Genomic DNA, 57,671 nt, shown 5'->3' on the forward strand with positions numbered 1-57,671 from the left:
CATATTGTCTTCAGTCAGTTCATGACCATTCACGACAGCTCCCCCATCCAAGGCCATGAAACCGTATTCAAATTTTGGATTGAGTTTAATTCGGGTGGTGGTCGATTCTTTTGCCGTTAAATCAACCCCGAGTAATTCCGTATGTACGGCTACCGGTGATTTAGTTTTTAGAAACTCGCCGACCAATACGGTAAATTCGACCTGATCTTTTTCAACCACAGGCAGTTCTGGATAGTGCTCAAAACAGGGGGCCATATTCATTTTATCATCTGGCAACGCAATCCAGAGCTGTGCAGCATGCATATGGGTTTCAGTTTCCGGTGCAACTTCAGTATGTGAAATCCCATAACCGGCTGTCATTAAATTGACCTGTTTCGGGCGAAGTAACTGTTTTGTGCCCAAACTATCAGTATGCATCATGGTGCCTTCAATCATCCAGGTGAAGGTCTGCAACCCCATATGTGGATGAGGGCCAACATCCAGGCCATCACCTTGCGGAAAAGTCACGGGACCGGCATGATCCAAGAAACACCATGCTCCAATTAAGCGTTTATGGCGACTTGGCAAAGCACGCTTGATTACGGTTCCCTGCCCAATTTCCACGCTACGTAAAGGAAATTCCTGAATAAATTGATTCACGTATTTTTCACAATCATCTGAATCAGAAAGCTCTATATAGTTGCTATTGGTCATATTTTTATCCTGAATCGTACGGGCTAAACCGCTCTTGAATGTCCTGAATCTATTCTTATGATCATATAGGCTCTTACAGATTCAGCCTATAGCTAAGTTAATACGCTGAATACCATGTATAGGACAATATTATTTTTGAAATTTTCCGTAATAAAACAATCTCTTCATTCTTTATTCACCCCGCTATTCATCTCCTATTCATATGAATTTTATATATAAATAAAATTTTGTCACAATTGCCTTAACCGCTTATTGTTTATCTGGTGTACAAATTCTATTCATCCACCTATTATTTTTGCTTTACGAATCCCACAAAGAAAGGGGTATCTCCATGTTTAGGGGAGATCAAAAAAAATCTCATAACAACAATGATAAAAATCCTGATCAGATTGGGACAAATGTGGATAAAAATTCAAATCATGAAACTGCTTATATTTTACCAAAGCAGTTGTGTACTGTTGAAAATCAAAAAGTGATAGAACAGGAATTACGAGATCCAGCCACACGTATTCCGGATCAATTTCAACAATATTACTTGGACTATCAAAATAAACACCAACGACAATTTTTAAAATGCGTCAATTTTATTGGTCAGATTACATTTTTAAGTTATTTCTTTGTAGACTGGTTGCTGATCCCTGAGATTGGCATGCTTTCAGGTATTTCACGGATTATTCTTGTGGTCTGTGCAATATTAATCAACGGGCTCGCCTTTCGTTACTGCAAAAATATTAAAATTATAGACAGCTTACTTCCCATATACGTCGCGGCAGCAGCTGCATTGTGGCTAAGTCTTCTGATGTTGTCACATAGTCCAATCGTGACAACATATATATATGCCGCTGTCATTTTTATTTTATTAGGCAATTTATGTGTACAAGTCTCTTTTCGAAATTCAATCTTCACCTCTTTGCTGATTAGTGCGGTCATTTTTTATGGTGTATTTCAGTTGGTCAGCTTAGAGGAAGTTGTTTTATTTTCTCTCATCTATGTTCCTGTTTTATTACTCAGCATGTATATCAGCTGGAATAATACTTTAAATTCAAAACGCAATTTTTTACGGGTTTTATTAAATGACTGGAACTACTATGCTTTAAGTGAACTGGCACATACAGATGAGTTAACTCAACTCAATAATCGTCGACAGTTTTTACAGGTTGCTGAACAAACCATTCAGAAATGGCCAAAATATAATTTAGCTTGTTTATTGATGCTGGATATCGACTTTTTCAAAAACATTAATGACACCTATGGACATGATGTAGGCGATGAAGTCCTTCGGGTGCTTGCTGAAATTGCTCGTAAGGAAATGCGACATACAGATGTGTTAGCCCGTTTTGGCGGAGAGGAATTTATTGCATTACTGCCGAATACCACACTGGAGGAAGCAATCACCATCGCGAATCGATTGTGCCGAACCATTGAAAGTCATCAAATCTGTATTAAAGATAAGTTCTTTTTCAATTTTAGTGTCTCGATTGGGGTATCCCAACTACAACCCAATCAAAATGATTTGAGTTTACTGATTAAAAATGCCGATATTGCGCTGTATCAAGCCAAGAAAAATGGCCGCAATCAGGTGGCTATTTATACCTGTGAATGATTAAAAATTTTCTTCATAAAAACGGTCTTGGTCGATTTTATAAATATGAAAATTTAGTTCAATTTGGATAGCCGAAAACCCAATTTAGTTTTTCTTCAATCAACAACTTCATGTATAGTAAAATAAATTGATCATAAGTCATTGATATTATTTTCTTTTAATTGAATATTTGATTTTCATAACATTAAAAAGGACGCTTTCGCGTCCTTTTTAATTGAGAGGTTTAGTTTTCACTAAACTGCCGCAGGCGTAGCCTTTGGCGTAAAACTGGCAAGCAGCAATGCTGCTTGAAAGCCCAGTTTTACTCCCATTCAATTGTAGCTGGTGGCTTAGATGACACGTCATAAACTACACGTGAAACATCTTTAATTTCGTTCATAATACGAGTCGAAATCTTATCAACCAATTCATATGGAAGATGTGCAAAACGTGCTGTCATGAAGTCAACAGTTTCAACTGCACGAAGTGCAATCACCCATGCATAACGACGACCATCACCTACTACACCAACAGATTTAACTGGTTGGAATACAGCGAATGCTTGAGCAGTTTTATCATACCAACCGCTGGCACGAAGTTCTTGCATGAAAATGTCATCAGCTAAACGAAGGATGTCAGCATATTCTTTTTTCACTTCACCCAAAATACGCACGCCCAAACCTGGACCTGGGAATGGATGACGATAAAGCATTTCGTGTGGTAAACCTAAAGTTGTACCTAAACGACGTACTTCATCTTTAAACAAGTCACGAATTGGCTCAACCAATTCAAATGCTAAATCTTCTGGTAAACCACCCACGTTGTGGTGTGATTTAATTACGTGTGCTTTACCATTTTTAGTCGCAGCAGATTCGATTACGTCTGGGTAAATCGTACCTTGGGCAAGGAAGTTTACGCCATCTAAACCGCGTGCTTCTTCAGCAAATACTTCAATGAATTCACGACCGATGATTTTACGTTTTTTCTCAGGGTCAACTTCACCTGCAAGTGCAGACAAGAAACGCTCTTCAGCATCAGCACGAATCACACGGATACCCATGTTTTTCGCAAACATGTCCATCACTTGCTCGCCTTCGTTCAAACGAAGCAAACCGTTGTCTACAAATACGCAAGTCAATTGGTCGCCAATCGCACGGTGAAGTAGCGCAGCAACAACAGATGAATCTACACCACCTGAAAGACCAAGCAATACTTTTTGATCGCCAATTTGTTCACGTAATTGTTCAACACGTAGGTCGATAATATTTTCAGAGTTCCAAAGATTACGACATCCGCAAATATTATGTACAAAGTTAGATAATAACTCTGCGCCTTTTGCAGTATGTGTTACTTCTGGATGGAACTGTACACCGTAGAAACGACGTTTTTCATCGCTTACAGCTGCAAATGGACAGCTTGGAGTGCTTGCAGTCACAGAGAAACCTTCTGGAATTGCACTCACTTTATCACCATGGCTCATCCAAACATTAAGTTTGTTTTCGCCATCGTTTAAATCACCAAGAAGTTGGTCACGGATTAAAACATCAACCGCAGCATAACCAAATTCATGAACTGTACCTGGCTCTACTTTTCCGCCAAGTTGTTCAGACATGGTTTGCAAGCCATAGCAAATACCTAATACAGGTACACCAAAGTTAAATACAACTTCAGGTGCGCGTGGACTACCTTCTTCATGAACACTTTCCGGACCACCAGACAAGATGATACCGTTTGGATTAAATGCGCGAATGTCTTCTTCAGACATGTCATAGGCATACATTTCAGAATATACACCAGCTTCACGTACACGACGTGCAATAAGCTGACTGTATTGAGAACCGAAGTCCAAGATCAGGATGCGGTCTTCAGTGATTTGAGTATTGGTAGTCATGACAAACAACTATGTAAGGCAAACGAAATAAGCGCTGCATTCTATCATTTTTCGTTGCATTAAGCACACTATTCGCACAAGGCATCTATTCAATTGATTAGATTATATTTTGAGCATAAAAAAACACCATCTCGAGTGCTTTTTTATTTTGTCATTCAGAATGATTAATTGAGAGCACTGCTTTAACCTAATCATTTGCTTCCTGCTCTGGTCTTTTCCAGTCATCTTCCATATTACTATCGGTTAAACCAGAGCCATTTATCAGATTGATTGTCCATTCTTCCAATTTGAACTACATCTATTGTCGTCGGTTGACCAGTATGGGTATCCACTTCACCAATCACCTTAACTTTATCACCTGCTTTCAAGCCCATCGGTCTCCATAAATCAGAATCTACTTCTATACCAATTTTGCCCGAGCTATCTTTCAGTTCATAATGATCCTTATGTGTTTTTCTAACAATTGTGCCGGAGAGCATGACCGCAGTTTCATCTGGGAGTTGTTTTGCTTCTGCAACAGTCACCATGTTTTGAGCAGCTTCAGTCATGATGACCTGATCACTTTTACCAGCCCATGTAGATGTTGTGGAAAACATTGAACCCGTAACAAACAGTGCCAATAACATTTTTTTCATGATTGACTCCACTAGCTAGCTTCATCAATCTTTATTGAAGCAAAATTCGGACAATTTGTACGCAGCTTTTATGTATTGTGCATAGCTTTTATGTAATTACAAAAATGAAATGACCAAGCTAAAGTCATCTCATTTTTAGCTTCAATCATGCTTTCTCAATCACATGATCCACACTGAATTTTCCTGCACCATGCAACATCAGGAACAATAGTCCACCAGTCATAGCCATGTTTTTCATAAAGTTAATCGCATCTTCAGCACCACCATGAAACAGGAAAGCAGTGATTAAACTAAATATCGCCAAACCCAATGCTGCAAAACGCGCCTGAAAGCCAAACAACAAAGCCAAGCCACCACCAAACTCAACCAAAATGGTTAAAGGTAATATCATCCCGGGTACACCCATCGACTCCATATACCCCACAGTCGCACTATAGGCAGTGATTTTCCCCCAACCTGCCATAATAAAAATATAAGCTATAAGAACACGGGCTATCAGGCTAATCAAAGCATCACTTTGTGGGCCTTGAACCAGATTTTTTACCACAACATTCAGATTTAACATGAGACAACCTTTTCGATATTTTTAATGATGGATTCATACTAGGCTGTTTTTTTGCTGAATAAAGCAGCACTTTGTAGATACATCGTTGCAAATACGGAACGATTAAAATGGAATTTATTTACTTTTTCATACTGACTTTCATACCTTAGACTGCTAGGATTTCAGCACATTTTTGCTGCCTGTAGCCCCATGGAACTGCTTGATTTTATCTTACATGTTGATGACCATCTGCTCGAATTTATTACCAATTATGGCGTTTGGATTTATGCCATTCTTTTCTTAATTATTTTTGTGGAAACGGGTCTGGTGGTTATGCCGTTTCTACCGGGCGATAGCTTATTATTTGCTGCAGGGGCATTAGCCGCTTCAACAGGTGCAATGGATCCTTTTGTTCTGATGATCCTCTTGTTTACTGCTGCAGTCTTGGGCGATACCCTGAATTATCATATTGGTAAATTTATCGGGCCACGTGTTTTTGAAACGGAATCACGTTTTATCAACAAACAGCATTTAAATTACACGCAGAAATTCTTTGCAAAACATGGTGGTAAAACCATTATTTTTGCCCGCTTTGTTCCTTTTGCCCGTACTTTCGCTCCCTTTGTTGCCGGTGCAGGCAGCATGAATTACAAATTCTTCCTCAGCTTTAATGCGATTGGCGGATTCTTGTGGATCGGTTCATTTATTACCTTGGGTTATTTATTTGGCAACATGCCAATTGTCAAAGACAATTTCACCCATCTGATTTTTGGCATCATTATTATTAGTGTACTGCCCGGCATTATTGGTTTTATTCGCCAAAAGCTGAAAAAGGCACATTAAACTGGTGTGTTGCAACAGCTGTGAAATTTAAAAGAAACGAATCACTACAGGCAACATACCCAACAGCAGCAGCATGGCCGATCCTTTATATAAAAGATCGGCTTTTATTTGCTTCGATTGGCCTGCCAAAATGGCACGACCAAAAGACATCCAGAACACTGCTGTAGGCAATAACACCAAACTGAATGCTGCAAACACCAAAACAAAATTGGTCGGATTATTCCAGGTTTCAATCGGTAAAACGCCCGTGGCAAATAATAAAGCTTTCGGATTTTTGAATGTGGAAAAGAACAGTTGTCGAGGTCGGATAGAAGGATGACGTTGATTATGCTTTTCTAAATCTGAGGTTTTCCATAAATGGAAGGCCATCCAAACCACATAGAGGGCGCTAAAAAAATGCACAATATGAATAAAGTTCGGCCAGACTGGACTACATACATGAATTAGCAATGCCCATAAATTAATGGCATAAAAATATCCAAGCAGCTTTGCTGGAATAAATAAACTGGTTTTGGCAATGCCTTGTTGATGTGCAGAGCTTGCAAGTAATGCGTTAGTTGGACCCGGAATCATCAGAACCGCAATCACTGCCAACACAAAAAGCCAACTCTCAATCATAAATACCTGATATCACCACTAAAGAGTGGCACACCTTATACGAAAGTCACAAAAAGTGACAAGTATTTCGATTAAAAAATCATAACCTTATACGTTTAAATTTCACACTAAAAAATATCAACTATTTGATATTAATAAAATTTCATTGAAACATTTTGCTAAGATTTTATCACCCTGCTGTCGAGTACAGCCCAACAACAGCGTGATAAATTGATGAATTATTGAGCTTTATTGCGAATAATAATCGGGCAATTTTTGAATTGAGCCGCCTGAACCACAGCTTCTTGCTCACCCAATAGACGGGCTAATTCAGTTTTTTTGGTATTTGAAGATTGTCCCATATTGACTGAAACACTTGGACCAATTCCCCAGCCACCATGACTGCCCCAACCACCACCAACGCCTACACCGACACCCACACCACTACGCTTGGGCGGTTGTACGCCACTGTCGATATATTGCTGGATACGGTTATATTCACTTTGTAATTGTTGGCAGCTCAAGGCTTGATACTGCGTTGGTGATACATAAGTCGGTTTGACAGTTGTCGCACATGCACCCAATAAAAGAGTACTACCCAGTAACAGGCTTAAATACATTGTTTTCATGGGAAACCTCAAATCTTATTTTGCTCAATTTCATTGAACAATGATTGATAGGCTTGCGTCAATTTATGATCAGTAGCCAAATGAATTAAAGGCTGATTTTTAAGATGAGATTCTTTCATTAAAATTGACGGGGGCAACATACTTTCTAAAACAGGCAAACCTTCATCTTTGAGTTGCTGTACCACTTCACGCGGTAATTTTGCCTGAGCTTGAAACTGATTGACGACAATACCTTCAATTTCCAGACGGTCATTATGATCGTCTTGGGTTTCGATGACATTTTCAATCAATGTTTTTAAGGCACGTTTCGAAAAAACATCACAATCAAAAGGAATTAGTACCCGCTCTGCGGCAATCAGTGCAGATAAAGTAAAGAAGTTAAACGCCGGTGGCGTATCAATATAAACACGGTCATATTGTCCAGCCAGCTGTTGCAAGGCATCGCGTAATTTATAAATTTTATGTTTCGCTTCTAAAGCATGCGCCAGTGCACCCAAGGTTGGACTGGCAGGAATCACATGCAAATTTTTAAACGGTGATTGATGGACATAGCTTTCCAGACCCTTGGAACGACTCTTTAAAATCGAACCAATCGCATTGCCTAAAAGCCCTTTACTTTGGGTGTTGCCCAAGACTTCTTCAAAGTAGTTCTCAACATTCGGCTCCAATGCAGGTTTATCAACCGAATAAGTCGCATCATCCCCCAATAAATATTGACTCGAATTGGCTTGTGGATCGAGATCAATCAATAAAGTTTTAAAACCTTGATGTGCACTGATTGCTGCTAAATTTACGGCAATACTTGACTTGCCGACCCCACCTTTTTGATTAAAAACCACACGTGTCCGCATTGCAGCCCTCTATGCTTTATATTTATGTATTGCTTGCAGTTTAACCTACCCGCCTTGCTTCAAAAACAATTATGTCTAACAATTAACCGAAATTTGGCTTAATTATGACTAGACCAATAATCCCAATGAGCGCCACCACGGCAATGGCTAAGCCTGCACGACGTTGTGCCAACAAAATACTGTCATCTTTTTTATACGCTTTGATTAAAGATGAAAATAAAACCAAGAATAAAACCACTTTGGCATAGAACCAGGATTGCACTTCAAAGTTTTTGATCACTAAAGATATGATCCCTGTCAGTACAATTAAGGTCATCGACAAATGTTGTAGCGCCACCAAGAGTTTCCGTGCCACTGGATTCGGTTGATTCCCCTGAACCCCGACAAACAGAGTAAAAGCCCGAGCAATCACAACCCCAATTAGCAGGGTCACAATGCTCATATGTATAATTTTAACAGTCAGCTGCATGTCCATTATTCAACATCCCTTATTCAGATTTGGGCGCATGCGCACAGTCAGGACTTGGCGTGGCTTGTCCTTGCCATTCCGACGGAACAAAAGCATGGATGGCAAGTGCATGAATACGACTTGGCGCAAGCAAATCTCCTGCAGCAGCATAAATTTTTTGATGACGCTGTACTAAACGTAATCCTTCAAATTGGTCACTCACCACAATCACTTTAAAATGTGACTCCTTACCGGGGAAATAACCCCCATGACCAGATGATTCATTCACCACTTCTAAATGTGTTGGTGATAAATCTTGAAGGCGTTGAATCAGTTGTTGTTCTAAAGTCAAAATAATACTCCCAAATCGCTAAAGCTCTGGGTTTAGTATAACGTGTTCCGATTCAATCTTGATCTTGAAGCAGCTAAATCATTTAGCAGTTTTAACAAGGGATCATCCAGATTCATATCATTTTTGCTTGCAAAACCACCACAACCCTAAAAAATGGTTTTATTTTATGCAATTGATACAAGTTTTTTCACAAAGTTATTGACCCTATTTTTGCATACTGTATTATACACGGCATGCGGGAATAGCTCAGTTGGTAGAGCATAACCTTGCCAAGGTTGGGGTCGGGAGTTCGAGTCTCCTTTCCCGCTCAAATTTTTTAGTGTAAGTTTTAGAAAAAACTGCTCAATAAGCGGGAATAGCTCAGTTGGTAGAGCATAACCTTGCCAAGGTTGGGGTCGGGAGTTCGAGTCTCCTTTCCCGCTCCAGATTCAAAAAAAGCCCTCATCGAAAGATGGGGGCTTTTTTTTGTTAATTTTTATATTTTCTCTGTAAATGTTCTATTTTATTAGTTTGCTCTTTATTTGACCTTACCCTGACGTTATTCCATATTTTCAAAAAATTAATTACTGCTTATCTTTTCGGAAAATTTTAAGGATATATCGCCAAATAACGATGAAATGATATGTCAAAAATTGACCAAAATCATTAGAATTACCATTAAAATCTTCATGGGTATTAGCTGACACAGGTAGAGTTCGCAAAATTTATCTAGAAAAATAAAGTCTATTTAACTCTCTGTTTTTAAAATTTAATATAATAAAATCGCGGTGATCTTACCCAGAATGAGTTCGAATCACCATTTTCGATGAGTTTTTTTTATTGCATGAAGTTTCTTCATTAAAAAAGGCCAATATCCACCTTTAAACAACTTTAGTTTGTTTCTCTTGATCTTCTTGATGAGCAATTACGGCTTGATTGCTATAAACCTCTTTCCAAGGAGAAATACCATAAAAAGAGCCATTCAATTGTGAATAGAGGATAAGCTCACTGCGGAAATAAGAAAAATAATGAGAATCGACCTTTCCGGGATTTGTCCAAAATTTGGACAAAGCATATTGATTGGTAAGTTTTGGTAAATTATATAAAGCAAAACCAAGCACTTTAACTGGTATGTGATGGAATAATGCCTGAATACCTGTTGTGCTGTTAACCGTAACCAAACCTAAGCCATGCTTCAACAAGGTAGGAAAATGTATATCACAAAAATAATGAACTCGTCCTTGAATGTGGAATTGCGTGGCATATCGATTAATTAATTTTCTATAATTTCGATACCCCCTATCCATCGGGTGATGTTTCAAAACCAAATGCATTGATTGATCTGCATAAAGACCAAAGTCTTTTAAAACCAATTCAATATACTTTTCTACATTCTTTAAATCACTATGTATTTTAATTTGTGAATCATTATGTACTTGTAAAGAAAAAATAAAATATTTTTTTGAATTTTCCTGCAAAAAGTTATTAAATTCATGCTTTTCAAACAGGTTATTTTTAACCCTTCGAATACCCGATAATGTCCAAAATCCCAATTCTTTTATTGGGTGAATACCGCGATGATGCTCATAACTCGGATATTTAAAAGAAAATAAAACCCATAAAAAATAATAGGTAATAACACTCACAACCATTTTCGAGTAGCTATTTTGTACATCAGTGATATCAGAATTCAAATCATTACGATTTTCTAAAGCTTGTATATTATTTAAGTGGTTCAAAAAATTAGAGAAAAAGTTAACGCCATTTTGCTCAAAAGTGATGTAATTAGGCCGAATATAGCCCTCTTCAAAAGCAAAAAAGTTAATATTATTTTTTTCTGCTATTACCTTTGCTAACTTGTGATATTTTCTACAATCACCAAAGCAAACAATAGCATCTATTTCATGCTCTATTAAAAAAGCCTCAATCCACCCTAAAAAATCCCCTAAACGTCCCTGATAATCAAAAACATTCTCTTTGGATTTATAAAAAAACCGATCGCCACCATTAAAGTTGATTTTATAACATTCAATATTTTTACCGTTTAACCATTGTGCTAAACGATAAAAGAAATCACCCATTGGTCCCTGCAAAAGTAAAACTTTATTCGCCAGCAACAATTTATCTACATGTATAGACATGAATGAATTTTACCTATTCTGAATTTTTTTAAATTTTAAAAAAATATCCTTCCATGTTTCTTTTGAAGTTTCAGCTGGAAAATTCATCTGGCTTTGAATGTATAAAATAACATCTTCAGGAGAAACGAGTGGGATATTCATACTTGTAGTCTTTTCGATATTATATACCGCATACTCTACAAGTGTCACATACACCAAAGTATCAAGGTCTAAATTTTTATTTCGTCTATCACACTGAAATTTATCTTGTGTTAAGCCCCAACCCGCATAGAAAGGCATACCATAACAATAAACCTTTAACCCTCTTAACAATGCCTCAAAACCACTTAATGAAGTAATTGTATGCACCTCATCGCAAATTTCAAAACATTCTAAAATTGAAGAATCCAATTCAATTTGATTGGCGAATTGCAACACGACCTGCTCTTCAATTTTGCCCACTCTAAGGCCAGCATGAACATCAGGATGAGGCTTATAAATAATATATGCCTTTGAATTATTGCGTCTAACCTCTTTAAGCAAAGCAAGGTTTGTCTTTATTTCGACTCCCCCCAATTGCACCGACATATCATCTTCAACCTGACCGATGACCAATAAGATTTTTTGATCTTCTGAGGGTTTAGTTAACTTTTTAGCTACACCCACATTGTATTTTGAAATATTGAGTTCAACCAATAAATCACGCAGATTCTGGGCACGCTCATACTGCGTAGAAGTTAATTCTGTCGTTTTTAGTAAATTTTCTATTTTAGAAGGCTGTGTTGCATCATAATAAATACCCACATCATCAAACACTAAAGAACAGGGACGGATCAGTGAGGCACCAAGACCAATCGAACGAATAAAACCATCTTCGACTGTTATCACATTTTTATAGCCTTTATCTTTTAATAGTTTGGCTTTTTTCCCCCAAGCCAAAATTTGATCGTTATGATTTGGTCTGAAGAAGTTTTTAAAATTAATTTCAACTTTTGGAAAAGCTAAAAAATCTCGTATAAATCTCCTCTTCCAAGCGCTAAAACCATAGGCTGTAAGTTTTAAGGCTAAAGTTGCTTGTACTTCAATATTCGGTATAAGCAGATCAATAATATCTTCTAGCTCACAGCGTTTATGTGTGACTGGTGAAACATAACGCGCATATTTTAGATAGGCGCAGGCAAAAAGATGTTCTAAGGAACGATTAACCCCTCTGCGTCCCTGAAGAATCTCTAAAGGAGCAAACTTATCATTGGTTAGCCCCCAACCTGCATACCAAGGAACACCAAAGCAATGAACCTTTTTGTCACACATTAAAGCTTCAAAGCCCAATTGAGAACTTACAACATAAACTTCATCAATTAGTGAAAGTAGATCAATAGGATTATAATTTTCAATTAAAATTTTTATATTTGGATGATTTAAATCAGCTGTTGAAAAATGCCCCTTTGACTTTCCTGCAATCACATCTGGATGAGTTTTTACCCAAATTATTGCATCTGGATGATCAAGACATGCTTGTTTAAGCATTTGTTTAAATATTTCAGGAGTTGCACCCGCATATTTAATCGATTGATCGCCAAAGGTTTGATCGACAACCAATATATTTTTTACTGTTTTTGAAAACAGAGAAGGATCAAGTTTTTTGAATTGTTGATTATATTTAGTGATTTTGTGGTTCAGGATGATCTGAATGGCATGTGTAGCACGTAGATTTAATTCTTCCTTTTCGGATTGAAGGATTAGCTGCTCTAAGTCAGATGTTTGTAAAGCATCAAAATAAATCCCTGTTTCATCTACAACAAGGGAAAGAGGTGCAAAACCGTCTTTGCCTAAACCTAAAGAACGGATAAAACCGTCTTCGAGACAAAGCGCTTTTAAACCCTTTTTTTCAGCAAAGGCTTGAGCTTTAAAGAAGCTTTTTTTACGTCCCCAACCTAAATAAGAGTTACTATTAATTAGATGGGGAAAAATAAAACTACATAAAAAAGGTATTCTGAGAATAGTTTTATTCATAGATGTAAAATTTAATAGTAGAATAAAAGATGAAAGAATTAAAATCCAACCATTATATAAATTAATTAGATTTTAAATCTCAAAAATAATACTGAACTCAAGGAGTACATCCATTAATTCAAAAATATAACTATATTAAAATAACCGAAATCCCATCTTACTACTTAAATAGGTGAGAAAAAATTTTTATATATTCTTTTTTAGAATCATTAAAAAAAGAATAAGGATCCTTTTTCAATTTTTTGACCAAAGGTTTTATACGTAAAATTTTATTAAATATATTAGCATCATTCACTAAAGATTCTAAAATATCATTAGAACCCATCTTAATACGATTCGCTTTACGATCAATTTTGATCAAGTCTGAAGGCGATTCTATATTGTTACCAACAAAATTATTAACATCTTCTCCAAGTACTTCTAAAAAATTATTTTTAAATTTGGTTATGGTAAATTTTTCATTATAAGAATCCACTAGGTTACATTGCTTAAAGCTATTCCCCTCAATCCTATCTAGGAGGACTTCTTTTAATTTTTCGACAAATTCCTCAGCACTACGATTATTTTTAACAATATAGGCATTATCACTATTTAGAAACTCTCCCAACCCACCAACTATAGGAGTTACTATTGAAAGCTGTTGCTCTGCAGCCTCAATCACTACGTTAGGCATACCCTCAACAATACTAGTAAATAAAAAGCAATCGTAACCACCCAATTGAACTAAATCTGAAAATTTACTAAAACCACCTTTATAAGAAACATTTTTCAACCCCATAATATTCGCATTCAAGCCTATTAAAAGGTTTTCTCCATCTTTATTTTTAGTACCACCATATATATCCAATGTAATTGGTAAATCACTTATGGACTTAGATATCTCAATTAGTGTATCTACTCCCTTATTCCACTCTATACCAGATGCCCATAGCACTTTTAATGAGTTACTTTTGACTTTATTATTGAATTTAATTTCATCATCTGAGTTAGGAACATATAATGTATGGAATTTTGTAGTATCCCAATCATATTGCCTATGCAGATACTTAGTGAATGTTTCATTATCTGATACGATGACTTTATAATCATCAATTACAAATTGTAAATTTTCATGGACCATTCCAAATTCTTGTAAATTATTTGGTTTCAACCAATGAGCAAAAACCAATCCCCAAATATTAAGGTTAACAGATTTCAAGAAGTCTCTAGCTTGTTCTGTAAAAATATATGTTTCTCGACAATTAAAATTCCACAATACTTTAAATTCATACTGAGCTATTAATCTTTTCAGAATCATTGAATAAAGACTATTTGAAAATGGCTGAATCATGTAATTTTGTAAATACAATAAACTTACATTATTTGGTAATAAATTATCCCATTCGCATTTATGACCCTCGACAACCAATAAGACGATTTTAATATTAGGAGATACCTCGTTAATACCTTGCAAATATCTCAAGATTAGCTTATCCGTACCACCTGTTCGAAATGTTTTTATTGTAATTAAAATATGATATTTACTATAGTCTAATGCTAATGACAGCCGAGCATAGTCTAAAGATTTATGCTGATTATAGGTTATCAAATTTTCAACATTTACAACTGTTGTTGTAGTAGACCTATATTCAATAGCATTAAGCAATAACAAATCACGTGAAATATTCTCACTTAAATTAATAAATTTACTAGGCTTAATTTTATGAGGAGAATTTTTCACATTCATTTCCTTAATATCTTTTTTGAGACGAGCTGATTTCTTTTTTAATATATTGATTAATACATTTAAAGGTATCATTGACATACCATTCTATTCGTACAAATTTGAAAAATTTTGATTCAATAATAGTTTATTTTTATCAAAAATTTCACTAACTACCGGATCACAAAATTGAAAAATTTGTTCCTCATTTTGCAATGATTTCACATCGAAATACTCTAGCGTAATACATGATTTTAATGTAACAATTAAAAGATTATTCTCAATTAGTGTCTGCGCCAATATCCAATAAAAATTCCTCATTATATGATCATTTTTTTTAATTACAGAATCTATAAAATTTGTTGGAAAAATAATATGCCTTGAATTATGAGGATAAAGCATTAATGCATTTACCTCATCTGTTTCAGGGGTTATATCAATGTTTTTTCTGTAAAAGACTTTCCCTCTATCACTAAAAAGATAGCTATACTCTGCTTGGTAAGCTAATAAAAAGCTCAAAGGTTTCTTAAAAAATGTTTCCAAAAAACTCCTAGCAATATGATCACCACTGTTCATAAACATACTGAACTGTGTACTTTTTGCAGGATCAATTAATTTTAATTCATCTAAAGCTTTTATCCACTTAATAATAATATTAAATTCATCTAATAAGGATAAACTATTTAATGTCTTTCTATTTAATGACTTATTATCTGATAATAAAACATATATTGTCAAGATGCTCTTATTATCATCATCAACTTCCAACATTTAGTTTCTCCACAATCTGATTTTTTAAACTCTTAAACTGTATATTCTTCAAAGCATTATATCTAAACGATATGTGATTATTCGCAATGATTTTATTAATAAAATCCTTACGGTTATTTGTTAAGGCTAATCTATCATCACTAATATTATCATCTTTCCTCAACACTAATAATTCCTGAATTTCATCTATACTTTTTGGCTCAATACATAATTTTTTTCCACTATAAACAGAGTTTCCTAGCGAAATAATATTTTTGTCTAATATTAAAGCTGTAAATCCAATAGTAGAATTTACTGTCATAACAGTATGAGCTCTTTTAATTGTTTCAAGTAAATCCCCATCAGATTGAAATATTAATTCATCAAAATCCAAAAGTTTCGTATAATGCTTCTCTGGATCTTCAGGATGAGACCTTACTAGAAACTCAAGGTCTAGATTAGTACTTTTCCATTGATTTAAAATAGACAATATGTAAAACATATTTTTTATATATGGAGAATTAAACAATAAATTACTATCAGTATCGCGCTGTAGTGGAAAAAACACATACGGATCTATAGGAATATTAATATTTTTGTTTACTTCTAGTTCAACTAACCCACCACCTGTTTTATTAATTATATCTTTTACATAATCATAAACACTTGGATCATTCAACAAGTGATCACTTTGTTGCCAATTAATATTTTTTCCTATTGATGATTCAAAATTTACACCCTCAAAATCGTAGAATACAGTTCCTGGTATTAATCCTCTTTCAAGAAAAATAATTGGAATTTTTTTTTCTTGAGCAACTTCAACCATCGATGTTTGAAATGAATGGGTAATACCATTCCATACCACAACTAAATCCGGTTTGATCTTACTTAAACAATAATCATAAAAAGATAGAAATTTCATATGCTCCAATATTATTTCTTCGGAACTTTTTCTTCTACCTAGTTTTTTAGAAACAGCTATTTGTTTTTGAATATTTAACTGCGTATTTATAAACTCTTCTGTATTGGGAATGAAAGCTTCAAAATTACTGTAATTCAACTTCAAATCAACTCTTATATCATCTGGAAAATCAATAATATGATCTGATATTAATGTAACAGTGATTGGAATATCCAGTGATGATTTTAGTGCTCTTAAAAACTCTATTGAATAATTCACAGGATCTTTTATTTTCTGTACAACTACAACAACATTCATTCATAAATCCCTATTACATACTTATCTTATTTAAGGGTAATATAAATTTTCTTTAAACTATTTCCGCTCAGAAATATATTAACCCAATAATGTATTTCCAATTTTTTGAAATTATAGGTCCAACGCCACTTTAGCCGCTACCGCAATTTGATATAATACTTGTGTAATACCACGAGTAAGCTCAATCCCTTTGGTCTGAGCTTTAGGTAATACTAAGATCTCATCACCTTGCTGAATTTTCTCACCTTTACGTACAAGTTCAGCTTTACCATTTTGACGAATCACAATCACTTTGGATTTATTCGATTTTTGGCTAAAGCCACCGACCTGCTCAATATAATTTTTGGCGCTCAATCCATTTCTGTATTCAATACCATTCGGGAATGCAACTTCCCCATGTACCATAATCACTGATGTTTTCTCTGGAATATGTAAAATATCACCTTGTTCCAATATCACATCTTGAAAAGTATCTGGATTGAGTACTACTTGCCCTTTAGGTTCAACTAGTCTCGCTTTAGCAATAAACTGCTTGACCAATTCTGCATCTCGTAAACGCAAAGCTGCTTCTTCTTGAGTGCTTGAGCGGGCATTGAATGTGGTTTCTTCTAACTTATCTAAGGCAACATTCAACATTTCTTTTTGCCGCTTGGCCACAGAAGGACGAAACAATTGCAAAGATTCAACTTCAGCTAAAGCATTCGGTTGCAGTTGCGTCAGGACATCACTGAGCTTGGCTCCATAAGGCAATACAATAGCGTGGGCACCATTATGTGCACCATCGACACGCACCTGAATGGTACCCGCATAGCGATCAGCCGTTACAGTGACAATATCACCATCTTCCACCATTACGTTATAAGCTTGGCTCAGCGAGTAATATTCACTGCGGTATTCTGCACCCTGTCGACGTTGAATACTGACATTGGTCGCCCCTGGTTTGAGTTTGGCAAATGCCAATGCCTGTGCCAGCGTGACTGCGGGTGAATTAAACTCAAAATCATTCTGGTTATAGACTTCACCCGACACATTAAAGGTATGGGTACGCTGTCCTACGACAATCACGTCACCATCACGAAAAGAGAAAGGACGAATTTGACCTCGTAACAGGAAGTCATATAAGTCGGCCTGCTGAATCGTTTGTCCATTCCGCATGATTTTAATATCAATATAACTGCCACGCTCTGGATCTACCCCACCCGCACGATCCAAATAAGCAATCACACTATCATTGGCTACGCCACCATAATTACCCGGTTGATTGACAAAGCCGGTGACCATCACTTTTACTGGCTGAGCTTGCTCAAGAGCAGCATATACCCCGACATTAGAGACATAAATACGGCGTACTTGCGCTTCAACTACCGATTGCAGATTGCCATTACGAACACCCGCTACTTTGACCGGCCCGACATTCGGAATAAAAATATTGCCTTGTGGATCGACTGTTTGAGTGCCGTTAAACTGATAGGCGCCCCATAGACGTAAATTAATATTATCGCCCGGGTTAATTTGATAATTGCTATTGAAGGTCGACCCCGCCGTTGAGGCAAAAGCCCCTTTAAAAAGCTGCGAACCAAACATCTTATTTTGAGTTGGGTATTTCATTGAGCTGCTTGGAGAAAGCTCAACCACAGACTGGCTAGTTAACAGTGGGGCATTATTAGTACTTGCAGTATCGAAATTTCCGCCATTAAAGGCCTGAGATACTTCGGTTGGCAGTAAACTTGGTTCAAATGCATAAGTTTCCGTCGCACATGCCAATGATAAAACTGATAATAAAGCAATTTTTTTCATAATTTATTCTCTGTGCTCACGGATAATTGAATGGATCAGCAATCCAATACCAAAAATTATATTCAATAAAATAAATGAGGTCAGGCTGATATACACTTTTCGTGGATATAAAGCATCTTGGGCTAAACGTGGTGTCGCAATGACCACTAATTTTTTCAGTTTACGCGAAGCTTCTAAACGTGCTTTTTCAAGGGATATGAGGGAAATTTTATAAAGGTCGGCTGCAAATTCAACTTGCGCTTTGAGTGCTTCAAAATCAGCGACATTTTTATTTAGCTTTAAATTATTCGGTGAAGTCAGTTTTGAGCTTTCAGTATTAATTTGCTGTTGTAGTGCTGCAATTTGACTACGTAAAGCCACCACTTGAGGGGCTTCAGGGGTCAAGTAACTGAGTAAAGTCCGTTCTTCGGTTTTCATTTGCGCCAGACTACTTTGCAAGCCTGCAATCAATGTAGCGACAGCTTTTGCTTGTAATTCAGGATCAAAAATTTCATTTTCATTTTGATATTCGAGTACCGCCTGACGTGCCTCATCTAACTGTGCCGTTGCTTCCGTATACTGTTTCTGTGCAAATACTTGCTGTTCTTGCGCGATGGTCTGTGAAATTTCATTAATAAATTGATCACTTTGCTTAAGCACTTCTTGATTGAGTTTTAGTGAGAACTGTGGCGAGAAACCCTGAGCATGCACATGTAACATCATGGTTTGCTCATCAAGCTCGACTTTAATCATTTTATTAAAATATCCGACCAAGTCTTCCACTGAAGCATCTTTAGGCAGGGCAAAGATTGGGTCTCTGACTGATGAAAATTCCTGACGCAGATTCAGCGTTTGATCTAACTGCTCAATCATATCGCGAGAGCTAATATATTCCTTCAGAATTTGAGAATCCTCTCGACTGGTATTTGGCACTCCCAACAAAGCACCTATTCCTGATGCATCAACCACTGGGGTATCGGCCACCTGCTTCACCAGTACTATAGAAGAAGATTGATAACGATCTTTCGCAAAGGAAAAAAGATAAAATACAATGATGAATACCGGAATGAGAACACAGCAGGTATAGGCGATCCAAAGTCGCTTATTTATTTTAGCTTGCATACGCTTTATATACCTCTACTGCATCTTGTACATTATCAAAATATTCTGCTTTGCCATCTCTCACCAAGAAAGCTACATCACAATTACGGGTTAAATCTTTTAAGTCGTGAGAAACCATAATAATATTTGAATTTTCTTTGAGTTCATCGAGTAAAGCCTGACTTTTTTTCCGAAAAGATGCATCCCCTACAGCACCCGCTTCATCCAGCAAGTAATAATCAAAATTAAAAGCCATACTCAAACCGAAACCAATCCGGCTACGCATACCACTCGAGTAACTTTTCATCGGCATATCAAAGTATTTACCAATTTCAGCAAACTCTTCAACAAAATTTACTACATGTTCGACTTCATCGTGACTATTTACATAAAGTCTGGCGACAAAACGAACATTCTGTCTGGCTGTTAGGCTGCCTTGAAAGCCACCTGACAATGCCACTGGCCATGAAATCGTTTTATTGGTAATAACCCTGCCAGAATCAGCATAGTCAATCCCACCAATGACACGTAGCAAAGTACTCTTGCCTGCACCATTTTTACCCAATAGAGCTACACTTTTATTTTCGGGTAAAAAAGCATTTAAATTTTTAAAGACATAATGCCGGCCTTTGGGTGTTATATATGATTTTGTTAAATTTTTTAATTCGATCATTTTGATTTCACCATATGGTGTTCAAAGCGCTTATACAGTAGTAATCCGATAAATAAAGATATAATTATCCATAATATAAAGTAACTTAAACTAATCCCTGGTACTAAACTGTAGCTGGGCGCAACAGCATGACGCATTAACTCAAAGATATGAATTAGCGGGTTATAAAGTAGATATTCGCGATATTCCACTGGAATAATATGGATGGAATACAAAATGCCAGACAGGAAGTAAAGAACTAAAAAAAATACTGAAAGAAATTTACCCACTTCTTGTGAAAAATCGCCAATCACAATAAAAATAAGACTACATGCCAGCATAAATATAAATAATAGCGCCCAATAGCCCAAAAGCTGCGGAATCTGTTCAAAACTGATGTTATAGCCAAACCATACAAATGCTGCAGTAAAAGCGATATAAGCCGTAAATTTCAGCAAAAACTCAAGAATATTACGCGCGAGCAAAGCATCGATCGGTTTTACTGGACGATAGCTAAACAGCCCTCTGTTTGACTCAGTTGCACTAATTCCCAGCGTCACTCCTGTTCTAAACATAAAGAATGGAATAATGCCATTAATTAAAAAGACCTCATAATCCATACCGGGTAATGTTCTTTGCATGACTGTACCGAAAAGTATCACCATGATCCCAATGGTTAATAAGGGCTCTAGAAAGACCCATAAATATCCTAAACGGTATTGACCAAAGCGAGTTTGTAACTCCCTTAATAAGAGTGCACGAATAGCAGCCTGCATTACATTTAAGCCACCACGCGGCTCAAGTCTTGGTAGTTTTTTCAGTTGATGTTGTTCTGGAAATTCCATGTATATAAGCTTTTTATTAGTGAATCATATTAAGTTAAATATGTGGATGACATCATACCGGCATCCCTAATCTTTATAAAGTAGATTATTAGTTAACCCTAATAATGGATCAGCCTATTCGACTAAAGATAAGTTTATTCTTATGATCCAATTGATAGTCACATAAAAAAGCTTAAATATTAATCAGATAATCTGTAATTGAACTTTATTTTGTACTTGTAATTCCTGATGCGTTTGTCGTAAATTCCATTCATCTGCTGAACTTTGTCATAGACAAAAGCGTATCTATCCAACCAAGCCTGATTTTACAACTCATCAGTTCACGAATGAAAAATTTCAAAAAAGCCTTCATCGAAAGATGGGAGCTTTTTTTTTATGCAATAGCAGTTTAAAATCCAGTCAATCATCACCATTTTGCATAAGCTTGTCATTATTTATGTATTTCAATTGTTTAAAGATTGGGCATAATCACGTTTTTTTAAAATAAAGTCCTCTTTTCAAGCATTCCACGACTGTGTATAACAATGGGCAGTTTAGGGAAATCAATAAGCATAGGCAAATGACGTCAAAACACGTTAGACTATGCAGCAATCAATGCAAGCAAAATGTCATTTGAGACAAAAAGAAGGTGAAGGTTGATGCCGCTCAATACCGTTGAAGAGCTCGTAGCAGATATCCGTGCAGGAAAAATGGTCATCCTGATGGATGATGAAGATCGTGAAAATGAAGGTGATTTAGTCATTGCGGCGACACACGTACGTGCAGAAGACATCAACTTTATGATTACGCATGCGCGTGGTTTAGTTTGCTTAACGCTTAGTCGCGACCGTTGCCAGCAACTCAATCTACCTTTAATGGTGGATGCGAACGGTGCACAACACGGCACCAACTTCACATTGTCGATTGAAGCAGCGCAAGGTATTTCCACAGGTATTTCTCCTGCTGAACGTGCACATACAATTCAAACTGCAGTTGCGGCACATGCAAAACCTGCAGACATCGTACAACCCGGACATATTTTCCCATTGATGGCGCAGCCGGGTGGCGTATTGCACCGTGCCGGTCATACCGAAGCAGGTTGCGACCTTGCTCGTTTAGCAGGTCTTGAGCCAGCATCTGTAATTTGTGAAATTATTAATGAAGATGGCAGCATGGCTCGCCGTCCAGACCTTGAAGTTTTCGCAGAAAAACATGGTTTGAAAATGGGTACCATTGCCGATCTGATTCATTACCGCATGACCAATGAACAAACGGTTGAACGTATTGACCAACAAAGCATTGATACAGAATACGGTACCTTTGATTTATACCGTTACCGCGAAATTGGTAATCCAGACGTTCATTTAGCTTTAGTGAAAGGTCAACCGAAAGACGGCGTGACTACTGTTCGTGTACATGGCTTTAATCCGGCACGTGACTTACTTAAACTGAATAAGCAAGATGGCGAACCGGCATGGAACTTAGACCGTGCACTGAAAGAAATTGCCAACAGTGATCGCGGTGTTTTGGTCTGGATTGGTCAACGCCACTTACAGGATTTGGGTCCTGCACTGGACAGCTTGACTGCGCCAAAACCAACAAAATCTAATGCTGCGCTTTCACAGCAATATCAAACGATTGGTGTAGGCGCACAAATTTTACGTGATTTAGGTGTTGAAAAAATGAAGTTGCTTAGCTCTCCATTACGTTTCAACGCGCTATCTGGCTTTAACTTAGAAGTGGTGGAATACATCACCGCACATCAAACAACTTAAGAAATAATCGAGGTTGCTATGGCAGTTCGCCGTATTGAAGGTATGTTACATCTCGCGAGCGAAGGCCGTTACGCGATTTTAGTGGGTCGCTTTAATAGCTTTGTTGTTGAACATTTGCTAGAAGGTGCAATTGATACGTTGAAACGTCATGGCGTATCAGAGGATAATATCACTGTTGTTCACGCACCTGGCGCTTGGGAACTTCCTGTCGTTGCAAAAAAACTTGCCGCTTCAGATCGTTTTGATGCGATCATTGCACTTGGCGCCGTGATTCGTGGAAGCACGCCTCACTTTGACTTTGTTGCGGGTGAATGTGCCAAAGGTTTAGGCGTTGTTGGCCTGGATACTGGCTTACCAGTGATCAACGGTGTATTGACTACGGATAGTATTGAACAAGCGATTGAACGCTCTGGAACAAAAGCAGGTAATAAAGGTGGCGAAGCTGCCCTTACTGCGATTGAAATGGTTAACTTGTTAAAGGCTATTTAACGCTATGTCGCAAACACTTCAAGCAACTTATGCAGCGAAACGTAAAGCACGTCGCTTTGCTGTACAAGGAATTTATGAATGGCAGATGAGCCACAATCCGGTGCATGAGATTGAAGCACGTACGCGTGTGGAAAATGCCATGCACAAAGTGGATCTCGGCTATTATCATGAATTGTTGACTCAAGTGGTTGCCAATCATGAAGCATTGGATGCGCTCTTAATCCCTGTGCTTGACCGCGAAGTTAGCGCCCTTGATGGCGTTGAACTCGCAACCCTTCGTCTGGGTGCCTATGAATTGAAAGATCATCTTGAAATTCCATATCGCGTCGTTTTAGATGAATCGATTGAGCTTGCTAAACACTTTGGCGGTGCAGACAGCCATAAATACATCAATGGTGTATTGGACCGTTTAGCAGCAAGCTTACGTGCAGCAGAAAAGCAACAAGCCGACTAATTTTTCAGTAGATTTGTTGTATGGCTGAGTTTTCGATTATTGACACCTATTTCAATCGTCAGACTGTTACATCTACCGATGTCAATTCTGTCGATTTAGGTGTTGGTGACGACTCAGCCTTGCTCACTCCCCCACCCAACCAGCAATTGGTTATCTGTACCGACACTTTGGTTGCCGGTCGACATTTCCCCTTAAATACCAACCCACATGCCATTGGCTGGAAATCTGTTGCTGTCAATTTATCTGATATTGCTGCAATGGGTGCCAAACCGCATAGTATTCTTCTTGCATTGAGCTTACCCCAAATTGATCATGACTGGCTGAAAGGCTTTAGTCAGGGTTTATATGATTGTTGCGATCAATTTGGAGTCAGTTTAATTGGTGGTGACACCACGCAAAGTCCTCATCTGACCATTTCAGTCACTGCCCTCGGCTGGATTGAAACAGGCCAAGCTGTAACACGTTCTGGCGCTCAAGTGGGTGACTTTATTTGTGTCAGTGGTCAAGTCGGTGATGCCGCTTATGCATTGCAACATTTGGGTCATCCCTTACAAAAACGTCTGGATTATCCCACACCACGTTGTCAGCTCGGTCAAAAGTTAAAAGGCTTGGCATCAAGCATGATTGATGTATCAGATGGCTTAGCCCAAGACCTAGGGCATATCCTTAAAGCATCGCATGTCGGTGCAACTTTGGATTTAGATCAACTACCGGTTGATGCCGCTTTAAAAAAATTACAACAAGAAAAGCAATGGCAATACGCACTCGCGGGTGGCGACGACTATGAATTATGCTTTACAATAAGCCCGCAAAATTATGAAAAACTTTTGCAACAACAATTAGATGTCAACATTACCAAGATTGGACAAATCGCCCAACAAAAAGGCTTAACTTTTATGCAGAATGGCGTAGATCATTCGCTGCAATTTCATGGATACCAACACTTTGCATAAACCCAGCATCAATTTTAAAAACATGTCATGGTCAAACCGCTGCATCGTGTTTTGTGGTGTGGGATTTGGTTCTGGACTAGCTCCCAAAGCCCCAGGAACATTCGGTTCCGCTTTTGCATTGCTGTTTATTCCTATTTGGCTGGCATTGGGATTTGTGAATTCCATCTTGGCTATTTTTGTGATGTCCCTTGTGGGCATCTATATTTGTGGGCAAACCGCCAAAGTTATGGGTGTTCATGATGATGGTCGCATTGTCTGGGATGAGTTTGCCGGACAATCCATTACCTTTTTACCCCTCATTTATTTAGGGCACATGAGCTGGTTATGGGTAGTGGTTGGATTTGCCTTATTTCGTTTGTTTGATGTATGGAAACCTTGGCCTATTCGCGTGATCGATCGTCAAATCGGTGGCGGCTTTGGCATTATGTTTGACGATATTATCGCCGGCATTTGGGCTGCACTGTGCATTTACATTTATTTATTGTTCATGATGGCTTAAGCTAAAAATTGTAGGATTACAGATGTCTACTAGCGTTATTATTCTTGCTGCAGGTAAAGGGACACGTATGCGTTCTAATTTACCGAAAGTATTACAACCCCTTGCAGGACGTCCTTTACTGGGTCATGTGATTGAAACGGCAAAAAAACTCAATGCGGCAAATATTATTACCATTTATGGTCATGGTGGCGATAAAGTACAGCAAGCTTTCGCACAAGAAAATATACAATGGGTTGAACAAGCGGAACAACTCGGGACAGGTCACGCCGTAAAAGTAACACTCCCCGTACTTCCTACTGAAGGTGTATCTCTTATCCTCTCAGGTGACGTACCGTGTGTGACTCAAGAGACACTACAACGTCTACTTGATGCTTCAGCACAAACAGGCATTGGTATTGTGACTTTAACTGTTGATGATGCAACAGGTTATGGTCGTATCGTTCGTAAAAATGGTCAGATTCAAGCCATTGTTGAACATAAAGATGCTAATGATGAACAACGTAAAATTAAAGAATTTAATACCGGTATTTACTGTGTCAGCAATGCCAAATTGCATCAATGGTTACCCAAGCTTTCGAATGAAAATGCGCAAGGTGAGTATTACCTGACTGACATTATTGCTATGGCGATTGTAGATGGCTTGGAAGTTGCTTCTGTTGAACCAGAACTTGCTTTTGAAGTTGAAGGGGTTAATGACCGTGTTCAACTTGCAGCATTAGAACGTGAATTTCAAAACCACCAAGCAAAAAAACTCATGCAGCAAGGCGTGCATTTAATCGATCCTGCTCGTTTTGACTTACGTGGCAACTTAAAAGTTGGTCAAGATGTTCGTATTGACATCAATGTGATTATTGAAGGTGATTGTGAATTTGGTGATGATGTTGAAATTGGTGCCGGTTGTGTGATTAAAAATACTGTGATTGCATCAGGCACCAAAGTTCAACCTTATAGTATCTTTGATAATGCTGTTGTGGGTAGTGATGCGCAAATTGGTCCATTTGCACGTTTACGCCCAGGTGCCAAACTTGCCAACGAAGTGCATATTGGTAACTTTGTTGAAGTTAAAAATTCAAGCATTGGTCTAGGGTCTAAAGCCAATCACTTCACTTATTTGGGTGATGCTGAAGTCGGTGCAGGTTCAAATATTGGTGCGGGTACCATTACCTGTAACTATGACGGTGCAAATAAATATAAAACCATTATTGGCGATGCTGCTTTTATCGGTTCAAATAGCTCACTGGTTGCCCCTGTAAGCATTGGCAATGGTGCAACCATTGGCGCAGGATCAGTGATTACCCGTGATGTTGCCGAGAATAGCCTAGCTTTCGAACGTTCAAAACAAGTGGCTAAAGAAAACTATCAACGCCCCCAAAAACTGAAAAAATAAGAGGATTTAAATATGTGCGGAATTGTCGGTGGCGTTGCTGAACGTAATATTAGCAATATTTTAATTGAAGGCTTAAAACGCCTGGAATACCGTGGCTATGATTCGGCAGGTCTGGCGCTGATTAATGGCGGCCATGTACTGCGTGAACGCCGTGTTGGTAAAGTCGTCAACTTGGAACAGGCAGTAGCAGAAGCTGATATTCAAGGTTCACTCGGTATTGCCCATACTCGTTGGGCAACGCATGGTAAACCAACTGAAGATAATGCTCATCCACATATTTCAGGCACGGTGGCTGTTGTTCATAACGGCATCATCGAAAACTATCAAGAACTTAAAGATGATCTAGAAGCACTCGGTTATGTATTTACTTCACAAACCGATACCGAAGTTGTCGCACATTTAGTCAATGATGCATTGAAATCGACTTCTAGCCTTTTAACTGCAGTACAACAAGTTGTTCCGCAACTCAAAGGTGCTTATGCACTCGGGATTGTACATACCGATCATCCTGATGAACTCATTACCGTGCGTGAAGGTTCACCTTTGGTGATTGGTGTCGGGATTGGTGAAAACTTTATCAGTTCAGATCAATTGGCTTTACTTCCAATTACCAACCGCTTTATTTACCTTGAAGAAGGTGATATTGCGCGTTTAACCCGCAATAGCATTGAAATATTTGTAAATGGTCAATTGGTTGAACGTCCTGTTAAAGAATTAGATGCGACTGTGAGCAATTCATCGAAAGGTGAATACAAACACTACATGCTCAAAGAAATTTATGAGCAACCAGAAGCGATTCAACAAACCATTTCCCAAGCATTAAACGGAAATGTTTTACGTGAAGATTTCTTAAAAAATGCTGTGGTTGATTTTGAAAAAATTCAACAAGTACAAATCATTGCCTGTGGTACAAGTTACCATGCTGGCATGATCGCAAAATACTGGTTCGAACAACTGATTGATTTGCCTTGTCAGGTTGAAATTGCCAGTGAATTCCGCTATCGCACCCCGGTGATTGTAAATAACACACTCTATGTGTGTATTTCTCAATCAGGTGAAACGGCTGATACTTTGGCTGCGCTTCGTGATACACAAAAACGTGCTGCTGCAAAAAATTTAAACATTGCCACCCTGACCATTTGTAATGTTGCAACATCTTCAATGATTCGTGAAACCAACCATAGTTTACTCACTTTGGCTGGGCCAGAAATTGGGGTTGCCTCGACTAAAGCCTTCACTACTCAACTTGCAGCACTTATGCTGTTGGTTTTAAAAATTGGTCAAGTGAAACAAAGTATCAGCGCTGAAAAAACCAGCGCGATCATTACTGATTTATGGCATACACCAAAAGTAATTTTAGATACCCTGCAAAAAGATAAAGATATTTTGCGTTTATCTGAATTGTTTGTAGAGAAACAACACTGCCTATTCCTCGGTCGTGGTACAGAGTTTCCTATTGCACTTGAAGGCGCTTTGAAACTGAAAGAAATTTCATACATCCACGCTGAAGGTTATGCTGCAGGTGAACTCAAACATGGCCCATTAGCTCTAGTTGATAATGACATGCCTGTGGTGATTCTTGCCCCTCAAGATGACATGCTAGATAAACTCAAATCCAATATGGAAGAAGTTCAAGCCCGTGGTGGTGAGTTATTTGTTTTTGCTGATGAAAACAGTGGGATTAAAGAAAAAGACCGCCAACATGTGGTCCATGTCCCAAGTATCAGCCCGATCCTTGCTCCAATTGTTTACAGTATCCCAGTGCAACTACTGTCTTACCATGTCGCGGTACTGCGTGGCACCGACGTCGATCAGCCACGTAACTTGGCGAAATCGGTCACCGTAGAATAAAGATTTAATATATAAAAGGCTGGTTGTGTATTTAAGTAATAAAGTATCACCCTAGGTAATATAGTTTCATCCCAGGTAATAAAGTACCATCCTGTATTGCCTAATTATTAATCGCCTGCTATTCTGAATTAATAAGGAAGAGCAGGCGATTTGTTATGGCGACAGAACATCAGCAGAAACGCTGGATTAAAGAAGGACGTGGACAAGGCTATCTAAAAGATTATAAGCCATGGATTACTATACGGGATGTTAGTTCAAAAGGTCGTTCTCACCGAGTTTTTGGTCATACAACAAAACGTACCCATCATTTATTATCTGATTTAGAACTTGCGATTTTTCTACTTTTAGACTGGAATCCTTTAATTACTGATATTAGAGAGCAATTTCCCTTACCTCTCAATGCTACGCTGGAAATATCAGAACAAGCTAAAATCTCTCACCCAAAAGTTAGAGATACTCTACAAACTATAAGTTCAAGTTTTTATGTTAATAGTCAAACTGCTGACCAACCAAATTTTGCCATTCGAACTAAATACACAAATAACTTACAGAATGAGAGAATCATCGAAAAACTAGAACTAGAGCGTAGATATTGGAAAAGTACAAAAACACCTTGGTATATCCTTACAGAAAAAGAAATTCCTTTAGTTATTTTGAATAACATCAAATGGCTTTATCCAGCCATGAGAGAATCTAGTACTACAATTTATGATCAGTTAAATTTGTACATTCATATATTTACACAATATCCTGAACTCAATTTAATCGATTTAAGTAAAAAAATAGATCAATCATATAATTTACCAATTGGTGCGTCTTTAGCAGAGCTTCGAGAACTACTTGCTCAACGTTATTTCATTTTTGATATAACTAAAGACTATAAAAAGATTAAGGCTTCTGAGATTAAATTAGGGAATTTTGAAATATGGGAGGAAATTCGCCATGTTTCGAATCAATGATGTATATAAGTTTCACGGTGAAGACTACCGACTTCTTAAAATCACTCCTTCTCATATTATATGGATTGATCTAAACCACCACCATGCAAATCCCTTTTTAATTGAAAAAGAGGAATTACTTACAGCCATAGAGGCAGGCGAAGCAGAAATAATCGAAGATCCTTTTGCCGATATTTCATTGATTAATGTAACAGAAGGGTCTGTCCAGCAAAAAAAACGTGATATGGGAATGAACATTATAGATTTACTCATTTCTAATGAAAATTTCTATGATCCGTCTATACGCTTTAGCCTTGTTAAAACAATTATTAAACAGCACAAAACAACCCATCAGACTATTTATAGATTGGCACGTCGATACTGGCAACGAGGTCAAACACCAAATGCCCTTATTCCCAGTTATAAAAATTCTGGTGCTAAAGGTACTAAGCGTATTGCAAAAGATAAAAAATTAGGGAGACCAAGAAAATATACTGAAGGTGTTGGTGCATTAGTTGATCAGAATATTGAAAGGCTATTTAGAATTATTATCAATAAATATATGTTAACAAAGGATAAATATTCTTTAGGTTATGCTCATCGTAAATTTTCTACGATGTATCATACATTATTTCCAGATATTCCTGATAGCGAAATCCCAACTATCTGGCAGTTTAAATATTTTTATGATCGTGATTTTCCCAAACTAACTCAGCTGACTGCTCGAACTAATCCAATTACTTATGCAAAAGATATCCGAGAGCTCTATTCAACTGTAAACACCCAAGTCTTAGGACCTGGATCTCGCTATGAAATTGATGCAACCATTGCAGATATTTATCTTGTATCGGATTCTGATCGTGCTTGTATTGTTGGACGGCCGACTATTTATCTAGTTGCTGACGTATTTAGTAGAATGGTAGTTGGTTTCTATATTGGATTTGAAAATGCTTCCTATGTGACTGCCATGCAAGCTCTACAAGTTGCCATGACAGATAAAGTTGAGTTGTGTAAACAATATGGTTATGAAATTACACACGATGACTGGCCGTGTATTGGATTACCTGATGCCATTTTGGCAGATAGAGGTGAATTATTAGGACATCAGATTGAAGCTTTAGAATATAAATTTTCTATTCGTATCGAGAATACCCCGCCTTATCGTGGAGATTTAAAACCTATTGTAGAGCGTTATTTCAGAACTATTCAGGCAACATTTAAGCCTTTTGCTTCTGGTGTAGTACAACAGGCTAAAGAGAAAAAACGTGGGGGGTCTGACTATCGGTTAGATGCGACACTTACGATAACTGAATTTAAGCAGATCATTATTGGTTCAATCCTTACACACAATACGTCACATCAATTGACAACTTATGATCGTGATATAGATATGCCTAGTGATCTTCCTTTAGTTCCTATTCATTTATGGAATTGGGGAATACAACATCGCGTAGGTCAATTAAAACAGGTTTCTGAAAAAGCATTACGTGTTGCTTTATTACCTAAAGTTAAAGCAACCTTATCTGACCTTGGACTAAGAGTGTTTGGAGTATTTTATCATTGCCCTGAAATATATGAACAAGGCTGGATGCATCGTAAAAAATCTATTTCTCGTCCACAATCATTTCAAGTAGCTTATGACCCAAGTAATGCAGAAATAATTTATGTGTTTTATGAGGAGCATAGTCTAGATTATTGGGAAGCTACACTTTCTCCAAGATCAAGAGAATTTATAGGCTGTAGTTTTTGGGAAGTTTGGCAAGTTCAACACGAACAAAAGAAAGTAGAAGCCGCTCAAAATCTAAAAACCAATAGGTCTCAAGCATATATTGAAGAACGTATTGAATCAATTATTGCTCAGGCAGATAAAAACAAACCTTCTTCTACATCCAGTAAAAAACAACGTTTGACTAATCTCCGTGAAAACAAACAGGCTGAAAAAGATATTGAACGATTGAAACAGAGAAATAATAGTCAAAAATCATCAAAAAGTGCTTTGACGGTTCTAGAGCACCCTGAGTCATCTTCAAAAACTGAAAACAATATTCTCCATATGCCTAAGTCCAAACAATTCATAAACTTAGAAGATGATGAAGATTACAGACTTCGTTTTGGAGTTTATCAAGATTTACTAGATGATCTTGAAGATTCTAATGATGAAAGTTGATATTCACGAAATATAAATAGGCAGGATACGATTATGAAGAATAAAAATAACCATGCAGTGTATACAGCAAGTCCAGTTTCTGATTATCAGGGGAATCCTTTTATCGAGGCATTACCCGTAATTTTTGAGGCAAAAGATACAATCCAAGCCATTAAAGGCACTATTGAATTTAAGTTATCCGATAGACAACTCCCCAATAATACTCGTGCTCATATTATATCGCAGTTATTAAATAATTTTTTTCACCCTATTAAACGACATTTAACATTAGAACAAAAAATTTCTATTATGTTGAGAAAAGGCTATGTAGGACGAAATATTACTACAGGTGATTTAAATCGGCATTTACAAAATAGTTTTGAACATATTAAAAGCAATGATTTTAATGCTTCTCGCCATACAGATTTAATATCAACAGCACAGAGTCTAGTGTTTATTGGCTTCTCTGGTAGTGGCAAAACAACCACATTAAATCGCATTCTTAAAAATTACCTACAAAAAATTTACCATCCTGAACATAATTTCACTCAACTGGTCTATCTAAAAATAGACTGCCCATATAATGGCTCACTTAAATCTCTATATTTAAGTTTCTTTAGTGCTGTTGACCGTGCTTTAGGAACTAATTATGAACAACAATATACTCAAAAAAGACATAATGAACAAAAGCTCTTGCAACTTATGGGACACATTGCCCATCTTCATGCAATCGGTCTTTTGGTAATTGATGAAATTCAACACCTCATGGCAAACAGATCTAAAAATTCTGATGAAATGTTAAATTTCTTTGTGACTTTAGTGAATGTTTATAGCTTGCCAATCATTATGGTAGGAACACCTAAAGCAAGTAATATATTTGAGCGTGATCTGCGCTCATCACGTCGAGCTGTAGGTTTTGGTTCAATCCACTGGGAACCTATAAAAAATGAGCCTGCAATAAAAACTCCAGATGGAAAAGTTCGAAAATCTGAGTGGATGACATTTACAGAGGCTCTTTGGAAATATCAATGGTTAAGAAAAGCTGATCTCTTACTCTCAGAGGAGTTACGACAATGCTGGTTTGATCTAACCCAAGGTATTTTAGATGTAACTGTTAAGCTTTTTGTCCTTGCACAAATACGGGCAATTGAGTCTGGTCTAGAACGAATTACTGTAAAATTGCTCCAAAATACATATCAAGAAGATTTTAAACCAATTCATCATATTATAGATGCTTTACGTTCAGGTGATGCTAGACGGATTGCACAATATCCTGATTTGATCACACCTGAAATTGACAGACAATTGTTAAAACTCTTTTCCAAAATCGAAGAAAGTGCACTTGAGCAAGAAGATGAGCTTGCTGAATATCAAGGACATGACGAATCTATCCGCTTACACAATCTATTACTTGAACTTGGTTATGAAACTAAGCTTTTGATACCAATGGTTAAAAAGATATTTACCGAATATCCTGATAAACACTTGACCGAGTTACTTCCCATTATTATGGACTGGTTAAAGCAAGATATAGATCCAATAAAGGATTCCTCATTATCTAAACCTAAAACACCTAAATCCAACCTACTTAAATTTAATCAATGGCATACATTGGATTCAGTTGACTTACGTTTTCAATTTTCACAAAAAGAGAATGACCAAAGTTTTTATGATCATCTAAAAACCCAAACAGATCTGATCTTTGATATATCTCATTGGATAAAAGAAGTGAGTTAGATATGCTAAATTTTCCTATGCCTTATGAACATGAACTTATTTATAGTACAGTGGCTCGTGCTGGAATCCGCTTGGCATTTGAAAGTCCAAAGCAATTACTTGATGCTGTATTTAAAAATAGGCAGGTTATTGCTACGGTTGATTTACCCTGCCATCTTAATGCGATCGTTAATCAGTATTCTGAAGAACAATTGAGTCTACAAAATATAATATACAAACATACATTATTTCCTATATATGCACCATTTGTACCTGAAGTAAGAAGAAAACAATGTATCAAATGGATGGCTAATATTTCACAAGGCTCAATACATCTTTCTTTGGGAATTAATGCTTCACGAATCCCTATTATTCACAAACTACGCTACTGTCCAAAATGTTTGAAAGAGCAAGCTCTTCAAAAAGGTGAATTCTACTGGTTGCGTTTATGGCAAATACAGGGAGCTTGCTGTCCACAACACGGTAAACTTGTCGAATCAACACTAGATTTAAGATCATTACATCGACATGACTTCATTGTACCTTCAGATATTTCCTGTACTGAATGGAATCAGGAATCGGCAACAAATGATGAACTTTTTATTAGCTCAAAATTAATAGAATTGCTATCTATACCACCTTTTGTATCATCAAGTTATGAACAGTGGACAATATTCTATAATGAACTAGCTAAACGAAATGGCTGTATACGTGGGCAAAACCAAATTGCTTTCGACCAAATTTTAGAAAAAATATCATTACGGTGGTCACAAAAATTTCTTAGGCAATATCATTTGGATGACTTAGCATCTGAAACCAGTTGGCTACGTCATATTTTTAGAAAACATCGCAAAAGCTTTAGTTATTTGGAGCATATTATTGTAATCGAAGCTTTTTTGAATACTGACTGGTCTTTTGCAGATATATTCACTCAAGTTAAATCCTTCCAGAAAGTAGTCTCTCAACAAAATAATCAAATAAAACCGCAAGATACTAATTTTGAAATAACCAGAGCTGAGAATCGTGAAAAATGGGTAGATTTAGTACAAAACCATGGGGTTAAACCCGCTCGTCACCTGCAGGCAGCTCTTTATGCATGGTTATATCGAAACGATAAAGATTGGCTATTGCAGACCAACCAAAACTTCCATCAGAAGTTTATTCCACAAGGGACTAAAATTGATTGGCAAAAACGCGATCTTTTGTATGTAAGGCAACTTATCCAACTTAAGAATACTTTAATCTGGGATTTAGATAGTCCGAGACGTTCTACGAAATGGTGGTTAAAACAGACGTCCACTTCAAATACATTAGAAAAAAACTTGCAAAAACTCCCCCTAATTAGATGCTTTCTAGAGCGATATTGTGAAGATATTAGCTGTTTTCAAATCAGGCGTCTAACAAAAGTTTTTATAGATAGTAATCTCAACAGACAACCACTTCCTCAGTGGCGCATTCTACGAACAGCTGGATTAAGTGAGGAGAGGATGACTTCTGAAACGAAAAAATTTCTAGAATATATCATTCATGAATTTCCTAATATGATTAAAAATTAATTGAATTGAATCCGTACTTTTATGAAACAATTTTAAAATATAATAAAATAAGTCTCTATATATATGATAAATTTCTAGTCAAACAACCAACGATTAAAATGGTAAAGCACTGATGATAAAAATTAAAAATTTTCCTGAAAATGCGAGAATTACATTTTTAGGTTCTATTTTTAAAGATATAAAAAATAGTGAATGGAATATCACTGTTGGATTAGAAAATGATAAATATTCAACAAAAGATCAGAGATATATACTTAACCATGCTCGTTTTTCTAACATGCCATTATTGGCACGAAATCGTCGATTCAATCAAACTAAACTCTTTACTCCTTTTAATGAGTCTACGATCACTATTAAAATTGATGATTTTCAGAAATGGGATATTTTAATTAATGAATCAGGACAATATATTTTTAGTAATATTGTTAGCGATATTCATGGAAAATACACAGATATTAAAATTATTTTACCTCAAATAGAACTCGCTAGAGTATTATTCTTGCATAATGCCTATCTATCTCGTACCGCATTGGATCAAAGGCGTTTTTCTCGTGAATTTGACATCATAAGAGAAGATAACCGAACTCTTATTAATATTCCTGAATGGTGTAACTTCCCCCCAGCCCAATATGATAATATCGGGATGCGCCGCTTGCTCGCATGGATATTACTCGATACCGAAGCACGCACATCCTTTGAAAGCATCTCAAAGAATCTTTTTGAGGGAAAATATCAGACAAAAATCCGAGAATTCTGGAACTTCAATTTTGTACCACCCTCATTAAAAGGTGCTGAAATCACATTAAAAGTATATTTAAGTCCAAAGAAAAACAAATATTATGTAAATGAAATTCTAGCAATATCAAACTTACCTAGTGAAATTAATCATACAGTCATTTTTTGTAGTCCAACATTTACTGTTAAAAATACTCAAGTAAGTTCTGACGGTTCTTCAGGAGGCAGTAAAGCTCCAAGAAATGAAGATCCTATAATTGATAATGAGAAAGAAGCTAATAGTGATAAGCCAACAGTAATCATTGATTCACCCAAAATAGTAATGACACTCTCATCACCTTTTGAAACAAAAAAAGCAGTAATTAAACATTCTGGTAAAAAGGGTAGACTTAATAACGATGATATAAATACGTTACCTGAACCTGACGTAGGTACAGGTGAATCTAGTATTTTTGGAGAAATTGGCCGAGGAGAGTTTGAAAATTGCCAAGATGAAAGTGATGATCTTGAGCTATTCATGAAACGATTTGAAGCATTTCAAGCTATGATTGAGGAATTCAGATCACAGCATAATATTCTATCAAAATTTAGATTTACCATTTCTAAGCTTCCTGCTGTGAATCGATCCAAGGTACATATGACTGATGATGGTAACTTTCGATGTATCGCTGAAGCACAGCTAGAATTTCAAAATAAACAATTCGTCATTCTAGAAATTGATACCAGCGACAATCGAAAATCACTGTCTACATTAATTATTAAGGTTGATAGTTTGGAAATATGGGATCAACATTTTCAGAGCTTTAAAGAAGACATTATTAAACGCTCTTTACGTTGGCCTACTGCAGAATCCTTAAAAAATATTGGTATTCCCAAAGGTGTTAACCATCCAAAAAACAAATTTGAGATAGCTAAATCTGATAAAGAGTTTAAAGATTGGGTAAAACGATTTACAGAAGTTTTAAAATCTACTTAATAGATTTTTCTATAGCATGAGCAATTGAAAAAAATATCTTTTGTTGTTTGGATATTTCTTAGTTTTATGGGAATTAGCCTTTTAAATATCTGTAACCTCAATGGCATAAGTGCTTTAGCCTTGGAATTGTATCTACTTATATTTAAGATGATACTTTATTACTATTTTTTTTATAGAGTTGAGAATATACTGTGATCTACGATGATACTTTATTTTCAAAAAACCAAATCATGAACGATATAAATTAATTAGTTACCACAAATTTAGGGTGAAACTTTATTACTGGCCTACACTTCACTTCTCAGGAATTATGTAGAGAATTCAGATGACACAACTCACTTGTTTTAAAGCCTATGACATTCGCGGCAAACTCGGCACTGAACTGAATGAAGACATTGCCTATAAAGTTGGGCGTGCTTATGGACAGATCTATCAACCGAAAACCGTGGTGATTGGCTGTGACATCCGCCTTAGCAGTGAAGGTTTAAAACAGGCCACCATTCGCGGTTTAAATGATGCCGGGGTCAATGTTCTAGATCTGGGCATGACCGGCACTGAAGAAGTTTATTTCGGCGCATTTCATCTCGATGTTCAAGGTGGAATTGAAGTAACGGCTAGCCATAATCCGATGGATTATAATGGTATGAAACTGGTACGCGAAAATGCGCGCCCAATCAGTGCCGATACCGGTCTTAAAGAAATCCAGGCTTTAGCAGAATCAGGTAAATTTATTGAAGTCACCCACAAAGGCCGTACTGAAAAATACAATATTCTGCCTGAGTTTATTGATCACCTGATGACTTATATTGATCCGGCAAAAATCCGTCCGATGAAACTGGTGATGAATGCCGGTAATGGGGCTGCAGGTCATGTGGTCGATGCGATTGAACAAAAATTTCAACAGCTGCAGATTCCGGTTGAATTTATCAAAATTCATAATGAAGCCGATGGCAATTTTCCGAACGGGATTCCCAACCCGATTTTAATTGAAAACCGTGACAGCACCCGTAATGCGGTGATTGAACATGGCGCGGATATGGGGATTGCCTGGGATGGTGACTTTGATCGCTGTTTCCTGTTTGATGAAAAAGGCCAGTTTATTGAAGGCTATTATATTGTTGGTCTTTTGGCTCAAGCCTTCTTACTGAAACAATCGGGTGAAAAAATTGTACATGATCCACGTCTGGTCTGGAATACGCTGGATATCGTGGAACAATACCAAGGGATCACCGTTCAGTCGAAGTCAGGCCATGCCTTTATTAAAGATGTGATGCGTGAACACAATGCGGCCTATGGCGGTGAAATGAGTGCCCATCACTATTTCCGTGACTTTGCCTACTGCGACAGCGGCATGATTCCGTGGTTATTGGCGTTATCAGTCTTGTCTGAAACCCAGAAACCATTGTCTAGCCTTGTAGAAGAAATGATCGCCAAATTCCCTTGCTCGGGTGAAATCAATTTCAAAGTATCCGATACTCAGGAAACAATTCAAAAGATTTTCGATCACTATGCCGATCAAAAACCTGCAATTGATCAAACGGATGGCGTCAGCCTGGATTTTGGTGCCTGGCGTGTCAATGTGCGGGCTTCAAATACCGAACCACTCTTACGTTTAAATATCGAAAGCCGTCGTGATCAAAATCCACGACCGATGCAAGACTATGTGGATGAGTTAACTCAGCTGATCCAGAGTTAATACTGCTGTATCACGTACAATAAAAATGGGAGCAATTTTGCTCCCATTTTATTCATACAAATTCAAGCATTTTAGCGATAGCCATTCGGATTTTGCTTCTGCCAGTTCCAGCTGTCGGCAAGCATGTCTTCCAAGCCGTATTGTGGATGCCAACCCAGTTCTGTAACTGCACGTGCATTATCGGCAAATGATGTTGCAACATCACCCTCTCGACGTGGCGAAAATTCAAATTTGACGGGTACACCATTTACTTTTTCAAAAGTATTTTTAACCTGAAGCACAGATGAACCATTGCCTGTTCCAATATTCCAGGCACGACAACCTTGTGCCCCAAGACGGTTATTCAGGGCACATAAATGAGCATTGGCCAGATCGACCACGTGAATATAATCCCGCACACCAGTGCCATCGATGGTGTCATAATCCTGGCCAAAAATAGACAGCTTTTCACGACGACCTACTGCCACCTGGGTCACAAATGGCATTAAATTATTTGGAATTCCTTGCGGATCTTCACCAATTTGCCCACTTTTATGTGCACCAACCGGATTGAAATAACGTAATAAAGCAATCGACCAACGCTTATCGGAGATCGCTAATTTCTCTAATAACTGTTCAACAATCAGTTTGGTATAACCATAATTATTACTCGGCATGCCTGTTGGCATATCTTCATTCAGCGGAGATGTATTTGCTTCATCATAAACTGTTGCCGATGAGCTAAAAACCAAATTAAATACACCTGCCCGTTCCATTGCTTTGACCAAGCTAATTGAACCTGCAATATTATTATCGAAATAGGTCAATGGAATTTGCTGACTTTCCCCTACAGCTTTTAAACCTGCAAAATGAATCACTGCATCAATGGAATGCTGCTGAAAAACCTGATCCAGAACCTGTGCATCACGAATATCACCTTCAACAAAGGCTAAGGTTTTTCCGGTCAGTACCTGCACACGGTTCAGGGATTCTTCTGAGCTATTACAAAGATTATCCAGAACCACAACCTCATGTCCCGAATTTAACAGTTCCACACAGGTATGCGAGCCAATATAACCTGCCCCACCGGTCACTAAAATTTTAGCCATGTTTTTTTCCCAATAATATTTGGATTAAACCTTGAGTAGAGGCATCTAAACTCGAAATATCCTGCACATCACCATTTAAAATGGGTAATAGCTGATTGGCAATTTCCTTACCTTTTTCCACGCCCCATTGATCGAATGGATTGATATTCCAAAGTACAGATTGTACGAACACCTTATGTTCATACATGGCAATTAGCATGCCTAAACTATAGGGATTCAATTCTTGTAATAAAATGGTACTGCTCGGTTGATTACCCAAATACTGTTGATAAGGTGCTAAATCTTCTAATACATTTTGATCAAGCGCCTGATTACCAAATGCCAATAAACGTGACTGTGCCAAACAATTGGATAAGGCTAAATGATGCTGTTCAACTAATGCATCTGCATTATCTATATAGGTAAACTGGTTAGAATTATAACGTTGCACTGGTGCAATAAAGTCACAACTCACTGCCTGTGTACCCTGATGTAACAATTGATAAAAGGCGTGCTGGGCATTTGGTCCCACTTCACCCCAAACGATTGGACAGGTATCTAATTCTACTTTTTCACCATTACGTTGAATCGACTTACCATTTGATTCCATTTCTAGCTGTTGCAAATAAGAGGCAAAGTATTTTAAACGGCCATCATACGGCAGTACTGCATGCGTTTGAATATCAAGAAAATTATTGTTCCAAACCCCGAGCAAGCCCATCAGTACGGGAATATTCTGACTTAAAGGCGCAGTTTGGAAATGTTGATCGATGGCATGTGCGCCTGCAAGCAATTGCTTGAAGCCTTCCACACCGATCGTTAAAGCAATAGGGAAGCCAATACATGACCAGAGAGAATAACGCCCGCCAACCCAATCCCAAAGTAGAAATTGATTTTCCTCAGCAATCCCCCATTCAGTCATTTTTTCAGGTTTGGTCGATACACCTACAAAATGGTGCTTGAGGACTTGAACATGTTGACCGAATGCCTTTTCTAGCCACAAACGCGCCGTTTGTGCATTGGATAAGGTATCAATGGTACCAAATGACTTGGATGAAATAATAAACAGGGTGGTTTCAGGACGCAGCTTATGCAGCAATTCGGATAACTGACTACCATCAATAGTCGAAACAAAATGTACACTGAGGGGTTTTGCAGTCGCTTGCTTAAAATCAGATAAAGCCTGTGTCACCATCAGTGGTCCAAGGTCTGATCCACCGACCCCAATATTCACTACATCCTGAATGACTTCACCAGTTGCACCGCGACATTGCCCTGCATGGATTTTTTCGACCAAGGCAAACATTCGCTGTAATTGCGAATGTACTTGAGTGGAAAGCCGTGAATGTACTGAATCATTTTCAGGAAGACGCAAAGCCCAATGCATTGCAGAGCGGTGCTCGGTATAGTTAATTTCTTCTGTTGAAAAAAGTCTTTTAATCCATGATTTTAAATCTTGTGCGTGCGCCCACTGCACAAGTAAATCAATCACTTTTTGATCTACACGATGTTTACTAAAATCATAAACAATCGGATCTAGATCTACAGAGAATTTATGAAAGCGTTCATTATCTTCTTTAAATAATTCTGTTAAATGCTTATGTTCAAATTCATTTTTCAGAAAATTCAATCGAGTAATAATAGTATTTAAATTCTCTACGGGATAAGGCTGAATATTCTGTACCATTAGCGCCCCACTCCCATATAAGCAAAACCTTGTGCTTTGACATAATCAGGATCAAAAATATTACGACCATCTAAAATTAAGGGATGCTGCATGGTTTGGAGCAGTTTCTTGTAATCTGGACTCCAGTATTGCTTCCACGCAGTCAGTAAACACAACGCATGGCTATCTTTTACAGCTTCATATTGATCCGTACAATAAATCAAGTCTTCACGATGACCATATGTTTTTTCAATTTCAGCAAGTGCTTGAGGATCATGGAGTTGCACCTTAACCCCTTGTGCCCATAATGCATTCAGCATGACATGAATAGGAGATTGTTGAATACGAGAGGTATTTTCCTTAAATGAAGCTCCCCAAATGGCGACTGTTTTGCCTTTTAAGTCACCATTAAAATAGTTCCATAATTTTCTAAATAATAGCTCTTTTTGTTGTTCGTTAATTTCCCAAACTTGAGCCAGTAATTGGCTTTTAACCCCAGTACCAGAAACCGTATTTGCTAAAGTCATAATGTCGTGTGAGAAGTTTTCCCCACCAAAGCCCGTACCTGGATACAAATATGACGCACCAATTCGGCTGTCTGCGGCCATACCCTGACGGACATGTTCAATATCAATGCCTAGTTTTTCCGCAACTACAGCTAAATCATTAATATAGCTAATGCGCGTTGCTAACATGCCGGAAATACTGAGTTTGGTAAATTCAGCATCAAGAATTGGCATAAATAGATATTGTTGCTGACGCGGAAATAAAGGACGCAACAATTCCCTGACTTTGTTTTGAACTGCAGATTGAGTACAGCCGACGATCAGCTGTTCGGCTTGGGTCATACTTGGTAGCGCATTACCTTCTTGAATAATATCAGGTAAATAAATCCAATCATCTTCAGATAGCATTTTTTGAAATTTTTCAGTGCCATGCAACCCCAAAGTTGAAGCATTAATCATCAATTTAGGATGAATAATGGGTCGTTGTTTGAGCTCTTTTAAAATTTCGATGCCTTGTGCTTCTTCAGCAGGGCTTAAACTAAAAAAATAAACATCGATATCTAAAGAAATTTCATTGAAGTTGCAGTATTGAAGAAATCCATTTTTTGCTTGTTTTTCCAATAAATGCTTAACCGCTTCATCTTGTGCATAAGCCTGTTCTGACGATGTTTTTTTTAATACATCACACCAATACACCTGATGTCCACACTCTGCCAATAAAGCTGCCATTACACCTGCATAAAGGGTTTGTCCAAATACCGCAACTTTCATAGAAGCTCCTAGCTTTATAATTTTATAGTTTTAATTCTTTGATTAACCCTTTAAATGTATCACCTAATTGAGGATGATCAATACCATAATGAAGTACTGCTTTTAAATAACCAATTTTGCTCCCACAATCGAAGGTTTGACCTTTCATACGATAGGCTTCAACAGTTTCTATTTCCTGAAGCATGGCAATAGCATCGGTCAGTTGAATTTCATTACCCGCACCTTTCGGTGTATTTTCAAGTAATTGCATAATTTTTGCAGGCAAAACATAGCGACCAACCACTGAAAGATTGGATGGTGCTGTACCTATTGCAGGTTTTTCAACAATACCCTGCATCACGATACTTTCACCTTCATTCGGTGAATGTTTAACGTCAACAATTCCATATTGATCCACCATATTTTCAGGCACTGCTTCAACCATAATTTGTGAAGATCCCGTAGCTTCAAAACGTGCAATCATTTTCGCTAGATCATTTTCAACTTGATCATCTTTAACTAGTACATCTGGCAATAGAACTGCAAAATCTTCATCTCCTACAATGGCTTTTGCACACAGTACTGCATGACCTAAACCAAGAGGTTGTGGCTGACGAACACTAATCACACTGACATGCGGTGGTAAAATTTCAGTAATTTCTTTAAGCAGATCAAATTTCTTTTTATTTTCTAATGTCGTTTCCAGCTCAAAGTTACGGTCGAAATAGTTTTCAATCGATGCTTTTGAAGAATGCGTCACCAAAATAATTTGTTCTATACCAGCTGCAACAGCTTCCTTCACCACATATTCAATAGCCGGACGATCAACCACCGTCACCATTTCTTTGGGAATCGACTTACTTGCGGGTAAAAAACGTGTGCCTAATCCAGCAACAGGGAGAATCGCTTTTTTGATCATCATCATACCTAAATATTAATTTACTTTAATTTCTTTACCACGTTGATAGCCATCAACATAATGTTCTAATTGCACTAAAGCCCAATCAACATCTTCCTCAACGGCTGTCAGTGTATTAATTCTTTCAAAGATTTCAATCAACTCGTTCAAAGGATAATGCTTTTCGAAGGATCTTAAAATACGAGTATGTTGTGTGATCTCGGTATCTTCATGATCAATCAGTAATTCTTCATACAATTTTTCACCTGGACGTAAGCCGGAGTATTGAATTTCAATATCCCCATGCTTCGAATCTGATTCACGAACTGTCAATCCACTTAAGGAAATCATTTGTCGTGCAAGATCTTGAATACGGACAGGTTCACCCATATCCAATAAGAATACATCACCACCTTGTCCCAAAGCACCAGCCTGAATCACCAGCTGTGATGCCTCTGGAATAGTCATAAAATACCGAGTTACATCTGGATGGGTCACAGTGATTGGACCACCTTTAGCAATTTGTTGCTTAAACAAAGGAACGACTGAGCCGGATGAACCTAAAACATTACCAAAACGAACAATACTGACTTGTGTCTGGTTCTGTGCTTCAGCCATGGCTTGACAGTACAATTCTGCCATACGTTTTGATGCACCCATAACGTTGGTCGGACGTACTGCTTTATCTGTTGAAATCAAAACAAAAGTTTCAACACCTTTTTTAACCGCAGCATTTAAGCTAAATGCAGTACCAATCGAATTATTTTTTAATCCAGCGAGTGGATTACACTCAACCAAAGGCACATGCTTATATGCAGCAGCATGATAAATCGTTTGAACTTGATATTGTTCAATCACTCGTTCTAATTTTGCCTGATCAAGCACTGTTCCTAAAATAGGAATAATCTCAATATCGGTATTTAAATTGAGTTCTTTATCAATACCATAGAGCGCAAATTCTGTAAGCTCATAAATCACTAATTTTTGAGGCTTATTTTTAATAATTTGTCGGCAAAGTTCTGAACCAATTGAACCACCTGCACCAGTAACCATCACGACTTTATTCAAGATATTTTTAGCCAATAATTCTTGAATAGGCGGGATAGGATCACGACCTAACAAATCAATAATATCTACTTCTTTGATGTCTGAAACGCGGATTTCACCATCCATCAACCTGGTTAAACCAGGGATTTCAGTAATTTTAAGATGTGCAGGCTCTAAAAACTTAAGTATTTCACTTTTTCGCACACGTCCTACAGAAGGGAGTGCAATAAGTATTTCATCTACCTGTTGTTTTTCAAATAAATTTAAAGCATGTGCAGGATTATAAACTTTTAATCCGCCAATCATTTGACTCGATAATGAAGCATCATCATCAATAAAAAATACCGGTAAATGTTCATCCGATCTGTAGAGTGTGGCTGCCACCTGTTGACCGGCATATCCGGCACCATAAATTGCAACACGTTTACGCGGAATATCGGACTGTAAATAAGACTTCACCACAGCTCGAATAATGCCACGACTTACCCATATCCAGGTAAACATCAAGAAACCAAACATCAAAGGAATCGATGTTGGAATAAAAGCATCTGTCCAATATGCCATTGCATATAGACCTACAACCGTCAGGGCAGTCGCGAGTGCTAATTTAGCAATGAATACCTCATTGAAGGTACGTACAATAAAAAGATAAACACCACAAACCAGTAATGAACAAACCGCCAAAACACTGACCCATAAAGAGCCAAAAGCCAAGTTTGGAACAACCTCTGCGCCAAGGTCAAACTGACGAATGGCATAACAAAGCCAGATAAGAATAGGAAAAATCAAAAAATCTAAAACGATTAAAAAGCTTTGTTTCTTATGTCTTGATGCTGTAGCGAATGGAACAATAATTGATTTCACTGGAAAGGCTTCTTTTTTCAATTCGATTATTTTATCTAGATTAAATCTCTCTTGATTTAATCTAAATCCCATGCATTTAATCCACCTATTTTATAATGTGGAGCATATATTTTTACGCTCCACATTACTCAATGCACTATTAAAGCTGGTTAATCACATACTGGATACCCGCTACAGTTTTATTCATGCTCTCTTGGCTTAAAGTAGGGTGAACTAAAAACATCAAGCTAGTTTCACCTAACTGTTGAGCATTTACCAAGCGTGTTTTAGGTCGCCATGGCGTATTATCAAATGCATGTTCTAGATAAACTTCTGAACATGAACCACTAAAGCAAGGCACGCCCGATGCATTGATTTCCTGCATAATGCGGTCACGTGACCATCCTTCTGGTAAAGCCTCAGTATTGACCTGTACATAGCATTTATACGCTGCATGGACATAATCTGCGGATGGACGATGCACGGTAAAATATGAACTGCTTTCAAATGCTGCTAAAACTTTTTCCATATTTTCTGTACGTTTTTGAGTCCATTCAACCATTTTTGTCAGCTGAATACGCCCAATTGCCGCCTGCATTTCCATCATGCGCCAGTTGGTGCCAAATGAGTCATGCAACCAGCGGAACCCTGGTGGATGTTGTTTGTTATAGATGCTGTCAAAATTTTTACCATGGTCTTTATAGGACCACATTTTCTTCCAAAGCGACTCATCATTGGTGGTGACCATGCCGCCTTCACCGCCAGTGCTCATGATCTTGTCTTGACAGAATGACCAAGCAGCAATATGACCAATGGAGCCGGCAGTTTTACCTTTGTACATTGCGCCATGTGCTTGAGCACAGTCTTCAATCACGTATAAGCCTTTCTCGGTCGCTAATTGCATGATCGGATCCATATCACACATCCAACCGGCCAAATGCACACAAATAATAGCTTTGGTGTTTGGTGTGATAGCTGCTTCAATAGTGCGACGTGAAATATTCTGAGAATCCAGTTCCACATCGGCAAATACTGGATTTGCACCTGCTGTGACAATTGAACTGGCAGAAGCTAAAAAAGTACGGGAAGTGACAATCACATCATCCCCTGCTCCAATGCCTAAGGCCTTAAGCGCCACATCTAAAGCAACTGTACCGTTGGCAAGTGCTACTGCATATTGAGTTCCAGCAAACTGTGCAAATTCTTTTTCGAACTCACGGCATTCTTGTCCCGTCCAATAGTTCACTTTATTTGAAAGTAAAACTTTAGATACAGCATCAGCCTCTTGTTGAGTAAAGCTTGGCCATGGTTCAAATGCAGTATTTAACATTACCTATTCCTAGATTTTAAAAGGTTTGAAAAATTATTTTTTCTCTAAAATTCGTGCAGGATTGCCGACAACTGTCACTCCTGCAGGTACACTTTTAGTGACAACGGCTCCCATGCCTATAATTGCACCCTTGCCAATGACTAAAGGTTTGTCTGGGGTACCTTGTTTAATCACTGCACCAGTACCGATATAAGCGTGATCTTGGATGTGAATATTACCATTACATTTCACACCAGGTGCAAAAGTTACATAATCCCCTATCACACAGTCATGCTCAACATAACTATACAAATTAGCATGAAAGCATTTACCAATTTTGATATTTGAAGTGATTGATACAAAGGGACTTAAAGCAGCACCTTTCGCAATTTCCACACAATCCATAATGATCGTATTATTCGCTTGAACCGACCAAAGCTCAATTTGATCTTTTTCTAACTTATTCGCCAGTTTTTGACGAACTTGGCTATTCGCAATGCCAATTAAAACAAACTTTTTTTCAGCAAATAAAGCTTTGAAAGCATCATAATTTAATGCAATATGACCGTTAATTTGGCTAGATTCAGTCAGACTATCATCAATAAAATAAATCTGTGCAGTAATATTTTGACGAGCGAGATGTTCTCGTGCTACCGGCATTAAGCTGCGGCCACACCCAGAAGCACCATAAATTGCATAGACTTCAGTCATTATTTTGATTCACTTTACTACCAGTAAACTTGGTCATTGTGACTTCACCTGCTTCATTAATATCGTCTTTAGCTAAAACTTTATGTACCGTTTTAAACATGATTTTAAAATCAAGCAGTGTCGACTGATTTTCAACATACCAGGTATCCAGCTTAAACTTTTCTTCCCAGCTTATAGCATTACGCCCATTGACTTGTGCATGACCTGTCATACCAGGACGCACATTATGGCGTTTGGCTTGTTCTTCATTATATAAAGGTAAATATTCTGTTAATAATGGGCGGGGGCCAACGATGCTCATGTCACCTTTAATCACATTCCAGAGCTCTGGCATTTCATCCAGACTGGTTGAACGCAACATTTTACCAAAGGGTGTTAAACGTTCACTGTCCGGTAATGGATTACCTTGCGCATCTATTGCATCTTTCATGGTACGGAACTTAATCATTTCAAATGGCTTGCCATGCAAACCCGGACGTACTTGGCGGAATAACACTGGTGAGCCTAAATTCTTTTTAACTTTACGTGCGACAATAAAGTAAAGTGGAGAAAGTAAAATCAAGGCTATTGAAGCGATGGTAATATCAAGTAAACGTTTCATTATTTTTTTCTTCAAAATCCTGAAAAATGATTCGTTCTAATTTATCAGCTAATTTAGTGTAATCTAAATGCTGTAAAACAAATTTACGGCCATTTTTACCTAAATTACTTCGCTCTTGATCGGTTAACTGATACATCTGTTGAATTGCTTGAGCAATTAATAAAGGGTCTTCTGCTTCAATACTAATCCCAGCATTCGCCTGTTGTACAAAATCTCCTGCACCAGAAAAGGAATGAATAATAGGCTTACCAGAATATAAATATTCTGGTAACTTATTGGCAGCAACTCCCAACCGATACATTTTATTTTTTTGCCAGCCAATATAGCAAACATCAAATTTTTCTAATATTGACTGAATTTGTTTTTTAGGAATTGACTCAATAAAGGTAATATTGCTTAAACTCTTTTCTTTCATTTTTTGGATGAGATTTTCTTTTTCCTTACCATCTCCAACTAAAACAAAATGGATATGATTATTCTCTGCTACCAACTGTGCAGCTTCTATTAAATAATCCATGGCATTAGCAATACCAATTGTTCCAGTATAACCAATAATAAATTTATCTTTCGGTATTTGTTTAATAATTTTAATATCTAGAGGTTCTTTTTTTTCTACTTCTTGTAAGGAGACACCATTTGGAATCCAATGAAATTTCACTTTATCTAATCCTCTCAATTGCATATGTTCTATAGCATTAAAAAAATTAGAAAAAACAAAATCAGCCCTTTTATAAGCTCGATCTTCAATCCATTGTAAAAGTTTTATGAAAGGGTGGTTGTTTGAGTAACCGCCCAATTCAACTAAAGTTAATGGCCAAGGATCTCTAACTTCAAAAATTAAAGAGCAATCAAAAAAATCAGCTAGTTTTTTTGCACCCAAGTATCCAATTAAAGCTGGAGATGAATATAAAATTGCATTTGGTTTATGATCAATAATATTTTTTATTTTTCTTAATTTCCAAGCAAATCTAAACTCATTAATGATTCTTTCTTTACTATGAGCTCCCCCATAATTAGGTAATTTAACCCAAACAAAATTAAAATTTGGCATAATATTTTCAATTAAATATTCACCTTCAATTTTTTTAGGATGACGTAATAAATGGCTATAAGAACCTGCTATTATATAGACCTGATGACCTTTTTTCGCTAACTCTTGAGCAAGATAATAATGTCTACCCCCCATTGCTGTTTCTGGGGTAGAAGAGTATTGATTAATAAACCAAAAAACCTTGTGTTCTGACATATTTATACTTTCACCTTACTATCAGCAATAACCGATTGAAAAACACTTATCATATTGGTTACACTCGCATCCCAAACATAGTTATCAAGTATATGCTGCTGTGCATTTTTAGCATATGATGCTATTAATTCTGGATAAATAACTAATTTTTGCATTGCATCTGCTGCTGCATTTACATTTTCACTTTCAACAATAATACCAGTTTCGTTATTTATTACTAATTCAGGCAGACCTCCTACATTTGAAACAATAACAGGACATTGATTCAAACCTGCTTCCAGAATTGCAACACCAAAACTTTCACTCCTACTCAAAGCAACATATATATCTAACTTTGCTAACTCTGTAGGTACTTGATCATGAGAAACCTGACCTACAAATTCAACGACATCAGATATTTTTAAATTCGCAACTAATCTCACCAATTTTTGCAATTCAGCCCCACCGCCAACTATACGCAGGGAAAGCTTTTTTTCTAAATCTGGGCGGGTATATTTTAGATGGGATTTTAACTGAGCAAATGCCTGAATAAGCAAATCTATTCCATACACTGGTTTTAAAGATTTAACTGTACCAATAACGATCTTATCTTCTAACAAATATCCTGATGCTGAATAATTTCGCTTTATATAAAAAACCTCTTTATCAATACCAAAAGGTGTAATAAAAATAGGCTTTTTTAAAGTAACCAATTTATTTGTTTCTAAAGCCATATTATGACCTGTTGAAGCAATAGCATCTGCGGCCAATAAATTCTTTTTCACTAACCATTTATGAAGAAATGACTTTTTAGGGAATAAATAAATATCACTCCCCCATACCGAAAGTATATAGGGATGATAGTTAACTAAACGTGCAGTTGTACCATACCCACTTGCATAATGAGCATTTACAATATCCGGCTTGATTTCTAGTAATATTTTTTTTACCTGGGATACCATTAAAAAATATCCTAAAACTCCACGATTAGGTAATTCATAATAATGAATACCCTCATTAAGCTGATGCATTAAAGGATGTTGACTAATAAGATAAACATCTAGTCCTGCTGCCTGCAATCCATTTGCCCACCGAATTGTATGTATGCTATTTGCACCTGCCAATAAAATTACTTTCATATAGAACCTAAGATATTTATATTTTTAAACTTTTTAAAATTTTTATATAAAAATATAAAAATAAAAGAAACATCATAGCAAAAAAATAAAATATTAAACCTAAATAATATTCAAAAAATGATAAAAATATACCAGAAGTTATGATGGAATAAAACATTAATAAAAAAATATTTTTAATTTTATTTTTCATCAAAAAAAACATATATAAAGAAAAGTATAATAGAAAAATATAAATTGGAGCAATCACTGGACCTAAACCATGAAAAAGGGTTCCAAATGCTGTATTTACATTACTAATATTAACATTAATATTATTAATATAAAAAAAAGCAGGACCTACATTAGAAACATAATTATTATTCCCAATAATAAATTCTTTTAAGTTTATAATAGCACTAAAACACATGCCTAAATAAGGTTTAGTCGGAATAGATGATCCAAATAGCTGATTAGCACCTTGAACACCAGCAACAAAATAACCAATAACATGCTGAAACATTTCTACTGCACTAGCATCAACATCACCAGAAGCATTTCTAAAAATATAAGTTACCATCATAAAAGAGATACCCAAAATTGGGGACAAAACAATTAATAATTTATTTGGCCAAATATTATAATAATAACCCTTAAATAAAACACCTCCAATAATTGCAATAAACATCCATCCTCGAGTACCATAAAGAAATAAAGGTATCATACTCATTATTATAAATATAACATTAGTAAATTTTAATTTTTCATAAGCCCCATAAAAAAATACAACACATAAAATTAGTAATAGAGTTGTTATACCAGAAAAACCAGCACCTAAAGATTCTTTCATATTTAAAAAAGAAAATCCCATCCCATATAAAATTATTAATTGAAAAACCTTCAAAATAACAAGAGTTTTGAAAAAGTAAGATAAATATTTTATTTGAGTAAAATCTTTTTCAATATTATTTTTTTTACTATAATCATAATTCTGACTTTTCGATATAATTTTAACAAAAATAGATGATAAAAAAATAGAAAAAAAACCTAATAAAAAATATATATAAAGTAAATTATTACTAATTACATAAAACCCCATTTTTACACCAATTAACTGGTTAAAAATCAATAAAAATACAATTGGAGAAGTAGTTAAAACATAAGGTGTTGCAATACTATGCCAGATGTTTAACTCTATTGTTAGTGTAAAAAAGTAGAATATTATGAAAAAAATAAAAAAAAGCATATTAAAAAATATCCAAATTATTTATAGCATTATTTAAATAATAACCTGAGTTAATCCTCTTCTGCTCAATATTTAAAAAACTGTTATCGACATTGATAATTTTTTCACCTATATAAGATAATTCACGTAGACTAACAATTCCTATTCCAATAGAGTTATCCTGAAGATGCTTAAGTAATACGGCTTCATTCCAAATAATAACTGAAATTCTATTACTCAAATAAAATGAAGTTTTATGTGGAAGATTTTTTCGCAAATATTCACCATAATTTCCGGCACAAGTTTCAATTGAATCTCCATCCCAAACTAGACCAAATATACTCCCTCCAAAGTAATTCACTCGAGTATCTGAATTAAAAACTCCCAAGTATTTTACATTTTCTTTTAATTCAATATTTTTATCTAAATTATCTCCCATTAAATAAAATCGCACATCATTTATTTTTTCCAGTTGGTCTAAATATCCAACTTTCTTTTTATCTAGATTTCCAGCAATTAATACATTAAATTTATATTTTTCAGAATCTTCTGTTAAATCAATTTCAATTACACTAGATGGCACTTCACTAACATAATAATCCCATAAGTCTAAATTCACTATTTGCTTATTCTTTATATTTAATTCCTTTTCAATATAAGATGTTAATACAGCGTTTAGAGAAATAATATAATCAGAAAATTCAAGATCTAAAGCTTCTATTTCCTTATCACTCTTAGCTCGAATACTTTCTAGATCATGAACCAAAAATATTGTTTTTATATTTTTTATATTTTTATAAAATTTTAAAATATTTCTCTGCCCAATATTATGTGGATATTGAACAAAAAGCACACTTCCTTTTTTTATTAAAAATGGAAATAAAATAAAATTTATAGCCAACAATAAAAATTTTAAATATATATTTTGAGAATTGTAATATTTAAGAGATTTATAACCTTTTTTTTCCAAAAAATAGCTAACATCTAACCTAGCCTTTCCTCCCCCCGTTTTTCTTTTCAAAGTAGAATGATTATCCCATGAATAAAAATTCATTTTTTTCCTCGCATTAAAACTATTAACATCATGATCAAAATACAAGCCTCAACTAAAACAGCTAGGATAGTAGCTCCTACTACACCATACTCACTAATAATAGGAATAGATAATACAAGAGTTATAAAACAAGCACTAAACCAAATTTTATTTAATGCAGACGAGTATCCTTTTGGAATAAGTGCTTGTATGGCTATCACACTAGACATTCCTACCAGTACAGGCATTACAGCAAGAATATATATTACGGAATAAATATTAGGGAGGCTCTCAGCATTTAGAAACTGAATAATTTTATCTGAAAAAATTAGTAATAATATACCACCAAAAATAGTTACTAAAAAAGTAAATAACATTGATAAATGCAGAAGCCTATCTGCCTTTTTCAGATCATTTTTTTGTAAAAAAGAAATCCGTGGGAAAATTGCTCTACTTATTGGATTCAGTAAAAATCTCACAGCTTTTTGAATTTTATCAGCTACAGAATATGTAGCTACTGCTGTATTATTAGATAAAATACCCAATATTACCGGTATACTATTGGTATACAAACTTATCCAAAGTTGTGAAACAAATAATGTGAAGCCATCTATATATGCCAACTTCAAATCTAAAAAATTAATTTTTCTTATTTTATAACCTTTATTATAGAGAAATATAAAACAAATCAATCCTACAATTAAATTATTAATTGATTGAAAAAACAAAGCATAATCTAAATCACTTGTATTTTTTACAAACAAAAAAATGCATAAAAAACAAAGCAACTGAACTATTAATTGAACCAATGCCATAAACTTTAATTGTTCTAAGGCCTGCATTAACCAAACTGGAAAAACCACTGCACCTATAACACCTAAAAAGCCTATCAAAATTAGCTTAAAATTAATAGCTACTTTATCAAAAATTAGTGAGCTAAAAATAAATATTAACAAACACAGTATTATCAACAGACATTGTGCTAAAAAATAACTACTAAATAGCTTATTAACCTCATCTTTATTACTTCTTATTGGGGAAATTTTATTTACAGCAGACCATTGAAAACCATAAGTTACAACAACTACAAAATATTGTAAAATTAATTGTATATATATTATTCTACCCCACCCATCGGAACCTAAAGTTTTTAAAAAATATGGTATCAATAAAAAAGGCAAAATATAGTTAACAATTTGCACAAAACTTAAAGCCATTATATTTTGTACTAAACTAGAATTTAAAACCTTTCTCAAAATTAACAATCTTTTAATTCCTTAAATTATGAGAAAGGCTTTTCTAAATAATTAACCAATCCATCAACAATTTTTTTCTGTGCTACTTCATCTAGATATGGATGCATAGGCAAACTTATCACTCGCTCTGCTACCTCATCACCAACAGGTAAAACTGCGTTTACATCAGCTACAGCAGGCTGCTTATTTAAAGGAATAGGATAATGCACAGCAGTTGGAATACCTTGCTCTTTTAATTTATCTTGTACTTGCGAACGGTTTTCCACTTGAATGGTGTATTGCGCCCAAGCACTTTGGTTATGTGCTTCAATAAATGGCGTTGTTAAAATACCTGCTTCATTAAACAATTTAGTATAAGTTTCTGCCACATGCTGGCGTGCCTGCATCTCATCATCCAAAATTTCTAATTTGGGTAACAAAATTGCCGCTTGCAAAGTATCTAAACGACTGTTTACCCCAACACGAATGTGATGATAACGACGGTCTTGTCCATGACGAGCAATTTGACGAATCACTTTCGCCAATTCTTCATCATTAGTAAAAATTGCACCGCCATCACCATAACAACCTAAAGGTTTACTAGGGAAAAAGCTGGTACAAGCCACTGTACTTAAGTTACAGCTTTTACGGCCTTTGTATGTTGCACCAAAACTTTGTGCAGCATCTTCAATTACAGGTAAATTATATTTTTTTGCAATTGCATTAATGGCATCAAAATCGGCACATTGACCATATAAGCTGACAGGAATAATGGCTTTGGTCCGTGGCGTAATGGCAGCTTCAAGCTTTTCAACATCTAGATTATATGTTTTAGGATTAACATCCACATACACGGGGGTAGCACCCAATACCGCAACTGTTTCAGCAGTCGCAATATAGGTAAATCCTGGAGTAATCACTTCATCACCCGAGCCAATACCAAATGCCATCTGTACAATTTGTAGAGCATCTGTCCCGTTCGCGCAAGTAATACAGTATTTTGCACCAACATACGCTGCAAGTTTTTCTTCAAGTTCTTTTACTTCAGGACCTAAAATGTATTGCCCGTGAGTTAATACGGTTTCAATACCCGCTTCAATTTTATCTTTCAGACGCACTTGCTGTGCTTTTAAATCAATAAACTCAATCATTAGCAAGTGACCTTTTTAAATTTTTCAGAAACTTTTGATGTGGTATAGCAAAATTACCCGTAACGGTTTCCCCACTCTTGATACTACGTGTAACTACAGCACCTAAGGTAATAAAACAATTGTCTTCTAATGTAATACGGTTAGTAATAACTGCTGAGGGACCAATCCAAACATTATTACCAATATCAACATTGCCACCAATCATTGCATGAGCAACAATTAAACACTCTCTTCCGCATTGAACGCCGTGAGCATAGTGAACAAACGCATCTATCTTCGTACTTTCACCAATAATTGTTGGACGATATGAAAACCCTTTTGCAACATGAGAATTGACACCTATCTCCACATTATCATTAATAATGACTTCGCCATTATGTGTTACTGACAAAATCCCATGAAGAGTCTTCTTATGCTCAAAGCCCTCTCCACCAAGAACTGTACCTGCACGTATGATGACATTATCACCCACTGTTACATCCGAATGAATGGTTACATTAGGTTCAACAATACAATTTTTACCAATGATTACACCTACTGGGCTAATATATGCAGTAGAATTCACTCTAGTACTTGGATCAATTTGAGTTGGGATCCTTTCTTTGTTTTTGGCTAAATAATCCACAATAGAAAAAAAGAACCATTTGGGATCATCCACTACTATTACATCAATATCACCCCGAAATTGATGTAATTCTGCAATTTCTTGAGTACAAAAAATACCTCGAATACTACTATTTTCATTGACCTGAGCAATATACTTTTGACTTTCTATAAATGATAACAATTTTGCATTCGAAGAGGTAACGAGTAAACCTAAACCGTCATAATTAATTTCATTTTTAAAGACATACTTAGTTGCATGAAAAATCAAATCCTTTGTAATTTTCATTAAGCTTTAACCTTGATCAAAAGTGGATGAGGGTTTTCCGGATTTTCAACTAAAGGTGCAACACGAATCACTTCAACTGTTTCAATTGCAGCACGGTTTTCTTCAACCCCATAGCCTTTACCGTCAAGAATACGTTGATAACTTTGAGTATGAAGGTCGGTAAAGCCACCTGAAAATTCAAGTTCTTCATTTTCAATGGTAATACTGCGGTAAGTCAGTTTTTCACCTTTGACTGCATTAGACGGCAAGTTATTTGCATCAATAGACAAGAACCAGCGTACGCGTGCACGTTCATATTCCAGATAACCTGATGCAGTTTTTTCATCACGAAAATGCACTTCATTTTTTACAATTTTGCCAAAAATAAAATGCAGCATGTCATAAAAATGCACACCAATATTGGTTGCTACACCGCCAGATTTTTTATCTACACCTTTCCACGATTTTAAATACCATTTACCGCGAGAAGTGAGATATGTTAAATCAACATCAAAGATTTTATCAGCGGGTGCTGCTTGAACCTTATCACGTAAAGCAATAATTGAAGGATGTAGACGCAATTGAAGAATAGAGTTTACTTTCGCACCATATTCTTTCTCATACTCAGCTAACATATTTAAGTCATATGAGTTTAAAACCAATGGCTTTTCACAAATCACTTCAATACCATTTTTTAATGCATATTTCATGTGAGGTGAATGTAAATAGTTGGGTGAACAAATTGCTACATAATCGAGTTTTTGACCTTTTAATTTCTGATCTTCCACATAAGCTTCGAACTCTTCGAATTCAGTGAAGAATTCAGCTTCCGGGAAATGACTGTCCATTATCCCGACAGAATCATTAATATCCATGGCTACAGCTAGAGTATTGCCAGTTTCTTTAATTGCTTTTAAATGACGAGGTGCGATATAGCCGGCAGCACCAATAAGGGCAAATTTTTTCATGTTTAAAACTTCATTCAATTAATTAAATTATAGACGGAATACAGTAAAGCCTTGCTCGGCAATTTCTTCACGATCAAATAAGCTCTTCACATCAGCAAATACAGGCTTTTCACCGACCACATAGCTACGCAATGCCTGAGCTGAAAGATTACGGAATTGATTATGACCGACAGCAACTACCAAGCTATCTACAGGGTGTTCGGTATCTACCTGAACCAATTCAATGCCATATTCATGTTTAACTTCTTCGGCATCTGCCCAAGGGTCGCACACGGCCACTTTTATGCCCCACTGATCAAACTCTTTAATTACATCTACAATTTTACTATTACGAATGTCTGGGCAATTTTCTTTGAAGGTAATCCCTAAAATACCTACAGTTGCCTTAGTTACATCAATGTTATTTTTAACCATTCGCTTAATCGTCGCGCGAGCTACATAGCGCGCCATATTGTCATTAATGCGACGTCCCGCCAAAATCACTTGAGGGTTGTAACCAACTTCTTCTGCTTTATGGGTTAGATAATATGGATCTACACCGATACAATGCCCACCCACTAAACCTGGACGGAATGGCAAGAAGTTCCATTTGCTGCCAGCTGCTTCCAGTACATCAATTGTATCAATACCAAGACGATCAAAAATTACAGATAATTCATTCACTAAGGCAATATTTAAATCACGTTGCGTATTTTCAATCACTTTTGCTGCTTCAGCAACTTTAATACTTGTTGCTTTATACGTACCGGCAGTAATAATACTTGCATAGACATTATTTACAATATCAGCAACTTCCGGTGTACTGCCGCTTGTAATTTTTTTAATTTTAGTCAGTGTATTTACTTTATCACCTGGATTAATACGTTCAGGGCTATAACCGGCAAAGAAGTCTTGATTAAAAACCAACCCTGAAATTTTTTCTAATACAGGAATACATACTTCTTCTGTTGCACCTGGATAAACAGTAGATTCATATACAACGATATCGTTTTTCTTTAAAACTTTGCCAATGGTTTCACTGGCCTTTTGCAAAGGCGTTAAATCAGGACGATTAACTTGATCGATAGGTGTTGGTACC

At 36.5% G+C, this 57,671-nt stretch carries 50 protein-coding genes and 2 tRNA genes (2 of these 52 cut by a window edge); 17 read left to right on the forward strand and 35 right to left on the reverse strand.

Features of this window, described 5'->3' with window-relative positions; all coding sequences use genetic code 11:
• Window positions 1-693: the 5' portion of a pirin family protein gene (locus B9T23_RS09385; protein WP_086193931.1), read on the reverse strand. The gene continues 255 nt to the left of window position 1, outside the view; only the first 693 of its 948 coding nucleotides appear in the window; its start codon is at window positions 691-693; its stop codon lies beyond the left edge, outside the window.
• A 400-nt stretch (window positions 694-1,093) separates the two neighbouring features.
• Here B9T23_RS09385 and B9T23_RS09390 point away from each other — a divergent pair, with 400 nt between their 5' ends.
• Window positions 1,094-2,296 (forward strand): GGDEF domain-containing protein, encoded by a 1,203-nt coding sequence (locus tag B9T23_RS09390; RefSeq protein ID WP_228145916.1) that lies wholly within the window; start codon window positions 1,094-1,096, stop codon window positions 2,294-2,296.
• Window positions 2,297-2,597: 301 nt separating this feature from the next.
• Here B9T23_RS09390 and guaA read toward each other — a convergent pair whose 3' ends face one another.
• The 3 genes from guaA to B9T23_RS09405 form a co-directional block, all read right to left on the reverse strand.
• Window positions 2,598-4,166: a glutamine-hydrolyzing GMP synthase gene (gene guaA, locus B9T23_RS09395; protein WP_086193933.1), complete on the reverse strand. Its 1,569-nt coding sequence runs from the start codon at window positions 4,164-4,166 to the stop codon at window positions 2,598-2,600.
• A 236-nt stretch (window positions 4,167-4,402) separates the two neighbouring features.
• Window positions 4,403-4,801, reverse strand: coding sequence for a NirD/YgiW/YdeI family stress tolerance protein (locus B9T23_RS09400; RefSeq protein ID WP_086193934.1), 399 nt, complete (start codon window positions 4,799-4,801; stop codon window positions 4,403-4,405).
• Between the two features lie 145 nt (window positions 4,802-4,946).
• Window positions 4,947-5,366, reverse strand: coding sequence for a DoxX family protein (locus tag B9T23_RS09405; protein ID WP_086193935.1), 420 nt, complete (start codon window positions 5,364-5,366; stop codon window positions 4,947-4,949).
• A 189-nt stretch (window positions 5,367-5,555) separates the two neighbouring features.
• Here B9T23_RS09405 and B9T23_RS09410 point away from each other — a divergent pair, with 189 nt between their 5' ends.
• A complete protein-coding gene (locus B9T23_RS09410) occupies window positions 5,556-6,188 on the forward strand; it encodes a DedA family protein (protein ID WP_086193936.1) in 633 nt (210 codons plus the stop codon).
• Window positions 6,189-6,215: 27 nt separating this feature from the next.
• On the opposite strand, the gene B9T23_RS09415 is transcribed toward B9T23_RS09410, so the two are convergent.
• The 5 genes from B9T23_RS09415 to B9T23_RS09435 form a co-directional block, all read right to left on the reverse strand.
• The gene (locus B9T23_RS09415) at window positions 6,216-6,806 is read right to left on the reverse strand and encodes a LysE family translocator (RefSeq protein WP_086193937.1); all 591 of its coding nucleotides are present in this window, start codon (window positions 6,804-6,806) and stop codon (window positions 6,216-6,218) included.
• Between the two features lie 218 nt (window positions 6,807-7,024).
• A complete protein-coding gene (locus tag B9T23_RS09420) occupies window positions 7,025-7,414 on the reverse strand; it encodes a hypothetical protein (RefSeq protein WP_067725820.1) in 390 nt (129 codons plus the stop codon).
• Between the two features lie 8 nt (window positions 7,415-7,422).
• Window positions 7,423-8,265, reverse strand: coding sequence for a ParA family protein (locus B9T23_RS09425; RefSeq protein ID WP_086193938.1), 843 nt, complete (start codon window positions 8,263-8,265; stop codon window positions 7,423-7,425).
• A gap of 82 nt (window positions 8,266-8,347) precedes the next feature.
• Window positions 8,348-8,740, reverse strand: a complete 393-nt coding sequence (locus B9T23_RS09430) for a SirB2 family protein (RefSeq protein ID WP_086193939.1) — start codon at window positions 8,738-8,740, stop codon at window positions 8,348-8,350.
• A 13-nt stretch (window positions 8,741-8,753) separates the two neighbouring features.
• Complete coding sequence (locus tag B9T23_RS09435; protein WP_086193940.1) at window positions 8,754-9,065, reverse strand: BolA family protein; 312 nt, start codon at window positions 9,063-9,065, stop codon at window positions 8,754-8,756.
• A gap of 235 nt (window positions 9,066-9,300) precedes the next feature.
• Between B9T23_RS09435 and B9T23_RS09440 the strand changes: the two genes are divergently transcribed.
• Both B9T23_RS09440 and B9T23_RS09445 read left to right on the forward strand, forming a co-directional pair.
• A tRNA-Gly gene (locus tag B9T23_RS09440) sits at window positions 9,301-9,373 on the forward strand.
• A gap of 41 nt (window positions 9,374-9,414) precedes the next feature.
• Window positions 9,415-9,490, forward strand: a tRNA-Gly gene (locus B9T23_RS09445).
• A 435-nt stretch (window positions 9,491-9,925) separates the two neighbouring features.
• Here B9T23_RS09445 and B9T23_RS09450 read toward each other — a convergent pair.
• The 9 genes from B9T23_RS09450 to B9T23_RS09490 form a co-directional block, all read right to left on the reverse strand.
• Window positions 9,926-11,185 carry a capsular biosynthesis protein gene (locus tag B9T23_RS09450; RefSeq protein ID WP_086193941.1) on the reverse strand — a complete coding sequence of 420 codons (1,260 nt, stop codon included), beginning with the start codon at window positions 11,183-11,185 and terminating at the stop codon, window positions 9,926-9,928.
• 9 nt (window positions 11,186-11,194) lie between these two features.
• Window positions 11,195-13,177, reverse strand: coding sequence for a capsular polysaccharide biosynthesis protein (locus tag B9T23_RS09455; protein ID WP_086193942.1), 1,983 nt, complete (start codon window positions 13,175-13,177; stop codon window positions 11,195-11,197).
• Between the two features lie 160 nt (window positions 13,178-13,337).
• Complete coding sequence (locus tag B9T23_RS09460; protein WP_086193943.1) at window positions 13,338-14,981, reverse strand: glycosyltransferase; 1,644 nt, start codon at window positions 14,979-14,981, stop codon at window positions 13,338-13,340.
• Window positions 14,982-14,987: 6 nt separating this feature from the next.
• The gene (locus B9T23_RS09465) at window positions 14,988-15,650 is read right to left on the reverse strand and encodes a hypothetical protein (protein WP_086193944.1); all 663 of its coding nucleotides are present in this window, start codon (window positions 15,648-15,650) and stop codon (window positions 14,988-14,990) included.
• Window positions 15,637-16,848, reverse strand: a complete 1,212-nt coding sequence (locus B9T23_RS09470; RefSeq protein ID WP_086193945.1) for a capsular polysaccharide export protein, LipB/KpsS family — start codon at window positions 16,846-16,848, stop codon at window positions 15,637-15,639. The genes B9T23_RS09465 and B9T23_RS09470 overlap by 14 nt, the downstream gene beginning before the upstream one ends.
• 111 nt (window positions 16,849-16,959) lie before the next feature.
• Window positions 16,960-18,645 (reverse strand): polysaccharide biosynthesis/export family protein, encoded by a 1,686-nt coding sequence (locus tag B9T23_RS09475; RefSeq protein WP_086193946.1) that lies wholly within the window; start codon window positions 18,643-18,645, stop codon window positions 16,960-16,962.
• 3 nt (window positions 18,646-18,648) lie between these two features.
• Complete coding sequence (locus tag B9T23_RS09480; RefSeq protein WP_086193947.1) at window positions 18,649-19,746, reverse strand: capsule biosynthesis protein; 1,098 nt, start codon at window positions 19,744-19,746, stop codon at window positions 18,649-18,651.
• Window positions 19,736-20,398 (reverse strand): ABC transporter ATP-binding protein, encoded by a 663-nt coding sequence (locus B9T23_RS09485; RefSeq protein ID WP_086193948.1) that lies wholly within the window; start codon window positions 20,396-20,398, stop codon window positions 19,736-19,738. Before B9T23_RS09485 ends, B9T23_RS09480 begins: the two co-directional genes overlap by 11 nt.
• Window positions 20,395-21,222 carry an ABC transporter permease gene (locus B9T23_RS09490; protein ID WP_086193949.1) on the reverse strand — a complete coding sequence of 276 codons (828 nt, stop codon included), beginning with the start codon at window positions 21,220-21,222 and terminating at the stop codon, window positions 20,395-20,397. The genes B9T23_RS09485 and B9T23_RS09490 overlap by 4 nt, the downstream gene beginning before the upstream one ends.
• 638 nt (window positions 21,223-21,860) lie before the next feature.
• On the opposite strand from B9T23_RS09490, the gene ribBA reads away from it, so the two are divergent.
• The 13 genes from ribBA to B9T23_RS09555 all read left to right on the forward strand — a co-directional run bounded on the left by ribBA (window position 21,861) and on the right by B9T23_RS09555 (window position 38,372).
• Window positions 21,861-22,976, forward strand: a complete 1,116-nt coding sequence (ribBA, locus tag B9T23_RS09495) for a bifunctional 3,4-dihydroxy-2-butanone-4-phosphate synthase/GTP cyclohydrolase II (RefSeq protein WP_086193950.1) — start codon at window positions 21,861-21,863, stop codon at window positions 22,974-22,976.
• Window positions 22,977-22,994: 18 nt separating this feature from the next.
• Entirely contained in the window at window positions 22,995-23,465 is a 471-nt protein-coding gene (gene ribH / locus B9T23_RS09500) for a 6,7-dimethyl-8-ribityllumazine synthase (protein WP_004649641.1), read from the forward strand.
• Window positions 23,466-23,469: 4 nt separating this feature from the next.
• On the forward strand, window positions 23,470-23,919 hold the full coding sequence (nusB, locus tag B9T23_RS09505) for a transcription antitermination factor NusB (protein ID WP_067725795.1): 450 nt from the start codon (window positions 23,470-23,472) through the stop codon (window positions 23,917-23,919).
• A 20-nt stretch (window positions 23,920-23,939) separates the two neighbouring features.
• Entirely contained in the window at window positions 23,940-24,872 is a 933-nt protein-coding gene (thiL, locus tag B9T23_RS09510; protein WP_086193951.1) for a thiamine-phosphate kinase, read from the forward strand.
• Window positions 24,850-25,371: a phosphatidylglycerophosphatase A family protein gene (locus B9T23_RS09515; protein WP_086193952.1), complete on the forward strand. Its 522-nt coding sequence runs from the start codon at window positions 24,850-24,852 to the stop codon at window positions 25,369-25,371. Before thiL ends, B9T23_RS09515 begins: the two co-directional genes overlap by 23 nt.
• Before the next feature lie 22 nt (window positions 25,372-25,393).
• Complete coding sequence (gene glmU / locus B9T23_RS09520; protein WP_086193953.1) at window positions 25,394-26,758, forward strand: bifunctional UDP-N-acetylglucosamine diphosphorylase/glucosamine-1-phosphate N-acetyltransferase GlmU; 1,365 nt, start codon at window positions 25,394-25,396, stop codon at window positions 26,756-26,758.
• Window positions 26,759-26,770: 12 nt separating this feature from the next.
• A complete protein-coding gene (glmS, locus tag B9T23_RS09525) occupies window positions 26,771-28,609 on the forward strand; it encodes a glutamine--fructose-6-phosphate transaminase (isomerizing) (protein WP_086193954.1) in 1,839 nt (612 codons plus the stop codon).
• A gap of 155 nt (window positions 28,610-28,764) precedes the next feature.
• A complete protein-coding gene (locus B9T23_RS09530) occupies window positions 28,765-29,568 on the forward strand; it encodes a TnsA endonuclease C-terminal domain-containing protein (RefSeq protein ID WP_086193955.1) in 804 nt (267 codons plus the stop codon).
• Window positions 29,552-31,714, forward strand: a complete 2,163-nt coding sequence (locus tag B9T23_RS09535; protein ID WP_086193956.1) for a Mu transposase C-terminal domain-containing protein — start codon at window positions 29,552-29,554, stop codon at window positions 31,712-31,714. Before B9T23_RS09530 ends, B9T23_RS09535 begins: the two co-directional genes overlap by 17 nt.
• 33 nt (window positions 31,715-31,747) lie before the next feature.
• Complete coding sequence (locus tag B9T23_RS09540; RefSeq protein ID WP_067725782.1) at window positions 31,748-33,430, forward strand: AAA family ATPase; 1,683 nt, start codon at window positions 31,748-31,750, stop codon at window positions 33,428-33,430.
• 2 nt (window positions 33,431-33,432) lie between these two features.
• Complete coding sequence (locus B9T23_RS09545) at window positions 33,433-34,965, forward strand: TnsD family Tn7-like transposition protein (RefSeq protein ID WP_067725781.1); 1,533 nt, start codon at window positions 33,433-33,435, stop codon at window positions 34,963-34,965.
• A gap of 112 nt (window positions 34,966-35,077) precedes the next feature.
• A complete protein-coding gene (locus B9T23_RS09550) occupies window positions 35,078-36,676 on the forward strand; it encodes a Tn7-like element transposition protein TnsE (protein WP_067725779.1) in 1,599 nt (532 codons plus the stop codon).
• A 325-nt stretch (window positions 36,677-37,001) separates the two neighbouring features.
• Window positions 37,002-38,372 (forward strand): phosphohexomutase domain-containing protein, encoded by a 1,371-nt coding sequence (locus B9T23_RS09555; protein WP_067725777.1) that lies wholly within the window; start codon window positions 37,002-37,004, stop codon window positions 38,370-38,372.
• A 71-nt stretch (window positions 38,373-38,443) separates the two neighbouring features.
• Here B9T23_RS09555 and galE read toward each other — a convergent pair whose 3' ends face one another.
• The 17 genes from galE to tviB all read right to left on the reverse strand — a co-directional run.
• Window positions 38,444-39,460, reverse strand: a complete 1,017-nt coding sequence (galE, locus tag B9T23_RS09560; protein WP_067725775.1) for a UDP-glucose 4-epimerase GalE — start codon at window positions 39,458-39,460, stop codon at window positions 38,444-38,446.
• Window positions 39,453-41,126 (reverse strand): glucose-6-phosphate isomerase, encoded by a 1,674-nt coding sequence (gene pgi, locus B9T23_RS09565; RefSeq protein ID WP_067725773.1) that lies wholly within the window; start codon window positions 41,124-41,126, stop codon window positions 39,453-39,455. The genes galE and pgi overlap by 8 nt, the downstream gene beginning before the upstream one ends.
• On the reverse strand, window positions 41,126-42,382 hold the full coding sequence (locus B9T23_RS09570; RefSeq protein WP_067725771.1) for a nucleotide sugar dehydrogenase: 1,257 nt from the start codon (window positions 42,380-42,382) through the stop codon (window positions 41,126-41,128). The genes pgi and B9T23_RS09570 overlap by 1 nt, the downstream gene beginning before the upstream one ends.
• Window positions 42,383-42,404: 22 nt before the next feature.
• A complete protein-coding gene (galU, locus tag B9T23_RS09575) occupies window positions 42,405-43,280 on the reverse strand; it encodes a UTP--glucose-1-phosphate uridylyltransferase GalU (RefSeq protein WP_067725770.1) in 876 nt (291 codons plus the stop codon).
• Window positions 43,281-43,295: 15 nt separating this feature from the next.
• The gene (locus B9T23_RS09580) at window positions 43,296-45,170 is read right to left on the reverse strand and encodes a polysaccharide biosynthesis protein (protein WP_067725956.1); all 1,875 of its coding nucleotides are present in this window, start codon (window positions 45,168-45,170) and stop codon (window positions 43,296-43,298) included.
• Window positions 45,171-45,309: 139 nt separating this feature from the next.
• Window positions 45,310-46,479, reverse strand: a complete 1,170-nt coding sequence (locus tag B9T23_RS09585; RefSeq protein ID WP_086193957.1) for a DegT/DnrJ/EryC1/StrS family aminotransferase — start codon at window positions 46,477-46,479, stop codon at window positions 45,310-45,312.
• A 33-nt stretch (window positions 46,480-46,512) separates the two neighbouring features.
• Window positions 46,513-47,169 carry a NeuD/PglB/VioB family sugar acetyltransferase gene (locus B9T23_RS09590; RefSeq protein WP_067725767.1) on the reverse strand — a complete coding sequence of 219 codons (657 nt, stop codon included), beginning with the start codon at window positions 47,167-47,169 and terminating at the stop codon, window positions 46,513-46,515.
• Complete coding sequence (locus B9T23_RS09595) at window positions 47,162-47,773, reverse strand: sugar transferase (protein ID WP_067725954.1); 612 nt, start codon at window positions 47,771-47,773, stop codon at window positions 47,162-47,164. The genes B9T23_RS09590 and B9T23_RS09595 overlap by 8 nt, the downstream gene beginning before the upstream one ends.
• Window positions 47,754-49,016: a glycosyltransferase family 4 protein gene (locus B9T23_RS09600; protein ID WP_067725765.1), complete on the reverse strand. Its 1,263-nt coding sequence runs from the start codon at window positions 49,014-49,016 to the stop codon at window positions 47,754-47,756. Before B9T23_RS09600 ends, B9T23_RS09595 begins: the two co-directional genes overlap by 20 nt.
• A gap of 2 nt (window positions 49,017-49,018) precedes the next feature.
• Window positions 49,019-50,134 carry a glycosyltransferase gene (locus B9T23_RS09605; protein ID WP_067725763.1) on the reverse strand — a complete coding sequence of 372 codons (1,116 nt, stop codon included), beginning with the start codon at window positions 50,132-50,134 and terminating at the stop codon, window positions 49,019-49,021.
• 16 nt (window positions 50,135-50,150) lie between these two features.
• Complete coding sequence (locus B9T23_RS09610) at window positions 50,151-51,356, reverse strand: O-antigen polymerase (protein WP_067725761.1); 1,206 nt, start codon at window positions 51,354-51,356, stop codon at window positions 50,151-50,153.
• Window position 51,357: 1 nt separating this feature from the next.
• Window positions 51,358-52,389: a hypothetical protein gene (locus tag B9T23_RS09615; protein ID WP_067725759.1), complete on the reverse strand. Its 1,032-nt coding sequence runs from the start codon at window positions 52,387-52,389 to the stop codon at window positions 51,358-51,360.
• The gene (locus B9T23_RS09620) at window positions 52,386-53,633 is read right to left on the reverse strand and encodes an oligosaccharide flippase family protein (RefSeq protein ID WP_143222514.1); all 1,248 of its coding nucleotides are present in this window, start codon (window positions 53,631-53,633) and stop codon (window positions 52,386-52,388) included. The genes B9T23_RS09615 and B9T23_RS09620 overlap by 4 nt, the downstream gene beginning before the upstream one ends.
• Window positions 53,634-53,650: 17 nt before the next feature.
• On the reverse strand, window positions 53,651-54,754 hold the full coding sequence (locus tag B9T23_RS09625; RefSeq protein ID WP_067725755.1) for a DegT/DnrJ/EryC1/StrS family aminotransferase: 1,104 nt from the start codon (window positions 54,752-54,754) through the stop codon (window positions 53,651-53,653).
• On the reverse strand, window positions 54,747-55,646 hold the full coding sequence (locus B9T23_RS09630) for a DapH/DapD/GlmU-related protein (protein ID WP_067725753.1): 900 nt from the start codon (window positions 55,644-55,646) through the stop codon (window positions 54,747-54,749). Before B9T23_RS09630 ends, B9T23_RS09625 begins: the two co-directional genes overlap by 8 nt.
• Complete coding sequence (locus B9T23_RS09635; protein ID WP_067725751.1) at window positions 55,646-56,593, reverse strand: Gfo/Idh/MocA family protein; 948 nt, start codon at window positions 56,591-56,593, stop codon at window positions 55,646-55,648. The genes B9T23_RS09630 and B9T23_RS09635 overlap by 1 nt, the downstream gene beginning before the upstream one ends.
• 27 nt (window positions 56,594-56,620) lie before the next feature.
• Window positions 56,621-57,671, reverse strand: partial view of a Vi polysaccharide biosynthesis UDP-N-acetylglucosamine C-6 dehydrogenase TviB gene (gene tviB / locus B9T23_RS09640; protein ID WP_067725749.1) — the 3' portion only. It continues 248 nt past the right edge of the window; the window shows 1,051 of its 1,299 coding nt (coding positions 249-1,299); the start codon falls outside the window, past its right edge; its stop codon occupies window positions 56,621-56,623.

It is taken from the genome of Acinetobacter terrae (assembly GCF_002135195.1).
Classification (GTDB): domain Bacteria; phylum Pseudomonadota; class Gammaproteobacteria; order Pseudomonadales; family Moraxellaceae; genus Acinetobacter; species Acinetobacter terrae.

Excerpts from the sequence above, each read along its gene's own strand:
- B9T23_RS09475 (WP_086193946.1), bottom strand. The coding sequence starts at position 18,645 with ATGAAAAAAATTGCTTTATTATCAGTTTTATCATTGGCATGTGCGACG.
- B9T23_RS09415 (WP_086193937.1), bottom strand. The coding sequence starts at position 6,806 with ATGATTGAGAGTTGGCTTTTTGTGTTGGCAGTGATTGCGGTTCTGATG.
- B9T23_RS09540 (WP_067725782.1), top strand. The coding sequence starts at position 31,748 with ATGAAGAATAAAAATAACCATGCAGTGTATACAGCAAGTCCAGTTTCT.
- B9T23_RS09420 (WP_067725820.1), bottom strand. The coding sequence starts at position 7,414 with ATGAAAACAATGTATTTAAGCCTGTTACTGGGTAGTACTCTTTTATTG.
- glmU (WP_086193953.1), top strand. The coding sequence starts at position 25,394 with ATGTCTACTAGCGTTATTATTCTTGCTGCAGGTAAAGGGACACGTATG.
- B9T23_RS09450 (WP_086193941.1), bottom strand. The coding sequence starts at position 11,185 with ATGTCTATACATGTAGATAAATTGTTGCTGGCGAATAAAGTTTTACTT.
- B9T23_RS09515 (WP_086193952.1), top strand. The coding sequence starts at position 24,850 with ATGGATACCAACACTTTGCATAAACCCAGCATCAATTTTAAAAACATG.
- nusB (WP_067725795.1), top strand. The coding sequence starts at position 23,470 with ATGTCGCAAACACTTCAAGCAACTTATGCAGCGAAACGTAAAGCACGT.
- B9T23_RS09410 (WP_086193936.1), top strand. The coding sequence starts at position 5,556 with ATGGAACTGCTTGATTTTATCTTACATGTTGATGACCATCTGCTCGAA.
- ribH (WP_004649641.1), top strand. The coding sequence starts at position 22,995 with ATGGCAGTTCGCCGTATTGAAGGTATGTTACATCTCGCGAGCGAAGGC.
- B9T23_RS09630 (WP_067725753.1), bottom strand. The coding sequence starts at position 55,646 with ATGAAAATTACAAAGGATTTGATTTTTCATGCAACTAAGTATGTCTTT.
- B9T23_RS09590 (WP_067725767.1), bottom strand. The coding sequence starts at position 47,169 with ATGACTGAAGTCTATGCAATTTATGGTGCTTCTGGGTGTGGCCGCAGC.
- B9T23_RS09530 (WP_086193955.1), top strand. The coding sequence starts at position 28,765 with ATGGCGACAGAACATCAGCAGAAACGCTGGATTAAAGAAGGACGTGGA.
- galU (WP_067725770.1), bottom strand. The coding sequence starts at position 43,280 with ATGATCAAAAAAGCGATTCTCCCTGTTGCTGGATTAGGCACACGTTTT.
- B9T23_RS09600 (WP_067725765.1), bottom strand. The coding sequence starts at position 49,016 with ATGTCAGAACACAAGGTTTTTTGGTTTATTAATCAATACTCTTCTACC.
- B9T23_RS09550 (WP_067725779.1), top strand. The coding sequence starts at position 35,078 with ATGATAAAAATTAAAAATTTTCCTGAAAATGCGAGAATTACATTTTTA.
- glmS (WP_086193954.1), top strand. The coding sequence starts at position 26,771 with ATGTGCGGAATTGTCGGTGGCGTTGCTGAACGTAATATTAGCAATATT.
- pgi (WP_067725773.1), bottom strand. The coding sequence starts at position 41,126 with ATGGTACAGAATATTCAGCCTTATCCCGTAGAGAATTTAAATACTATT.
- B9T23_RS09605 (WP_067725763.1), bottom strand. The coding sequence starts at position 50,134 with ATGAAAGTAATTTTATTGGCAGGTGCAAATAGCATACATACAATTCGG.
- B9T23_RS09480 (WP_086193947.1), bottom strand. The coding sequence starts at position 19,746 with ATGCAAGCTAAAATAAATAAGCGACTTTGGATCGCCTATACCTGCTGT.
- B9T23_RS09635 (WP_067725751.1), bottom strand. The coding sequence starts at position 56,593 with ATGAAAAAATTTGCCCTTATTGGTGCTGCCGGCTATATCGCACCTCGT.
- B9T23_RS09490 (WP_086193949.1), bottom strand. The coding sequence starts at position 21,222 with ATGGAATTTCCAGAACAACATCAACTGAAAAAACTACCAAGACTTGAG.
- B9T23_RS09585 (WP_086193957.1), bottom strand. The coding sequence starts at position 46,479 with ATGTTAAATACTGCATTTGAACCATGGCCAAGCTTTACTCAACAAGAG.
- B9T23_RS09545 (WP_067725781.1), top strand. The coding sequence starts at position 33,433 with ATGCTAAATTTTCCTATGCCTTATGAACATGAACTTATTTATAGTACA.
- B9T23_RS09570 (WP_067725771.1), bottom strand. The coding sequence starts at position 42,382 with ATGAAAGTTGCGGTATTTGGACAAACCCTTTATGCAGGTGTAATGGCA.
- guaA (WP_086193933.1), bottom strand. The coding sequence starts at position 4,166 with ATGACTACCAATACTCAAATCACTGAAGACCGCATCCTGATCTTGGAC.
- thiL (WP_086193951.1), top strand. The coding sequence starts at position 23,940 with ATGGCTGAGTTTTCGATTATTGACACCTATTTCAATCGTCAGACTGTT.
- B9T23_RS09470 (WP_086193945.1), bottom strand. The coding sequence starts at position 16,848 with ATGAATGTTGTTGTAGTTGTACAGAAAATAAAAGATCCTGTGAATTAT.
- B9T23_RS09455 (WP_086193942.1), bottom strand. The coding sequence starts at position 13,177 with ATGAATAAAACTATTCTCAGAATACCTTTTTTATGTAGTTTTATTTTT.
- B9T23_RS09465 (WP_086193944.1), bottom strand. The coding sequence starts at position 15,650 with ATGTTGGAAGTTGATGATGATAATAAGAGCATCTTGACAATATATGTT.
- B9T23_RS09615 (WP_067725759.1), bottom strand. The coding sequence starts at position 52,389 with ATGAATTTTTATTCATGGGATAATCATTCTACTTTGAAAAGAAAAACG.
- B9T23_RS09610 (WP_067725761.1), bottom strand. The coding sequence starts at position 51,356 with ATGCTTTTTTTTATTTTTTTCATAATATTCTACTTTTTTACACTAACA.
- B9T23_RS09400 (WP_086193934.1), bottom strand. The coding sequence starts at position 4,801 with ATGAAAAAAATGTTATTGGCACTGTTTGTTACGGGTTCAATGTTTTCC.
- galE (WP_067725775.1), bottom strand. The coding sequence starts at position 39,460 with ATGGCTAAAATTTTAGTGACCGGTGGGGCAGGTTATATTGGCTCGCAT.
- B9T23_RS09460 (WP_086193943.1), bottom strand. The coding sequence starts at position 14,981 with ATGTCAATGATACCTTTAAATGTATTAATCAATATATTAAAAAAGAAA.
- B9T23_RS09625 (WP_067725755.1), bottom strand. The coding sequence starts at position 54,754 with ATGATTGAGTTTATTGATTTAAAAGCACAGCAAGTGCGTCTGAAAGAT.
- B9T23_RS09425 (WP_086193938.1), bottom strand. The coding sequence starts at position 8,265 with ATGCGGACACGTGTGGTTTTTAATCAAAAAGGTGGGGTCGGCAAGTCA.
- B9T23_RS09485 (WP_086193948.1), bottom strand. The coding sequence starts at position 20,398 with ATGATCGAATTAAAAAATTTAACAAAATCATATATAACACCCAAAGGC.
- B9T23_RS09555 (WP_067725777.1), top strand. The coding sequence starts at position 37,002 with ATGACACAACTCACTTGTTTTAAAGCCTATGACATTCGCGGCAAACTC.
- B9T23_RS09535 (WP_086193956.1), top strand. The coding sequence starts at position 29,552 with ATGTTTCGAATCAATGATGTATATAAGTTTCACGGTGAAGACTACCGA.
- ribBA (WP_086193950.1), top strand. The coding sequence starts at position 21,861 with ATGCCGCTCAATACCGTTGAAGAGCTCGTAGCAGATATCCGTGCAGGA.
- B9T23_RS09405 (WP_086193935.1), bottom strand. The coding sequence starts at position 5,366 with ATGTTAAATCTGAATGTTGTGGTAAAAAATCTGGTTCAAGGCCCACAA.
- B9T23_RS09430 (WP_086193939.1), bottom strand. The coding sequence starts at position 8,740 with ATGGACATGCAGCTGACTGTTAAAATTATACATATGAGCATTGTGACC.